Source organism: Streptomyces sp. SM11 (genome assembly GCF_002910905.1).
GTDB lineage: Bacteria > Actinomycetota > Actinomycetes > Streptomycetales > Streptomycetaceae > Streptomyces.
Window position 1 is genome coordinate 1 of sequence record NZ_NEUE01000307.1, and the last position, 57126, is coordinate 57126.

49 protein-coding genes, 2 tRNA genes and 3 pseudogenes (1 of these 54 only partly in view) are annotated in these 57126 nt (G+C 70.3%); 22 read left to right on the plus strand and 32 right to left on the minus strand.

Annotated features, from left to right (window positions below; all coding sequences use genetic code 11):
* Positions 1–381: 381 nt before the first annotated feature.
* The 13 genes from B9S58_RS36100 to B9S58_RS36160 form a co-directional block, all read right to left on the minus strand.
* Positions 382–1203 carry a TIGR03936 family radical SAM-associated protein gene (locus B9S58_RS36100; protein WP_103536083.1) on the minus strand — a complete coding sequence of 274 codons (822 nt, stop codon included), beginning with the start codon at positions 1201–1203 and terminating at the stop codon, positions 382–384.
* Between the two features lie 124 nt (positions 1204–1327).
* Positions 1328–2485 carry a hypothetical protein gene (locus B9S58_RS36105; protein WP_103536084.1) on the minus strand — a complete coding sequence of 386 codons (1158 nt, stop codon included), beginning with the start codon at positions 2483–2485 and terminating at the stop codon, positions 1328–1330.
* A 79-nt stretch (positions 2486–2564) separates the two neighbouring features.
* Positions 2565–4493, minus strand: coding sequence for a TIGR03960 family B12-binding radical SAM protein (locus tag B9S58_RS36110; RefSeq protein ID WP_103536085.1), 1929 nt, complete (start codon positions 4491–4493; stop codon positions 2565–2567).
* Between the two features lie 51 nt (positions 4494–4544).
* On the minus strand, positions 4545–6071 hold the full coding sequence (locus B9S58_RS36115; RefSeq protein ID WP_103536086.1) for a CYTH and CHAD domain-containing protein: 1527 nt from the start codon (positions 6069–6071) through the stop codon (positions 4545–4547).
* 30 nt (positions 6072–6101) lie between these two features.
* On the minus strand, positions 6102–7295 hold the full coding sequence (gene rodA, locus B9S58_RS36120; RefSeq protein ID WP_103536087.1) for a rod shape-determining protein RodA: 1194 nt from the start codon (positions 7293–7295) through the stop codon (positions 6102–6104).
* Entirely contained in the window at positions 7295–9514 is a 2220-nt protein-coding gene (mrdA, locus tag B9S58_RS36125; protein WP_103536088.1) for a penicillin-binding protein 2, read from the minus strand. Before mrdA ends, rodA begins: the two co-directional genes overlap by 1 nt.
* 99 nt (positions 9515–9613) lie before the next feature.
* Positions 9614–10279: a rod shape-determining protein MreD gene (mreD, locus tag B9S58_RS36130; RefSeq protein ID WP_103536089.1), complete on the minus strand. Its 666-nt coding sequence runs from the start codon at positions 10277–10279 to the stop codon at positions 9614–9616.
* A gap of 11 nt (positions 10280–10290) precedes the next feature.
* Positions 10291–11340 (minus strand): rod shape-determining protein MreC, encoded by a 1050-nt coding sequence (gene mreC / locus B9S58_RS36135; RefSeq protein WP_103536090.1) that lies wholly within the window; start codon positions 11338–11340, stop codon positions 10291–10293.
* A 165-nt stretch (positions 11341–11505) separates the two neighbouring features.
* On the minus strand, positions 11506–12525 hold the full coding sequence (locus tag B9S58_RS36140) for a rod shape-determining protein (RefSeq protein WP_103536091.1): 1020 nt from the start codon (positions 12523–12525) through the stop codon (positions 11506–11508).
* Positions 12526–12813: 288 nt separating this feature from the next.
* The gene (ndk, locus tag B9S58_RS36145; protein ID WP_096631747.1) at positions 12814–13227 is read right to left on the minus strand and encodes a nucleoside-diphosphate kinase; all 414 of its coding nucleotides are present in this window, start codon (positions 13225–13227) and stop codon (positions 12814–12816) included.
* Positions 13228–13421: 194 nt separating this feature from the next.
* Complete coding sequence (locus B9S58_RS36150; protein ID WP_103536092.1) at positions 13422–13775, minus strand: DUF4233 domain-containing protein; 354 nt, start codon at positions 13773–13775, stop codon at positions 13422–13424.
* A gap of 7 nt (positions 13776–13782) precedes the next feature.
* Positions 13783–15306 (minus strand): folylpolyglutamate synthase/dihydrofolate synthase family protein, encoded by a 1524-nt coding sequence (locus B9S58_RS36155; RefSeq protein WP_103536093.1) that lies wholly within the window; start codon positions 15304–15306, stop codon positions 13783–13785.
* A gap of 135 nt (positions 15307–15441) precedes the next feature.
* Entirely contained in the window at positions 15442–18063 is a 2622-nt protein-coding gene (locus tag B9S58_RS36160; protein WP_103536094.1) for a valine--tRNA ligase, read from the minus strand.
* Positions 18064–18401: 338 nt separating this feature from the next.
* Between B9S58_RS36160 and B9S58_RS36165 the strand changes: the two genes are divergently transcribed.
* Positions 18402–19421: a hypothetical protein gene (locus B9S58_RS36165; protein ID WP_103536095.1), complete on the plus strand. Its 1020-nt coding sequence runs from the start codon at positions 18402–18404 to the stop codon at positions 19419–19421.
* 76 nt (positions 19422–19497) lie between these two features.
* Here B9S58_RS36165 and clpX read toward each other — a convergent pair whose 3' ends face one another.
* The 5 genes from clpX to B9S58_RS36190 all read right to left on the minus strand — a co-directional run bounded on the left by clpX (position 19498) and on the right by B9S58_RS36190 (position 24269).
* Positions 19498–20796, minus strand: coding sequence for an ATP-dependent Clp protease ATP-binding subunit ClpX (gene clpX / locus B9S58_RS36170; protein WP_103536096.1), 1299 nt, complete (start codon positions 20794–20796; stop codon positions 19498–19500).
* A 156-nt stretch (positions 20797–20952) separates the two neighbouring features.
* On the minus strand, positions 20953–21636 hold the full coding sequence (locus tag B9S58_RS36175; protein ID WP_103536097.1) for an ATP-dependent Clp protease proteolytic subunit: 684 nt from the start codon (positions 21634–21636) through the stop codon (positions 20953–20955).
* 82 nt (positions 21637–21718) lie between these two features.
* Positions 21719–22324 carry an ATP-dependent Clp protease proteolytic subunit gene (locus B9S58_RS36180; protein ID WP_103536129.1) on the minus strand — a complete coding sequence of 202 codons (606 nt, stop codon included), beginning with the start codon at positions 22322–22324 and terminating at the stop codon, positions 21719–21721.
* A gap of 309 nt (positions 22325–22633) precedes the next feature.
* A complete protein-coding gene (gene tig, locus B9S58_RS36185) occupies positions 22634–24043 on the minus strand; it encodes a trigger factor (protein WP_181009573.1) in 1410 nt (469 codons plus the stop codon).
* A 149-nt stretch (positions 24044–24192) separates the two neighbouring features.
* Positions 24193–24269: transfer RNA gene (locus tag B9S58_RS36190), tRNA-Pro, on the minus strand.
* Between the two features lie 209 nt (positions 24270–24478).
* Here B9S58_RS36190 and B9S58_RS36195 point away from each other — a divergent pair.
* A tRNA-Gly gene (locus B9S58_RS36195) sits at positions 24479–24552 on the plus strand.
* Positions 24553–24633: 81 nt separating this feature from the next.
* On the opposite strand, the gene B9S58_RS36200 is transcribed toward B9S58_RS36195, so the two are convergent.
* Positions 24634–24828, minus strand: coding sequence for a hypothetical protein (locus tag B9S58_RS36200; RefSeq protein ID WP_103536099.1), 195 nt, complete (start codon positions 24826–24828; stop codon positions 24634–24636).
* Positions 24829–25337: 509 nt separating this feature from the next.
* Here B9S58_RS36200 and B9S58_RS36205 point away from each other — a divergent pair.
* On the plus strand, positions 25338–26504 hold the full coding sequence (locus B9S58_RS36205; RefSeq protein WP_103536100.1) for an acyltransferase family protein: 1167 nt from the start codon (positions 25338–25340) through the stop codon (positions 26502–26504).
* A 93-nt stretch (positions 26505–26597) separates the two neighbouring features.
* On the opposite strand, the pseudogene B9S58_RS36210 reads toward B9S58_RS36205, so the two are convergent.
* From B9S58_RS36210 to B9S58_RS36225, 4 genes and pseudogenes are all read right to left on the minus strand, one after another.
* Positions 26598–27088: pseudogene (locus B9S58_RS36210) on the minus strand (HD domain-containing protein).
* Between the two features lie 355 nt (positions 27089–27443).
* Entirely contained in the window at positions 27444–28589 is a 1146-nt protein-coding gene (locus B9S58_RS36215; protein WP_103536101.1) for a PP2C family protein-serine/threonine phosphatase, read from the minus strand.
* Positions 28590–28779: 190 nt separating this feature from the next.
* On the minus strand, positions 28780–29604 hold the full coding sequence (locus tag B9S58_RS36220; protein WP_103536102.1) for an Fpg/Nei family DNA glycosylase: 825 nt from the start codon (positions 29602–29604) through the stop codon (positions 28780–28782).
* A 105-nt stretch (positions 29605–29709) separates the two neighbouring features.
* Positions 29710–30198, minus strand: coding sequence for a ribose-5-phosphate isomerase (locus B9S58_RS36225; protein WP_103536103.1), 489 nt, complete (start codon positions 30196–30198; stop codon positions 29710–29712).
* A gap of 94 nt (positions 30199–30292) precedes the next feature.
* Between B9S58_RS36225 and B9S58_RS38355 the strand changes: the two genes are divergently transcribed.
* Together B9S58_RS38355 and B9S58_RS36230 are read left to right on the plus strand one after the other, a co-directional pair.
* The gene (locus tag B9S58_RS38355) at positions 30293–30430 is read left to right on the plus strand and encodes a hypothetical protein (protein WP_181009576.1); all 138 of its coding nucleotides are present in this window, start codon (positions 30293–30295) and stop codon (positions 30428–30430) included.
* A gap of 108 nt (positions 30431–30538) precedes the next feature.
* Positions 30539–31834: an FAD-binding oxidoreductase gene (locus tag B9S58_RS36230; RefSeq protein ID WP_103536104.1), complete on the plus strand. Its 1296-nt coding sequence runs from the start codon at positions 30539–30541 to the stop codon at positions 31832–31834.
* Between the two features lie 7 nt (positions 31835–31841).
* Here the strand turns inward: B9S58_RS36230 and B9S58_RS36235 are convergent, their stop codons facing one another.
* On the minus strand, positions 31842–32435 hold the full coding sequence (locus tag B9S58_RS36235; protein ID WP_103536105.1) for a biotin transporter BioY: 594 nt from the start codon (positions 32433–32435) through the stop codon (positions 31842–31844).
* Positions 32436–32780: 345 nt separating this feature from the next.
* Here B9S58_RS36235 and B9S58_RS36240 point away from each other — a divergent pair, with 345 nt between their 5' ends.
* The 3 genes and pseudogenes from B9S58_RS36240 to B9S58_RS40115 form a co-directional block, all read left to right on the plus strand.
* Complete coding sequence (locus B9S58_RS36240; RefSeq protein WP_103536106.1) at positions 32781–34226, plus strand: amino acid permease; 1446 nt, start codon at positions 32781–32783, stop codon at positions 34224–34226.
* A gap of 158 nt (positions 34227–34384) precedes the next feature.
* On the plus strand, positions 34385–35839 hold the full coding sequence (locus B9S58_RS36245) for an amino acid permease (protein ID WP_103536107.1): 1455 nt from the start codon (positions 34385–34387) through the stop codon (positions 35837–35839).
* A 259-nt stretch (positions 35840–36098) separates the two neighbouring features.
* Positions 36099–36242: pseudogene (locus tag B9S58_RS40115) on the plus strand (epoxide hydrolase); the annotation flags it as partial.
* Between the two features lie 28 nt (positions 36243–36270).
* Here the strand turns inward: B9S58_RS40115 and tkt are convergent.
* Positions 36271–38499 (minus strand): transketolase, encoded by a 2229-nt coding sequence (gene tkt / locus B9S58_RS36255; RefSeq protein WP_103536108.1) that lies wholly within the window; start codon positions 38497–38499, stop codon positions 36271–36273.
* A gap of 297 nt (positions 38500–38796) precedes the next feature.
* Between tkt and B9S58_RS36260 the strand changes: the two genes are divergently transcribed.
* The 4 genes from B9S58_RS36260 (at position 38797) to B9S58_RS36275 (ending at position 41451) form a co-directional block, all read left to right on the plus strand.
* Positions 38797–39438, plus strand: a complete 642-nt coding sequence (locus tag B9S58_RS36260; protein WP_018959211.1) for a superoxide dismutase — start codon at positions 38797–38799, stop codon at positions 39436–39438.
* 159 nt (positions 39439–39597) lie between these two features.
* Positions 39598–39933, plus strand: coding sequence for a metalloregulator ArsR/SmtB family transcription factor (locus tag B9S58_RS36265; protein ID WP_103536109.1), 336 nt, complete (start codon positions 39598–39600; stop codon positions 39931–39933).
* Complete coding sequence (locus B9S58_RS36270; protein ID WP_103536110.1) at positions 39930–40694, plus strand: DUF2071 domain-containing protein; 765 nt, start codon at positions 39930–39932, stop codon at positions 40692–40694. The genes B9S58_RS36265 and B9S58_RS36270 overlap by 4 nt, the downstream gene beginning before the upstream one ends.
* Positions 40695–40743: 49 nt before the next feature.
* On the plus strand, positions 40744–41451 hold the full coding sequence (locus B9S58_RS36275; protein ID WP_103536111.1) for a CatB-related O-acetyltransferase: 708 nt from the start codon (positions 40744–40746) through the stop codon (positions 41449–41451).
* Here the strand turns inward: B9S58_RS36275 and B9S58_RS39865 are convergent.
* The 4 genes from B9S58_RS39865 to B9S58_RS36295 all read right to left on the minus strand — a co-directional run bounded on the left by B9S58_RS39865 (position 41448) and on the right by B9S58_RS36295 (position 43875).
* Positions 41448–41720 (minus strand): hypothetical protein, encoded by a 273-nt coding sequence (locus tag B9S58_RS39865; RefSeq protein WP_258045246.1) that lies wholly within the window; start codon positions 41718–41720, stop codon positions 41448–41450. The genes B9S58_RS36275 and B9S58_RS39865 overlap by 4 nt on opposite strands.
* Positions 41721–42210: 490 nt before the next feature.
* Positions 42211–42666 (minus strand): GNAT family N-acetyltransferase, encoded by a 456-nt coding sequence (locus tag B9S58_RS36285; RefSeq protein ID WP_103536112.1) that lies wholly within the window; start codon positions 42664–42666, stop codon positions 42211–42213.
* A 121-nt stretch (positions 42667–42787) separates the two neighbouring features.
* On the minus strand, positions 42788–42997 hold the full coding sequence (locus B9S58_RS36290; protein ID WP_103536113.1) for a DUF397 domain-containing protein: 210 nt from the start codon (positions 42995–42997) through the stop codon (positions 42788–42790).
* Positions 42994–43875 carry a helix-turn-helix transcriptional regulator gene (locus tag B9S58_RS36295; RefSeq protein WP_103536114.1) on the minus strand — a complete coding sequence of 294 codons (882 nt, stop codon included), beginning with the start codon at positions 43873–43875 and terminating at the stop codon, positions 42994–42996. Before B9S58_RS36295 ends, B9S58_RS36290 begins: the two co-directional genes overlap by 4 nt.
* A 207-nt stretch (positions 43876–44082) precedes the next feature.
* Between B9S58_RS36295 and B9S58_RS36300 the strand changes: the two genes are divergently transcribed.
* The 6 genes from B9S58_RS36300 (at position 44083) to B9S58_RS36325 (ending at position 47712) form a co-directional block, all read left to right on the plus strand.
* Positions 44083–44484 (plus strand): ATP-binding protein, encoded by a 402-nt coding sequence (locus tag B9S58_RS36300; protein ID WP_219818947.1) that lies wholly within the window; start codon positions 44083–44085, stop codon positions 44482–44484.
* Entirely contained in the window at positions 44481–44672 is a 192-nt protein-coding gene (locus B9S58_RS36305) for a hypothetical protein (RefSeq protein ID WP_258045247.1), read from the plus strand. The genes B9S58_RS36300 and B9S58_RS36305 overlap by 4 nt, the downstream gene beginning before the upstream one ends.
* Positions 44673–44738: 66 nt before the next feature.
* Complete coding sequence (gene tgmA, locus B9S58_RS36310) at positions 44739–45017, plus strand: putative ATP-grasp-modified RiPP (RefSeq protein WP_258045248.1); 279 nt, start codon at positions 44739–44741, stop codon at positions 45015–45017.
* Positions 45017–45982 carry an ATP-grasp ribosomal peptide maturase gene (tgmB, locus tag B9S58_RS36315; RefSeq protein ID WP_103536116.1) on the plus strand — a complete coding sequence of 322 codons (966 nt, stop codon included), beginning with the start codon at positions 45017–45019 and terminating at the stop codon, positions 45980–45982. Before tgmA ends, tgmB begins: the two co-directional genes overlap by 1 nt.
* Positions 45979–47127, plus strand: coding sequence for an ATP-grasp peptide maturase system methyltransferase (gene tgmC / locus B9S58_RS36320; protein ID WP_103536117.1), 1149 nt, complete (start codon positions 45979–45981; stop codon positions 47125–47127). The genes tgmB and tgmC overlap by 4 nt, the downstream gene beginning before the upstream one ends.
* Positions 47128–47256: 129 nt before the next feature.
* Positions 47257–47712: a hypothetical protein gene (locus tag B9S58_RS36325; protein ID WP_103536118.1), complete on the plus strand. Its 456-nt coding sequence runs from the start codon at positions 47257–47259 to the stop codon at positions 47710–47712.
* Positions 47713–47761: 49 nt separating this feature from the next.
* Here the strand turns inward: B9S58_RS36325 and B9S58_RS40395 are convergent, their stop codons facing one another.
* The 3 genes and pseudogenes from B9S58_RS40395 to B9S58_RS36335 form a co-directional block, all read right to left on the minus strand.
* The gene (locus B9S58_RS40395) at positions 47762–47887 is read right to left on the minus strand and encodes a VOC family protein (protein WP_374935742.1); all 126 of its coding nucleotides are present in this window, start codon (positions 47885–47887) and stop codon (positions 47762–47764) included.
* A 100-nt stretch (positions 47888–47987) separates the two neighbouring features.
* A pseudogene (locus tag B9S58_RS40400) lies at positions 47988–48215 on the minus strand (hypothetical protein); the annotation flags it as partial.
* A 155-nt stretch (positions 48216–48370) separates the two neighbouring features.
* Positions 48371–49021, minus strand: coding sequence for a DsbA family protein (locus B9S58_RS36335; protein ID WP_103536119.1), 651 nt, complete (start codon positions 49019–49021; stop codon positions 48371–48373).
* A gap of 146 nt (positions 49022–49167) precedes the next feature.
* Here B9S58_RS36335 and pepN point away from each other — a divergent pair, with 146 nt between their 5' ends.
* From pepN to B9S58_RS36355, 4 genes are all read left to right on the plus strand, one after another.
* A complete protein-coding gene (pepN, locus tag B9S58_RS36340; protein ID WP_103536120.1) occupies positions 49168–51771 on the plus strand; it encodes an aminopeptidase N in 2604 nt (867 codons plus the stop codon).
* A gap of 266 nt (positions 51772–52037) precedes the next feature.
* The gene (locus tag B9S58_RS36345; RefSeq protein ID WP_103536121.1) at positions 52038–53102 is read left to right on the plus strand and encodes a hypothetical protein; all 1065 of its coding nucleotides are present in this window, start codon (positions 52038–52040) and stop codon (positions 53100–53102) included.
* A gap of 303 nt (positions 53103–53405) precedes the next feature.
* Positions 53406–56714, plus strand: a complete 3309-nt coding sequence (locus B9S58_RS36350; RefSeq protein WP_181009574.1) for a S8 family serine peptidase — start codon at positions 53406–53408, stop codon at positions 56712–56714.
* A gap of 138 nt (positions 56715–56852) precedes the next feature.
* Positions 56853–57126: the start of an aspartate-semialdehyde dehydrogenase gene (locus B9S58_RS36355; protein WP_103536122.1), read on the plus strand. Its footprint extends 755 nt past the window's final position; only the first 274 of its 1029 coding nucleotides appear in the window; the start codon lies at positions 56853–56855; its stop codon lies beyond the right edge, outside the window.

Consider the following 57126-nt stretch of genomic DNA (forward strand, 5'->3'; position numbering starts at 1 on the left):
TGGCCGGCGTGACGTCCTCTGTGGCGGCCACGGCTCCGCCGGGCGGGCCCGCCGGGCGGGAAGCGGCGCGGCGCCTGCGGCGCGGCGGCAGCTTGTCGCCGGGGGTGTTCTCTTCGTTGTTCCCGGTCGTGCCGGGTTCGTTCGGCTGAGGCATGCGGGCGGTTCTCCCGTCGTGTTCCCGGGCGCCGCGTCTGATTCCGGTCCGGCATGGTCCGCAGTGGTGCGATACCGCCGTCCGGGGCGCGGGCGCCGCACGGGAACTGATGTCTGGCTCGCCGGTTCCGTATGCGGTGTGCGTACGGCCTGGCGAAAGTCTTGTGGTCAGTGCGCGGCCCGACCCAGGTGGCTCCCGGGTCGGAGGGCTGCGCTACAACGACCGCCTTACGCGGAACCTGCGCCTTCCGGCGCCGTCGCGACGGCTGCCCCGGCGACCGCGGAATGTGCGGTCGGGGCGGCCTCGCGGTCGGGCGCGAGCGGGTCGGTCACCGTGCCGGACTCCTCGTCGAAGAGCCCCTGCGCCAGCCTCGTCACCGCAGCGGGGACAGTTCCCCAAGCACTCGGCTGCGCTCGAACAGGGGATGCCCCGTCCGCCACGTCGGCCACTGCTCGGAGACCGGACAGGACGTCGTCGGGTCGCACGGCAGGTGTCACGTGCCGCACAACCAGGCGCAGTATCGCACAGGGCCGCTCGCCCGGCCTATCGGCCGGGGCGTCGAGGACCCGCAGGTCGGCGACGGCTGCGCGGGCGTCGAACGTCCGGATGCCGTTCTTGGCCTTGCGCTGGACCTCCACGGTCTCGGCGTCGTTGAAGGCGGCCACGGCCGCGCGGAGCTCCTCGGGGTCGACGCCGTCCAGGCGCATCTCCCAGACGGAGGCGGTGAGCCGTTCGGCGAGGCCCGAGGTGCGGGCCTCCACCGCGTCGATGATGTCGAGGCCGTCCGGCAGCGAGTCGTCGAGCAGTGCGCGCAGGACGCCGGGGTCCCGGGCCTCGGTGAGGGCGATCTCCAGGAACTCCGCCTCGCTGCCCGTGCCGGTGGGTGCGGCATTGGCGTAGGAGACCTTGGGGTGGGGGGTGAAGCCCGCCGAATACGCCATCGGCACCTCGGAGCGGCGCAGTGCCCGCTCGAAGGCCCGCTGGAAGTCTCGGTGGCTGGTGAACCGGAGGCGGCCGCGCTTGGTGTAGCGCAGGCGGATGCGCTGCACTGCCGGTGCGGGCGGCGGGCCTTCGGGCTGTCGCTTGCCCAGTGGTTCTTCTCCTCGGTGCGGGGCGGGCGCGGTGGCGCGCCGCCCACGAAATTCGGGTGGCCCCCGGGATGCCGCTCCGGACTCACCCCCGCTCGACGATTTTCTCGCCGACCGGAGGGGTCTCGGACGCCTGCGCCGCGCTGGGGACAGTCGTTGCAGTACCCAGAGTACGCGCAGGGATCCCCAGCGGTTCCCGGGACCGTGCGCCGTCCGTGCCACCGGCCAGCGCCCGCCAGACGTCACGGCGCGCCTGACGCACGGTTTCCCGGGCGCTCGCGAGAGCCGCGCGGGCGGCCCGGCCCGCCTCGGTGGCGGCGCGCCGGGCAGGGGCCCACACGGAGTCGCGCACGAAGTGGCCGACGGGGGTGCACACGGTGCGGTACGCCCAGGAGACGGGTGCGCCGATCAGGTGCCACGCGAGCCAGGCGACGGCCCGGCCCACGGCCCGGGAGATGTACCCGGCAATCCGCCAGGCGACCTCGAGAGCGGCGGCGATCTCGCGGCCGACGGGGGCGAGGATCCGGCGGTACGTCCAGGAGGCGGGGGCGACGAGGAGCGTCATGACGAGCCAGGCCACCGCGCCGCCCAGCCCGCGTCCGGTGGCGGCGATCACCCGCCAGGCCCGGCCAAGAACCCACGCCGTGCCCTGCCACAGCTTGCCCAGGACCCACGCCGTGCCCCGCCACAGCTTCCCCAGGACCCACGCCGCGCCGTGGCCGAGCGGAGTGAGGGCGGCTCCGTACAGCCACACCATCGGCACGACCAGGCCGTAGCGCACCACCGGGACGAGCGCGTACCGCCACAGAACCACCGCCGGCAGGACGAGCAGCATGGCGAACAGCCAGAGGAGGCCGGTTCCCAGACCGCGTGCCGCCGGGACGAGCAGGGCCGTGCAGGTCCACCGCAGGCCGTGGCCCAGCGGGGTGAGCACCGAGGTGTACAGCCACTTCAGCGGAATCAGCACCAGGACGCCGATCAGCGTCCCCAGCATCCAGCCGATGGCGCCGAACACCCATTCCAGGCTCTGCCCCAGCCCTCTGGCCATTGCGGCGAGCGCCCGTGCGGCCGGGGGCAGCACGACCCGGTCGAAGGTGTGCCAGCCGGCGGCCAGAACGTCCCAGACCATGCGGACGGGCAGGACCAGGACCAGCACCACGATGCGCACCACGAACCTGACCAGCCTGTTCGGGGCGGTCCCGGGCGCGTACGGGTCGAGATCCTGGTGTTCTCTGTCGTCCATGCCGTGAAGGACGCGAAGACCCGGTCCGCAGTTGCCGGAACCGGGCCTTCGCTTTACCGCGCTGTCGCCGAAGGGCGGGCTACTTGTTCACGACGCTGAGCGGCAGGAGCTTCTTGCCGGTCGGGCCGATCTGGATGTCCAGGTCGAGCTGCGGGCAGACGCCGCAGTCGAAGCAGGGGGTCCAGCGGCAGTCCTCGACCTCGGTCTCGTCGAGCGCGTCCTGCCAGTCCTCCCAGAGCCAGTCCTTGTCCAGGCCGGAGTCGAGGTGGTCCCAGGGCAGGACCTCCTCGTAGGTGCGCTCGCGGGTGGTGTACCAGTCGACGTCGACACCGAACTCGGGCAGCGTCTTGTCGGCGCAGTTCATCCAGAGGTCGTAGCTGAAGTGCTCGCGCCAGCCGTCGAAGCGGCCGCCGGACTCGTAGACCGCGCGGATGACGGAGCCGACGCGGCGGTCGCCGCGCGAGAGGAGGCCCTCGACGATGCCGGGCTTGCCGTCGTGGTAGCGGAAGCCGATGGAACGGCCGTACTTCTTGTCGCCGCGGATCTTGTCCCGGAGCTTCTTCAGCCGGGAGTCGGTGTCCTCGGCACTGAGCTGCGGGGCCCACTGGAAGGGAGTGTGCGGCTTGGGGACGAAGCCACCGATGGAGACGGTACAGCGGATGTCGTTCTGGCCGGAGACCTCGCGGCCCTTGGCGATGACGTTGACCGCCATGTCGCCGATCTGCAGGACGTCCTCGTCGGTCTCCGTGGGCAGGCCGCACATGAAGTACAGCTTCACCTGACGCCAGCCGTTGCCGTACGCGGTGGCGACCGTGCGGATCAGGTCCTCCTCCGAGACCATCTTGTTGATGACCTTGCGCATGCGCTCGGAGCCGCCCTCGGGGGCGAAGGTGAGACCGGAGCGGCGGCCGTTGCGGGTCAGCTCGTTGGCCAGGTCGACGTTGAACGCGTCGACGCGGGTCGAGGGCAGCGAGAGGCCGACCTTGTCGTCGGTGTAGCGGTCGGCGAGGCCCTTGGCGATGTCGCCGATCTCGCTGTGATCGGCGGAGGAGAGCGAGAGCAGGCCGACCTCCTCGAAGCCGGTCGCCTTGAGACCCTTCTCGACCATCTCGCCGATGCCGGTGATGCTTCGCTCCCGCACGGGGCGCGTGATCATGCCGGCCTGGCAGAAACGGCAGCCGCGGGTGCAGCCGCGGAAGATCTCCACCGACATCCGCTCGTGCACGGTCTCCGCGAGCGGGACGAGGGGCTGCTTGGGGTAGGGCCACTCGTCGAGGTCCATCACCGTGTGCTTGGAGACCCGCCACGGCACGCCGGACCGGTTGGGCACGACACGGCCGATGCGGCCGTCGGGGAGGTACTCGACGTCGTAGAAGCGCGGGACGTAGACGCCGCCGGTCTTCGACAGCCGGAAGAGCACCTCGTCCCGGCCGCCGGGGCGGCCCTCGGCCTTCCAGGCGCGGATGATCTCGGTGATCTCCAGGACTGCCTGCTCGCCGTCGCCGACGACCGCGCAGTCGATGAAGTCCGCGATCGGCTCGGGGTTGAACGCGGCGTGGCCCCCCGCGAGGACGATCGGGTGGTCCACGTCACGGTCCTTGGACTCCAGCGGGATGCCGGCGAGGTCCAGGGCGGTGAGCATGTTGGTGTAGCCGAGTTCGGTGGAGAAGCTCAGCCCGAAGACGTCGAACGCGCCGACGGGCCGGTGGCTGTCCACGGTGAACTGCGGCACGTTGTGCTCGCGCATCAGCGCTTCGAGGTCGGGCCAGACGCTGTACGTGCGCTCGGCGAGGACGCCCTCGCGCTCGTTGAGCACCTCGTAAAGGATCATGACGCCCTGGTTGGGGAGTCCGACCTCGTAGGCGTCGGGGTACATCAGGGTCCAGCGGACGTCGCAGCTGTCCCACTCCTTGACGGTGGAGTTCAGCTCACCGCCGACGTACTGGATGGGCTTCTGCACATGCGGGAGCAGAGCTTCGAGCTGTGGGAAGACCGATGCGGCAGACATCTCGCGAACCTTCGTAGCCGGCAGGGGTGACCATCCAGCGTACCCCGGCGCTCAGTGCTTCAGATCCGCGCGCAGTCCGGGGGCGGCGGCTCGGGCCCAGACCCCGGGCAGTTCGCGCTCCCGGGCCTCGGCGGCGGCCTCTTCCCGCCCGTACAGGAGTCCCCAGGTGAACGCGGTCTCACCCGCCGCGTGCGACTGGATCGCGAGCGTGCGCAGGGCCTCACGGGCGACGACGCTGTCCTGGTGGTCGCCGAGGACGGTCTGCACGGCCTTCACGCGTTTGGTGAAGCGCTTGGCGGGCTTGCCGAGCGCGGGCCGGGCCGCCTCGCCCGCGTACCGGGCACGCTTGGCGGCCTTGCGGGCCTCGTGCAGCGCCAGGTCGCGCTCCGGTCCGGGCGGCAGTCCGAGGGCGTGGCCGACGCGGGTGGCGAGGCGGCCGTAGTCCTTGAGCACCGCCCGGGACAGGGCCTTCTCCGGTGCGCGGCCGGCGGCGGGTCGCAGGGGCGGGTCGGCGCTCAGCGCGTCGAGGGCGTCCAGGAGGTCCAGATACCGGTTCCCGTCGAGTACGTCGATGATCCTGCGGCGCGATCCGGTGCTGCGGGCGGCCGACCAGGCGCGGAGGCGGCCGCGCACCGGGCCGAGGGTCAGGGTGGCGGGCAGGGCCTCGACGCGGGTGCCGAGGCGTTCGTCCAGGACTTCCTGGTCGCGGTCGAGGCCCAGTTCGGCGGCCAGCCACTTGAGTTCCGCGCCGAGGGGGTCGGTGAGCTCGCGGTCGAGGAGCTTGCGGTGGGTCTTGAAGGTGCTGCGCAGCCGGCGGGTGGCGACGCGCATCCGGTGCACGGAGTCGGGCTGGTCACGGCGGACGGCGGGGTCGAGGTCGACGATCGTCCGGATCTGTTCGCGTACGTAGGCGAGGACGTGGTCGCCCGCGGTGTGCGGTGTGTCTTTCTCCCGTCCGCTCTCGTCGCGATTCGGTGTCGTCTCCGCCAGTGCCCTCGCGAGCTTCGACGACGACTCCGAGGGGCGTACCCCGGCCTTGCGCAGCCGCTTCTCGACGGCGTCCAGGATCGCGGGGTCTCCGCCGTCGGCCAGCTCGACCTCGATCTCGGTCCAGTCGGCCGTGGTGCCGGCCCCTTCCCCCGCGAGCCGCTCGGCCCGCACCCGGTCGACGCTGACCTCGGCGAGGAGGGTGCCGTCGGCGGTGGTGAGGTGGTGGACGTCGCGGGCGGAGAGCAGCCGGACGGCGGGGGCGATCTCCGCGTGGCGGACCCGGGAGCGGAGGAGGGCGGCCAGGGGGCGCGGCAGGGCGTCGGCGAGGGGTTCGTGGATCTCGTCCCGGATGCCGGTGGCGACGGGGAATTTCAGGTGCCAGCCCTCGTCGGCCCCGCCGGTCCTGCGGCGCAGGGTGAGGGCGTCGGCTGCGAGGCGGAGATCGGCGGTGTCGTAGTAGACGGCGTCGAGCTCGGTCGGACCGCGGTGGACCGTCCGGTCGACCCCGGCCGCCCGGGTCAGGTCGGGCAGCCGGGTGTCGTCGGTGGCTTCGTACTTCCGCTCGATCTCGCGCTTGGTGTCCGCCATGTACGGACACCTACCCGCGACCGCCCGGGTTCAGGCGGACATGGGCCGTTGCACCCTGATGGACTGGAGCAGTCCGATCGCCACCCAGACGGCGAACATCGAGGATCCTCCGTAGGAGACGAAGGGCAGCGGGAGCCCGGCGACCGGCATGATGCCGAGCGTCATGCCGATGTTCTCGAAGGACTGGAAGGCGAACCAGGCGATGATCCCGGCGGCGACGACCGTGCCGTACAGCTCGGTGGTCTCGCGGGCGATCCGGCAGGCGCGCCACAGGACGACGCCCAGGAGCAGGATGATCAGCCCCGCCCCGAGGAAGCCCAGCTCCTCGCCGGCGACGGTGAAGACGAAGTCGGTCTGCTGCTCGGGCACGAACTGGCCGGTGGTCTGGGTGCCTTCGAAGAGTCCGGTGCCGGTGAGTCCGCCGGAGCCGATCGCGATGCGGGCCTGGTTGGTGTTGTAGCCGACGCCCGCCGGGTCGAGCGCGGGGTTGGCGAAGGCGGCGAAGCGGGCGATCTGGTAGTCGTCGAGCAGGCCGAGCTGCCAGATGGCGACGGCTCCGCCCGCGCCCGCGCCGAGGAGGCCGAGGACCCAGCGGTTGGAGGCGCCGGAGGCCAGCAGGACGCCGAGGACGATGACGGCCATGACCATCACCGAGCCGAGGTCCGGCATCAGCATGACGATGGCCATGGGGATGGCCGCGAGACCCAGCGCCTTCGCGACGGTGCGGTGGTCGGGGTGGGCCTGGTCGCCCGCGTCGACGCGGGCCGCCAGCAGCATCGCCATCACGAGGATGATGGTGATCTTGGTGAACTCGGAGGGCTGGATCGAGAAGCCCGCGGGGAGCTTGATCCACGCGTGGGCGCCGTTGACCGTGGTGCCGAGCGGGGTGAGGACCGCGAGGACCAGCAGCACCGAGATGCCGTAGAGCACCGGGACGGCCCCGCGCAGGGTGCGGTGGCCGAGCCAGATCGTGCCGATCATCAGGATGAGGCCGATGCCCGTGTTGAGGGCGTGCCTCATGAGGAAGAAGTACGGGTCGCCCTGGGTGAGGTGGTCGCGGTTGCGGGTCGCGGACCACACGAGCAGCGCGCCGATGAACGAGAGCGCGAGCGCGGCCCCGAGCAGCGGCCAGTCCAGCCGCCGTACGAGGGAGTCCCGCGCGGTCAGCTTGGCCCAGGGGCCCTCGTCGGGGCCGTAGCGGGAGACGGAGAATCCACCTGCCATCAGGGCTGCCTCCCCGTCGCCGCCGGCGATCCGGTGAGTCCCGGCTGGCCCGCGGGCCGCACGGGCAGTTGCTCTTCCGGCTCCACCGGCTGTCCTTCCGGCTCGATCGGGGTGGGGTCGTAGGGCTTGACCTTCGGGGCGTGGATCGAGCCGTCGGGCTGGATCTTCGGCAGCGCTTTCTGGGGCTTGGGCAGCAGGGCCCTCTTCAGGTCCTGGTTGCCTTCGGCGTCGAGGCCGTAGAGCGCGTCGTAGATCTTGCGGACGGCGGGCCCGGAGGCACCGGAGCCGGTGCCTCCCTGGGAGATCGTCATGACGATCGTGTAGTCGTCGGTGTAGGTCGCGAACCACGAGGTGGTCTGCTTGCCGTACACCTGGGCGGTGCCGGTCTTGGCGCGCATCGGGATCTTGTCCTGCGGCCAGCCGCCGAACCGCCAGGAGGCGGTGCCGCCCTCGACCACCGAGCGCAGCCCCTTGTCGAGGTCCTTGATGGTCTGGGCGTCGACCGGCAGCTTGCCGCTGACCTTGGGCTTGATCTCCTGGACGCTCTTGCCGTCGGGGCTGATCACGGCCTTGCCTACGGTGGGCTCGTGGAGGGTGCCGCCGTTGCTGATGGCGGCGTAGGCGGTGGCCATCTGGATGGGGGTGACGAGGACGTCCCCCTGGCCGATCGCGTAGTTGATGCTGTCGTAGGCCTTGAGCTGGTTGCCTTCGAGGCAGTTCTCGTAGGCGATCTGCTGGACGTAGGTGCCGCCCTTCTTGCCCTCCTTGCACCAGGCGTCCTTGTTCGCCTCCCAGAAGTTCTGCTTCCACTCACGGTCGGGGATGCGGCCCTTGACCTCGTTGGGCAGGTCGATGCCGGTCTCGGAGCCGAGCCCGAAGTCGCGCGCGGTGCGGTAGAACCAGTCCTTGGCGTCCTTCTTCGGCTTTATGCCGCCGTCACGCACCCACTCGTCGTGGCCGAGGCGGTAGAAGACGGTGTTGCAGGAGTACTTGAGCGCGTCGCCCAGGGTGATGGGGCCATGGCCCTTGGACTCGAAGTTCGCGAAGGTCTGGTTGCCGAGACTGTAGGAGCTGCTGCACTGGTAGAGGTCGTTGAAGGCGTGACCGGCCCGCACGGCCGCGCTCGCGGAGACCACCTTGAAGATGGAGCCGGCGGGCGCCTGGCCCTGGATGCCCCGGTTGAGCAGCGGGTAGTTGGACTTCTCGCTGGTGAGCTTGGCGTACTCCTTGCCGGAGATGCCGCCGACCCAGGCGTTGGGGTCGTAGTCGGGCTGGGAGGCCATCGACACGACCCGGCCCGTCTTCGACTCCATGACGACGACGGCGCCGGAGTCGGCCTCGTACTTCCGGCCGGTGATCTTGTCGGTCTCCTGGCGGACGGTCTTCATCGCCTGGGCGAGCTCGTACTCGGCCACTGCCTGGACGCGGGCGTCGAGGCTGGTGACGACGCTGGAGCCGGACACCGCCGGGTCGTTCTCCGCCTCGCCCATGACGCGGCCGAGGTTGTCGACCTCGTAGCGGGTGACGCCCGCCTTGCCGCGCAGCTCCTTGTCGTACGTGCGCTCAAGTCCGGAGCGGCCGACCTGGTCGGAACGCAGGTAGGGCGACGGGCCGTCCTGCGCCTTCTGGATCTCCTCGTCGGTGACGGGCGACAGGTAGCCGAGGACCTGTGCGGTCTTCGCCTTGCCGGGTGCGGCGTAGCGGCGTACGGCGGTGGGTTCGGCGGTGATGCCGGGGAAGTCCTCGGCGCGCTCGCGGATCTGGAGGGCCTGCTGGGTGGTGGCCTCGTCGGTGACCGGGATCGGCTGGTAGGGCGAGCCGTTCCAGCAGGGCTGGGGGGTCTTGGAGTCGCAGAGGCGGACCTTGTCCCGGACGTCCTGGGCCTTCATGTCCAGGACGTCGGCGAGGCGGGTGAGGACGCCGACGCCGTCGTCCTTCATCTTCAGCAGCTCGGTGCGGCTGGCGGAGACGACGAGGCGGGTCTCGTTGTCGGCGAGCGGTACGCCGCGGGCGTCGAGGATCGAGCCGCGCACCGCGGGCTGGACGACCTGCTGCACCCCGTTGCCCGCGGCTTCGGCGGTGTACTCGTCGCCGTTGCGGATCTGGAGGTACCACAGGCGCCCGCCGAGGGTCAGCAGCAGCGAGAAGACGAGGACCTGGATGACGATGAGCCGGATCTGGACCCGCTGGGTCCGCCCCGTCTCGGGAATGTTGCTCACGCGGTGCCCCCTGTGGTGGTCCTGCTGGGGGCACGGGGGTCGTCCCCCGGGAAGTACAGCCTCACGGAGCGCCCCCGGCCTCCTCGGTCGCGTACGGGGTCACAGTCGCTTGACCCCCTTGATCCTGCCCGCGCGGGCGGCGCGGTTGCGGGCGGCCTTGACGCGCAGGCCGCCGCGCTGGTTGCCGATCCGCAGACCGGTGCCCGAGGCGAGCCAGCCTGCGGCGACGTCGTTGCCGCCGGACGAGGCCTCGGCGAGCGGGTCGTTCTCGGTGCGTCTGGCCAGCGCCATGATGAGCGGCACAGTGAAGGGCGCCAGCAGCAGGTCGTAGATCGCGGCCGTGAACAGCAGGCTGCCCAGGCCCACATGGCGGGCGGCGGTGTCGCCGACGAGCGCGCCGACTCCCGCGTACAGCAGGGTCGTGCCGATCGCGGCGGCGACGACCACGGCCATCGGGGCGAAGGCCGACTTCAGCTGCCCGTTCTCCGGCCGGGCCAGGCCCGCGAGGTAGCCGATGACGCAGAGCACCAGGGCGTAGCGCCCGGCGGCGTGGTCGGCGGGCGGGGCGAGATCCGCGAGGAGGCCCGCGCCGAAGCCGATGAGGGAGCCGCTGACGGGCCCGTACACGAAGGCGAGTCCGAGGACGGTGAGGAGCAGCAGGTCGGGGACGGCGCCGGGGAGCTGGAGGCGGGCGAGGACGGAGACCTGGACGACGAGGGCGACCACGACCAGGGCGGTGGAGAGCAGAGTCCGGTTGATGCGCATGGGGATCAGCTCTACTCCTGGTCGTTGGCCGCGTTGTCGGGTTGGGCGTTGCCCTGCTGGTCGCCCGCCGCGTCACCGGCGGCGTCGCCGCCCGGCTTCTCGTTGATGTTGCCGACGACCTTGCCGGAGCCGTCGACGAGGTCGCCGTTGGGCTGGACCGTGACGGTGACCGTGGGGGTCGGCTTCGGCTTCGTCTTGACGGGCTTCTTGGGCAGGACCGTGTCGCGCGGGTCCTCGCGGGGCGCCTGCACGACGACGCCGACGATGTCGAGCTTGGTGAACCCGACGTACGGCTTCACGTAGACGGTCCGGGTCAGTGCGCCGCCGGAGGGGTCGACGCGGACGACCTCGCCGACCGGGACGCCGGGCACGAAGGGCTTGTCCTTGCTGGAGCCGAAGGTGACCAGCCGGTCGCCGGCCTTCACCTTCGCCTTGCCGTTGAGGAACTGCACCGACAGCGGGCGCGAGCCCTGGCCGGTGGCGAAGCCGAGCTCGTCGGTCTTCTCCATCCGGGTGCCGACGGTGAAGTCGGGGTCGTTGGCGAGCAGGACCGTCGCGGTGCTGGGGCCGACGGTGGTGACCCGACCGACCAGCCCCTCCCCGTTGAGGACGGTCATGTCGCGGCGGATGCCGTCGTCCGATCCGGCGTCGATGGTGACCGTCCAGGAGAAGCCCTGGGCCGCTCCTATGGCGATGACCTCGGCGCCCTTGATGCCGTACTGCCCGGCGCCGGCGTTCTTCAGCATGGCGTCGAGCTGGCGGACCCGGCTGTTGGTGCGGTCGTCGCTGCCGAGCTTGGCCTTCAGCGCGGCGTTCTCCTGCTCCAGGGCGGAGATCCGGTCGTGCCGGTTGCCGGAGTCCCGCACCGCGCCTATGGCGTTGCCCACCGGGTCGACCGCGGCCGCGACGCCGTTCTCGACCGGCCCGAAGACGGTGGCCGCGGCCTGCCGTGCGCCGTCGACCGGTGACTTCTCGCCGCCTCGGATATCCACCGTGATCAGGGCGAATGCGATGGCGATCAGCAGCACCAGGAGCAGCCGGCTCTCTCGTGTGTCCCTCACGTGCGGCGGCCGTGCCTTCCTCGTCGGAATGTTCGTGCCTGTTTGTACGTGGCTGTCGTTGCGTCAGCACCCGCGTGCCTCGGTACGTGTACAGCAACGGTCTGACTCAACGATCCGGCGGGCGGAGCCGCGGCGTCCGCGCGCCGGATCGGTTGATGTTCCGTCCTAGCGGCGCGGCTGGGCGTCCAGCACCTGCTGGAGCGCCTCGAACTCCTCGACGCACTTTCCGGAGCCGAGCGCCACCGAGTCCAGGGGGTCCTCGGCGATGTGGATCGGCATGCCGGTCTCGTGGCGCAGCCGCTCGTCCAGACCGCGCAGCAGCGCGCCGCCGCCGGTGAGGACGATGCCGCGGTCCATGACGTCGCCGGACAGTTCGGGCGGGCACTTGTCGAGCGTCGTCTTCACGGCGTCGACGATCGCGTTGACCGGTTCCTCGATGGCCTTGCGGACCTCGGCGGCCGAGATGACGACCGTCTTGGGCAGTCCGGAGACCAGGTCGCGACCGCGGATCTCGGTGTGCTCGTCCTTCTCCAGCTCGAACGCCGAACCGATGGTGATCTTGATCTGTTCGGCGGTCCGCTCACCGAGGAGGAGCGAGTACTCCTTCTTGATGTGCTGGATGATGGCGTTGTCCAGCTCGTCACCGGCGGTGCGGATCGACTGGGCGGTGACGATTCCGCCGAGCGAGATCACGGCGACCTCGGTGGTGCCGCCGCCGATATCGACGACCATGTTCCCGGTGGCCTCGTGGACCGGAAGGCCGGAACCGATGGCCGCGGCCATGGGCTCCTCGATGATGTGCACCTGGCGCGCGCCGGCCTGGGTGGACGCCTCGATGACGGCGCGGCGCTCGACCCCGGTGATACCGGAGGGCACACAGACGACGACACGGGGGCGGGCCAGGTAGCGGCGCTTGTGGATCTTGAGGATGAAGTAGCGGAGCATCCGCTCGGTGATCTCGAAGTCGGCGATCACGCCGTCCTTCAGCGGCCGCACGGCAACGATGTTGCCCGGCGTGCGCCCGATCATCTTCTTGGCCTCGGAGCCGACCGCCAGAATTCCGCCGGTATTGGTGTTGATGGCCACGACGGACGGCTCGTTCAGGACGATGCCGCGCCCCCTGACGTACACCAGCGTGTTGGCAGTCCCGAGGTCGATAGCCATGTCACGGCCGATGAACGACATTGAGTTCCCCTTGTTCCCCATGAGGATGCGTCGGGCCTTCCCAAGAAGCGAGGATGGCTTGTTCTGGTAGGCGAGTTTGGCGCTACGGGCGTGGAAGCTTCCATCGTAATGCCGTATGCACGGACACAGCGCGAGGATCCTTCGCCATGGCGAGCGGAACGTGTGCCCGTCCTACCCATGGTGACGTTACGTCGGAGGGATGCGTTCCCGCGATCCCGAACCCTATGCGGAGGGGCGACCGAATTACTTCGGTCGCCCCAGGCGTACAGCGCTGTTTGGCCGATCAGGTCAGGAAAGTCCCGGGAAGAAAAGCTTCAGTTCTCGCTCCGCGGACTCCTCGGAGTCCGAGGCGTGGATGAGGTTCTCGCGGGTGATCGTGCCGAAGTCACCGCGGATGGAGCCGGGCGCGGCGGCGATCGGGTCGGTGGGGCCGGCCAGGGCACGGACGCCCTCGATGACCCGCTCGCCTTCGGCCACCAGGGCGACGACGGGGCCGGATGCCATGAACTCCACGAGCGGCTCGTAGAACGGGCGGCCCTTGTGCTCGCCGTAGTGCTGCTCCAGCGTCTCCTGGTCCAGGGTGCGCAGCTCCAGCGCGGTGATCCGCCAGTCCGCCTTGCGCTCGATGCGGCCGACGATCTCGCCGATCAGGCCACGGCGGACCGCGTCGGGCTTGAGCAGGACGAGAGTGCGCTGAGTCATGTACGGCTCCTTGCAAGGCCAGGCATACGGGTGCGGTGAGGGCGAGATTACAGGGGTACGGAGACGGGTCTGCGCCCGGGTTCACCGAGGGTCACCTTCGGGCCCCGGATTTCCGGGGCCCCGGGGGCCAGGTTCCAGGGCCCCGGGGGCCAGGTTCCAGGGCCCGGGCAGGCGGCTCCGGTGGGCTCATGGCCTCAGGCCGCGGCCTCGCCGGCTTCCTGCTCGGCGGCCCAGTTGGCCTTGGCCTCGTCGATCTTGCGGCCGTAGTGGATCGAGGCCCACCACAGACCGCCGAAGGCCAGCCCCAGGATGAACATCGTCGGGACCACGAAACCGCTCAGGACCAGCGCGATCTGCAGTGCCCAGCCCAGCTGGACACCGCCGGGCCGGGTGATCATCCCGCACAGCAGCACGGACAGGGCCATGCCGATGCCGCACACCGTCCAGACCACGGCCATGGAGGCGTCGTCCAGCTTCATCGCGACGAGACCGGCGAAGCCGATCACGAAGAACTCGCCGATCAGTGTCGAGGCGCAGAGCGTCCGCATCGGTGTCTCAGCCCCTTCCCAGCAGCAGCCGGGCTTCGCCGACCGTGATCACGGATCCGGTCACCAGCACCCCGGCGCCCGCGTACTCGTCGTCCTCCTCGGCCAGCGTGATCGCCGCCTCCAGCGCGTCGTCGAGACGCGGCTCGACCTGGACCCGGTCGTCGCCGAAGACCTCGACGGCGACGGCGGCCAGCTCGTCCGCGTCCATCGCGCGGGGCGTGGAGTTCTGCGTGACGACGATCTCGGCGAAGATCGGCTCGAAGGCCTCCAGGAGCCCGCGGGCGTCCTTGTCGCCGCTCGTTCCGACCACGCCGATCAGCCGGGAGAAGCTGAACGCCTCGGAGATGCCGTCCGCCGCAGCCTTGGCTCCCGCCGGGTTGTGCGCGGCGTCCAGCACGACGGTCGGGCTGGAGCGCACGACCTCCAGACGGCCGGGCGAGAGCACCGAGGCGAACGCCTTGCGGATCGCGTCGATGTCGAGGGAGCGGGCCTGCTCGGCGCCGATGCCGAAGAACGCCTCGACGGCGGCGAGCGCGACGGCCGCGTTGTGCGCCTGGTGGGCCCCGTACAGCGGGAGGAAGACCCCCTCGTACTCGCCGCCCAGCCCGCGCAGGGTCAGCAGCTGTCCGCCGACCGCGATCTCGCGCGAGGTGACGCCGAACTCCATGCCCTCGCGGGCCACGGTGGCGTCCACCTCGACGGCCTTCTTCAGCATCACCTGCGCGGCGTCCACCGGCTGCTGCGCCAGGATGACCGTGGCGCCCTGCTTGATGACCCCGGCCTTCTCCCCGGCGATCTCGGCCGGTGTGGTGCCGAGCCGGTCGGTGTGGTCCAGCGAGATCGGGGTGACGACGGCGACCGTGGAGTCGATGACGTTGGTGGCGTCCCAGGTGCCGCCCATGCCGACCTCGACGACCGCCACGTCGACGGGCGCGTCGGCGAAGGCCGCGTACGCCATTCCGGTGAGGACCTCGAAGAAGGAGAGCCGGTAGGGCTGCTGGGCGTCGACCATCTCGACGTACGGCTTGACGTCCTCGTACGTCTCGATGAAGCGCTCGGGCTCGATCGGGGAACCGTCGAGGCTGATCCGCTCGGTGATCGACTGGACGTGCGGGGAGGTGTAGCGGCCGGTGCGCAGCTCGAAGGCGTTGAGCAGGGCCTCGATCATGCGGGCCGTGCTGGTCTTGCCGTTCGTGCCGGTGATGTGGATGGAGGGGTAGGCGCGCTGCGGCTCGCCGAGGACGTCCATCAGCGCGGCGATGCGCGTGACGGACGGCTCCAGCTTGGTCTCACCCCAGCGTCCGGCGAGCTCCTGCTCCACCGCGCGCAGCGCCTTGTCGGTCTCGGGGTCGGCCGGGCGGGCCGGGACCGCTTCGCCCTGCGGGTGGCCCGAGTGGGCGCGCAGCGTGCGGCTCCCGGCCTCGATCACCGCCAGGTCGGGGTCGCGCTGGGTCGCTTCGTCGACGATCTCCTCGAAGGTGTCGTCGGGATCGGACGCGTCGTGCCGGTCTGAAGGGCGGGGCTCACTCACGCGCCCAGTCTACGGATGGGCGCCGACATCGCACGCAGCGCCCGGCACAGTGCGGAGCGGCGGGACCCGGAGGGCGTACGGCGAAGCCCCCGCGCCCCGGTCGGTCGGGGTGCGGGGGCTTCGTCCTGAAGCTGATCAGCTCTGCGGGAGGCCCGCCAGCTGGGCGCCGATCCGCTCGATGTCGGCCTCGGCCTTGGCGAGCCGGCCACGGATCTTGTCGACCACGTTGTCCGGGGCCTTGGCCAGGAAGGCTTCGTTGCCGAGCTTCCCGGTGGCCTGGGCCTTCTCCTTCCGCGCGGCCTCCAGGTCCTTCGTGAGGCGCTTGCGCTCGGCCGCCACGTCGATCGTGCCGGACAGGTCCAGGGCGACGGTGGTCCCGGCGACCGGGAGGGACGCGGTGGCCTGGAAGTCGTCCCCGGCGGGCTGGAGCCGCAGGAGCTGGCGGATGGCCGCCTCGTGCGGGGCGAGCTCCGTGCCGGTCAGGGTCAGCCGGGCCGGGACCTTCTGGCCGGGCTGGAGGCCCTGGTCGTTGCGGAAGCGGCGGACCTCGGTGACGACCTGCTGGACCAGCTCGATCTCCTTCTCGGCCGCGTCGTCGCGGAAGCCGGAGTCGCCCGGCCACTCGGCGATGACGATCGACTCGCGCCCGGTGAGCGCGGTCCACAGCGCCTCCGTGACGAACGGGACGATCGGGTGCAGCAGCCGCAGCATCACGTCCAGGACCTCGCCGAGGACCCGGCCGGAGACCTCGGCCGGGCGGCCGCCCGCGAAGAACGTGGTCTTGGACAGCTCGACGTACCAGTCGAAGACCTCGTCCCACGCGAAGTGGCGCAGGGACTCACTGATCTTGGCGAACTGGAAGTCGTCGTAGAACGCGTCGACGTCCGCGACCGTCTTGTTCAGTCGGGACAGGATCCAGCGGTCGGTGACCGACATCTCCTCGACCGCGGGCAGGTCGCCCTCGATCGTGGCGCCGTTCATCAGGGCGAAGCGGGTGGCGTTCCAGATCTTGTTGGAGAACTTCGCCGAGCCCTGGACCCACTCCTCGCCGATCGGGACGTCGGTGCCGGGGTTGGCGCCGCGCGCGAGGGTGAAGCGCAGGGCGTCGGAGCCGTACTTGTCCATCCAGTCCAGCGGGTTGACCACGTTGCCGAAGGACTTCGACATCTTCTTGCCGTGCTCGTCGCGGACCATGCCGTGCAGGACGATGGTGGAGAACGGCGGGACGCCGTCGTTGACGTACAGGCCGAACATCATCATCCGGGCGACCCAGAAGAAGAGGATGTCGTAGCCGGTGACCAGGACGGAGTTCGGATAGAACTTCGCGAGGCTGTCGGTCCGTTCGGGCCAGCCGAGGGTGGAGAACGGCCACAGGCCCGAGGAGAACCAGGTGTCCAGGACATCGCTGTCCTGGGTCCAGCCCTCGCCGGTGGGCGCCTCGTCGTCCGGTCCGACGCAGACGACCTCGCCGTTCGGGCCGTACCAGACGGGGATGCGGTGGCCCCACCAGAGCTGGCGCGAGATCGTCCAGTCGTGGAGGTTGTCGACCCAGTCGAAGTAGCGCTTCTCCATCTCCTGCGGGTGGATCTTGACGCTGCCGTCGCGGACCGCGTCGCCGGCGGCCTTGGCGAGCGGGGCGACCTTGACCCACCACTGGAGGGAGAGACGCGGCTCGATGGTGGTCTTGCAGCGCGAGCAGTGCCCGACAGAGTGGACGTAGGGCCGCTTCTCGGCGACGATCCGGCCCTCGGCGCGCAGTGCGGCGACGATGGCGGAGCGGGCCTCCAGGCGGTCCAGCCCCTGGAAGGGGCCGGGGACGGTGATGACCGCGCGCTCGTCCAGAACGGTGAGGAACGGCAGGTCGTGGCGTTTGCCGATCTCGAAGTCGTTCGGGTCGTGCGCGGGCGTCACCTTGACGGCGCCGGTGCCGAACTCGGGGTCGACGTGGTGGTCGGCGACGACGGGGATCGTGCGGTCGGTCAGCGGCAGGTTGATCTGCTTGCCGACCAGGTGCTTGTAGCGCTCGTCGTCTGGGTGGACGGCGACGGCGGTGTCACCGAGCATCGTCTCGGCGCGGGTGGTGGCGACGACGATGGTCTCGTCCCCGTCCCCGTACGTCATCGAGACGAGCTCGCCGTCGTCCTCCTGGTACTCCACCTCGATGTCGGAGATCGCGGTGAGACAGCGGGGGCACCAGTTGATGATGCGCTCGGCGCGGTAGATCAGCCCGTCGTCGTACATCTGCTTGAAGACGGTCTGGACGGCCTTGGACAGGCCCTCGTCCATGGTGAAGCGCTCACGGGACCAGGCGACGCCCTCGCCCAGGCGGCGCATCTGGCCGGAGATCTGGCCGCCGGACTCGTTCTTCCACTTCCAGACGCGCTCGACGAAGGCCTCGCGGCCCAGGTCGTGGCGGGACTTGCCCTCCTTGCCGAGCTCGCGCTCGACGACGTTCTGGGTGGCGATGCCGGCGTGGTCCATGCCCGGCTGGTAGAGCGCCTCGTAGCCCTGCATCCGCTTCCGGCGGACGAGGGCGTCAATCAGGGTGTGCTCGAAGGCGTGGCCCAGGTGGAGGGATCCGGTGACGTTCGGCGGCGGGATGACGATGCTGTAGGGCGGCTTGTCGCTGTGCTCGTCGGCTTCGAAGTAACCACGCTCTACCCAGCGCTCGTACAGCTTCCCCTCTACATCGGCCGGCGCGTACTGGGTCGGCAGTTCGGGGTTGCTGGCTGGCTGCTGCGATGAGTTCTCGGTCACGGGAGACAGTTTAGGGCCGTCACAGCTCTGCACTGAAACGGATTGGTTCAGTAACGGTGTCCGGCTCGGTCCCCCATGTCAGGACGGCTTCCGTCAGGATGTTCGCAACGCATAAGGACCGACCGGCTCGTGGAGGGCGGGAGAAGGAGCGGGGCTGGGTGCGTGCAGCTGCACGGCGGAGGATTGAGTCAACGCGGATGGGGCCTCCCCTGCTCGAGCGAAGCCGAGAGCTTGGGGAAGTTGGTGATTGACGACAACGCCGCAGATGCGCGTGCCCAGCCCCGCGACGCCGCCCTTCACGAGTCGGTCGGTCCGAGAATTCTGGAGGGGACACCGCAATGAGCTACAACCAGCCGGGCCCGTACGGCGGGCAGCCGCCGCAGGGCCAGCCCGGACCGTACGGACAGCAGCCGGGCCCGTACGGCGCCCCGCCGCCCCAGGGCCCCCCGCAGGGCCAGCCCGGCTACGGTTACCCGCAGCAGGCCCCGCAGGGCGTCCCCCCGCAGCAGCCGAACCCGTACGGGCAGCCCCCGCAGCAGCCGCAGGGTTACGGCTACCCGCAGGCCCAGCAGCCGGGCCCGCACGGCCAGCAGCCGCCCGCGCCTCCGCACGGCCAGCAGCCGCCCGCGCCTCCGTACGGCGGACAGCTGCCGCAGCAGCCGAAGAAGAAGACCGGGTTGATCATCGGTGGCGCCGTGGTGGCGCTGGCGGTCATCGCGGGCGGGGTGTACTTCCTGACCTCCGGTGGCGGCAACAGTGACGTGGCGGACTCCACGAAGGGGTACAAGCTGACACCCCCGGCCTCCGTGGAGGACTACACGAAGGACCCGTCCAAGCCCGCGCCGTCCGGCCCGGTCACCGGCGAGGACAAGGCCGAGGCCGAGGCCATGGGGGTCAAGAACGCCAACAAGGCAGGGGCCCAGTACCAGAGCGGCACCAAGGACAACCCCCTCACCCAGAAGGCGCTCATCTTCGAGGGCGTCTGGGGTGAGGTGTCGGACCCGGCGAAGACGCTCGACAATGCCTTCGTCAAGGCCGAGAAGAACATGACGAAGAACACCGGCAGCAACAACACCGTCTCCCTGGTGGGCAGCCCCAATGAGTTCAAGCCGGACGGCTTCGACGGTGCGCTGATGAAGTGCCAGGACCTCAAGGTGGTCAACGACAAGGCCGACGGCACCGCCGCGAAGGGGCCGAAGGAGTTCACCATTCCGGTGTGCGTGTGGGCCGACTACAGCACGGTCGGCATCGTGGGGAATGTCGATATCGGCTCGGCACTGACGGGTAAGGCCCTGCCTCAGGAGGAGGCGGCCGCCCTCGCCGCCAAGCTCTACAACACCTCCCGCAGCAAGATCTGACCGCTCAACGCCGAAGGGGCGCTCACCGGTCGACCGGTGAGCGCCCCTTCGGCGTATGCCGTGCTGCTACGTGCCGTTACGCCGACTTCTCGTGCCGGCCGCCGTCGTTCTTGCCGATCGTGCGCGGCTCGCGCGGGACCAGCGTCGGGTTGACGTTGTTGCGGACGACGTCCGGGGTGATGACGACGCGGGCGACGTCCTTGCGGGACGGGACCTCGTACATCACGGACTGGAGGACTTCCTCCATGATCGCCCGCAGACCGCGCGCGCCGGTCTGCCGCAGGATCGCCTGGTCCGCGATGGCCTCCAGCGCCTCACGCTCGAACTCCAGCTCCACCCCGTCGAGCTCGAACAGCCGCTCGTACTGCTTGACGAGGGCGTTGCGCGGCTCGATGAGGATCTGGAGCAGGGCCTCGCGGTCCAGGTTGTGGACCGAGGTCAGCACGGGGAGACGGCCGATGAACTCGGGGATCATCCCGAACTTCACCAGGTCCTCCGGCATGACCTCCTGGAACTGGTCGCTCGCCTGGATCTCCAGCTTGGAGCGGATCGTGGCGCCGAAGCCGATGCCCTTGGCGCCGGCCCGGGACTCGATGATCTTCTCCAGGCCGGAGAACGCGCCGCCCACGATGAACAGCACGTTCGTCGTGTCGATCTGGATGAACTCCTGGTGGGGGTGCTTGCGTCCGCCCTGCGGCGGGACGGAGGCGGTGGTGCCCTCCAGGATCTTCAGCAGGGCCTGCTGCACGCCCTCGCCGGAGACATCGCGGGTGATCGACGGGTTCTCGCTCTTACGGGCGACCTTGTCGATCTCGTCGATGTAGATGATCCCGGTCTCGGCCTTCTTGACGTCGTAGTCGGCCGCCTGGATCAGCTTGAGCAGGATGTTCTCGACGTCCTCGCCGACATAGCCGGCCTCCGTCAGCGCCGTCGCGTCCGCGATGGCGAACGGGACGTTGAGCATGCGGGCCAGCGTCTGCGCGAGGAGCGTCTTACCGGAACCCGTGGGGCCCAGCAGGAGGATGTTCGACTTGGCGAGCTCGATCGCGTCCTCACGACCGGCGCCGCCGCCGTTCTCCCCGGCCTGGACCCGCTTGTAGTGGTTGTACACAGCGACCGAGAGGGCCTTCTTCGCGGGCTCCTGCCCGACGACGTACCCCTCCAGGAACTCGTAGATCTCGCGAGGCTTGGGAAGCTCTTCCCAGCGGACCTCGCTCGTCTCCGCGAGCTCCTCCTCGATGATCTCGTTGCAGAGATCGATGCACTCGTCGCAGATGTACACACCGGGTCCCGCGATGAGCTTCTTCACCTGCTTCTGGCTCTTTCCGCAGAACGAGCACTTGAGCAGGTCGCCGCCATCACCGATGCGTGCCACGAGGTGCTTCCCCTTCGCCTGGGAGACGCCTGGTTCAGCGCCTCCTGGTGCCTCTGTCCGACGGTACCTTGCCTGGGCCCCCGTTCGGGCCCCCCTTGGCACGGTTCACACGGCCGTGGCCGTGCGAACGGAATGTGCCAAGGGGAAAGACCGACGTCAGACCGATGCGCCCGCGGTGGTCTTGCGGGTGGAAACGATCTGGTCGACCAGACCGTACGCCAGGGCGTCCTCGGCCGTGAGGATCTTGTCGCGCTCGATGTCCTCGCTGATCTTCTCCAGCGGGGTCGTCGAGTGCCGGGCCAGCATCTCCTCCAGCTGCGTGCGCATGCGGAGGATCTCGTTGGCCGCGATCTCCAGGTCGGAGAGCTGCTCGCGGCCCGTCTGCGAGGACGGCTGGTGGATGAGCACCCGGGCGTGCGGGAGCGCCATGCGCTTGCCCGGGGTGCCCGCGGCGAGCAGGACGGCGGCGGCGGAGGCCGCCTGGCCCATGCAGACCGTCTGGATGTCCGGCTTCACGAACTGCATCGTGTCGTAGATCGCGGTGAGCGCGGTGAACGAGCCGCCGGGGCTGTTGATGTAGATCGAGATGTCGCGGTCGGGGTCCATCGACTCCAGGCACAGCAGCTGCGCCATGACGTCGTTGGCCGAGGCGTCGTCGATCTGGACGCCCAGGAAGATCACGCGCTCCTCGAAGAGCTTCGCGTACGGGTCGTACTCGCGCACACCCTGCGAGGTGCGCTCCACGAAGCGCGGGACGACGTAGCGGTTGTCCACCTGCGGGCCGGTGTAGAGGCCGCTCGCGGAGGCGCCGGTGTAGTTGTTCATGTGGGTCTTCACCATCCTGGTGGCGTTCTGGGGCTGGAGGTCTCGGCGTACGAGAGGGTCGTGCGGGAGTGGTGCCGATGGTCCGGTGGATACCGGATCAGGCACCGGTGCCGCCGCCGCCCGGGATGCCCGACGCGACCGTGATGATCTCGTCGATGAGGCCGTAGTCCTTGGCCTCCTCCGCCGTGTACCAGCGGTCGCGGTCGCCGTCGCGGATGATCGTCTCGACGGTCTGGCCGGAGTGGCGGGCGGTGATCTCCGCCATCCGCGTCTTGGTGCGGAGCAGGTACTCGGCCTGGATCTTGATGTCCGAGGCGGTGCCGCCGATACCGGCCGAACCCTGGTGCATGAGGATGTCGGTGTTCGGGAGCGCGAAGCGCTTGCCCGCGGCGCCGCCGGTGAGCAGGAACTGGCCCATGGAGGCGGCCATGCCCATGCCGATGGTGACGACGTCGTTGGGGATGTACTGCATGGTGTCGTAGACCGCCATGCCGGCCGTCACCGAACCACCGGGGCTGTTGATGTAGAGGTAGATGTCCTTGTCCGGATCAGCGGCAAGGAGGAGAAGCTGGGCGGTGATCTTGTTGGCGATGTCATCGTCGACCTGCTGACCGAGGAAGATGATGCGCTCGCCGAGCAGTCGGCTGTAGACCTGGTCACCGAGGCCTCCACCGAGGGACGGCTCTCCGGCGGCGTAGGGCATCAGATTCGTCACGTATCCACCTGCTCGTCTCTGACGGCTCCGGCCGTCTCAGCGTCTTCGTACCGGGCGGGTGAAGCCACTGCCCCACCCTTCCTCTTCATGGACCCTAACGCGCAGGTGGGACAACGCCATCCCGCTTCCGCAACTGTTCGCTGGGAGCGCAAGGTCCGCAGTGGGCACAAGAGTTCCGGGGCCGCACAGCGATCGTGGGACGCGACGGGGATACGGCGACGGGCCCCGGACGCGTGGTGCGTCCGGGGCCCGTCGTGCCGGTCGGCGCGGAGGCCGTCCTGCGGATCGGGACGAGGCTCAGGCCTCGTTCTTCTCCTCGGCCTTGCCCTCCGCCTTGTCCTCGGCGGCGGCCTCGGCCGGCTCCGTGGTCTCGGCGGCGGCCTCGGCCGGCTCGTCCTCGTCCTCGAGGTCGACGACCTCACCGTTGGTGTCGACGACCTTGGCGGCCTCGACGACAACAGCGAGCGCCTTGCCACGGGCGACCTCGCCGACGAGCATCGGCACCTGGCCACCCTCGACGACCGCCTGGGCGAACTGGTCGGGGCTCATGCCGGAGGACTGCGCGCGCCGCATGAGGTGCTCGGTGAGCTCCTCCTGGTTGACGTTCAGCTTCTCCTTGTTGACGAGCTCGTCCAGGATGAACTGGGTCTTGATGCCCTTGATGGCCTGCTCGGAGGTCTCGTTCTCGAACTCCTCCAGGGTCTTGCCCTGGATCTCGAGGTACTTCTCGATGTCGAGACCCATCTGGCCGAGCTGGTGGTGCTCCAGGTTGTGCTTGCGGGTCTGGACCTCGTCCGCGAGCAGCTTCTCCGGGATCGGGACCTCGGCGAGCTTCAGCAGCTCCTCAAGGACCCGCTCCTGGGCCTGGGTGGCCTGGTCGTACTGCTTGGTGGACTCCAGGCGCTTGCGGCTGTCGGCCTTCAGCTCCTCCAGCGTGTCGAACTCGCTGGCCATCTGGGCGAAGTCGTCGTCCAGCTCGGGGAGCTCACGGGCGGCGACGGCGGTGACCTTGACGGCGACCTCCGCGGCCTTGCCCTCGGCGGAGCCGCCCTTCAGCTCGGAGGTGAAGGTGGCCTCGCCACCGGCCTCCAGGCCGGTCACGGCCTCGTCGATGCCGTCGAGGAGCTCGCCGGAACCGATGGTGTACGAGACACCTTCGGCCACGCCGTCCTCCAGGATCTCGCCGTCGACCTTGGCCTCCAGGTCGATGGTGACGACGTCGCCGTCGGCGGCGGCGCGCTCGACCGGGTTGGTGGCGGCGAAGCGCTCACGGAGCTGCTCCACGGCCTTCTCGACCTCTTCGTCGGTGACCTCAAGGGCGTCGACGGTGACCTCGATGCCGGAGTAGTCCGGGATCTCGATCTCGGGGCGTACGTCAACCTCGGCGGTGAAGGCCAGCAGCTCGCCGTCCTTCAGCTCGGTGATGTCGACCTCGGGCTGGCCGAGGACGTTCAGCTCACCCTCGTTGACCGCCTCGGTGTAGAACTTCGGGAGGGCGTCGTTGACGGCCTCCTCCAGCACCGCACCGCGGCCGAACCGCTGGTCGATGACCCGGGCAGGGATCTTGCCCTTGCGGAAGCCCTTCACCGTGACCTGCTGGTTGATCTTCTTGTACGCCGCGTCGAGGCTGTCCTTGAGCTCCTCGAAGGGCACCTCAATGCTGAGCCGAACCCGAGTCGGGTTCAGGGTCTCCACGGCGCTCTTCACGGTTCGGTCTCCTTGGGGCTGACTTCTTGGGGTTCTGCTGGGCCGCCGAATGGCGGCTTCGCGGACCGAGCCCGGTACATCAGACACACGGGCACGCATTTTGCATAGTAACGGCAAGGGGGAGGACTCCCACAATGCGATCTTGCTGGTGGTCGGGGTGGCCGGATTCGAACCGACGACCTTCCGCTCCCAAAGCGGACGCGCTACCAAGCTGCGCCACACCCCGTCGGTGCGACACGTAGGGTACATGCACGGGAGCCGTGGGTCCGCCGCTTTACGGAGCAGCGCCACCGGGTCCGGCCCGTATCCCCGTATCCCGGCCCAGGTCCGATCCGGGTTCGGTCCGGCGGTCGGCACAACAGGTGTGCGAGCACCGCCGCCGACCCGCTACGATGCTCCTCGTGCCGCGGTCCACGGACCTGCGGTGCGCCGCTTGCGGGCGTAGCTCAATGGTAGAGCCCTAGTCTTCCAAACTAGCTACGCGGGTTCGATTCCCGTCGCCCGCTCCACGCAGTCGAGGGCCGGGCCGGAGGATGATCCTCCGGCCCGGCCCTCGCGCGTTGCGGGCCCCGGACGCCGGGTCACGGGCCTCAGAAGCTGATCTGGTTGATGGTGTCGGCTATCGAGTTCATGAACCTGTTGATCGACGGGGCCATGCCGGTCGACGCCAGGAAGAAGCCGAAGAGCACGGCGACGACCGCGGGACCGGCCTTGATGGAGCCGCCACGGATCATTACCACCAGGATGACCGCGAACAGCAGCACCATAGACAGTGAAATAGCCACGTCTGATCACACCCTCGGTCGGTCCGCCTTGCCGGCCCGGAAGCGTGCACCGCCGCGCGCCCCGTCACCCCTATCGTGCCACCAACTCCCCCGTGGTTGCTGCCGGGTGACAGAACGGAGTGGCGGGATCCCGCCATCCTTCACGGGCCGGTGCGGGCGCGGCGACAGCCACCGGGCAACCCCCTCCCCGCCCCGTGCGCGGTGAGCGCCCGGAGTGCCCGGGAGCCGCGCCGCGCTCGCGCTTTCTGTGTGCCGGCTGTGAAATTCCCGCAGCCGAATATCCACCGCAGCGATCGTTTCCGCATCCCCACACTTCATTCACAGCCAATTGACGGCATGGATGCGACGTAATTCACTCCGGTCAACAGCCTGCCGGTATGCCCCATTTGAGCAGGACCAAGGGTGTCATAACGGGCAGCGCTCGATGGATTCACATTCGAATAGAGGGCAACACGCGATATCTTCCCGTAGTTTTACGCCAGGCAATCGACCGGTCTAAGGTGCCTTAGATGTTCCAAGCTCCGAGCGTATTCCAAAGGGCCCCGCTCCCCCCGGCGACCCGGGAGCCGGAGCCCAGACACGAGCAGACGCCCACCGCCACGGCCCTCCTGCCCGCCCCCGAGCCCGGTGCGCCGGGCGCAGCCGCTCCGGCGCCCGCGGCGGCGAGGAAGCGCGATCCCTACTTCGACAATGTGAAGTATCTGGCCATCGTTCTCGTCGCGGTGGCGCACGCCTGGGAACCCGTGATGGACGGCAGTCGCACCACCCGGGCGCTGTACATGATCGTGTACACGTTCCACATGCCGGCCTTCATCCTCATCTCCGGCTATTTCTCGCGGTCGTTCGATATGACACCGTCCAAGGTGAAGCGGCTGATCACCTCGGTCGCGGTGCCGTACGTGCTGTTCGAGACGGCCTATTCGCTCTTCAGGCGGTACGCGGACGATTCGCCCGACACGGCGATCAGCCTGATCGACCCGTTCTTCCTGACCTGGTTCCTGATCGCCCTGTTCGTCTGGCGGGTGACCACGCCGATCTGGCGCACGCTGCGCCATCCGCTGCCCGTGGCGCTCGCCATCGCCGCGCTCGCCTCCGTCTCCCCCGACATCGGCGACGACCTCGATCTCCAGCGGGTGCTGCAGTTCCTGCCGTTCTTCGTGCTCGGTCTGCTGATGAAGCCCGAGCACTTCCAACTGGTCAGACGGCGCGAGGTGCGGCTGCTGTCCGTACCGCTGTTCGCCGGGGCGCTGCTCTTCGCGTACTGGGTCGCCCCGCACATGCGGCTCGGCTGGCTCTACCGCGCCAACAGCGCGCAGGAGATGGACGCCCCGTGGTGGTCGGGCGCTGTGATGACGCTCGGGATGTTCGGCTGCGCCCTGGCGCTGACGGTCGGCTTCCTGGCCTGGGTCCCCGGCCGGGCCAGGTGGTTCACGGTGCTCGGCGCCGGCACGATCTGCGGCTATCTGCTGCACGGCTTCCTGATCAAGGGGGCCGAGTACGCGGGGCTGTTCGACCGCTACACCTGGCTCTCCGGCCCGGCCGGACTGGTCGTCGTCTCGCTCGTGGCGGCGGTGGCCGTGACGCTCATGTGTACCCCGCCGGTGGGGCGCGCCCTGAAGTGGGCCACCGAGCCGGACATGGCGTGGGCGTTCCGGAAGGACCCCGCGAAGCGCTGAGCTCTCGGCGGTCCGGCCGTTCGCGGGCGGGCCGCCGCGCTCCTCGCCGACTCCCCTCCCCCTGATCCACCCGACGGCCCGGCCGCGGGTGGATCAGTGCGTCTCCGGGTTGGCCGGATTCTTTCGGTCCGGGGGTGATTCATCGCCGACCAGCCCCAAGAGGCCCCGCACCTGCGCATACTTCGCCGTCAGCCGGGTACGCGTCGCCGCGTCCAGGACCGCGAGGCGGGCGGGATCCGCGTTGTGGGCGAGGTCCGCCTCCTTGACGAGCAGTGCGCCCGGGGTCGCCAGGATCCGCGCGGCGTACGAGGACAGTTCCTCGCCCGGCCGCTTGGTCACCGCCAGGACCATGTCCTTCACCCGCTGCGGCAGGGCGGCCGCCGGACGGAGAGCGCGTCGTCCTCGACCGCGTCGTGCAGCCAGGCCGCCGCGATCTGCCCGTCGTCGCCGCCCCGCACCCGTACACCTTCGGCCACTGCCGCCAGGTGTTCCACGTACGGGCGGCCCGCCTTGTCGGTCTGCCGGGCATGGGCCTCTCGGGCGATGGACTCCACCTCGGAGACGCTCAGATCGTGTTCCGTCATGGGCCGACCCCACGACCGCGCCGAGAGATATGAGACGACAATTTGACAGGTTCATGCTTGCAGTGTCAATCGTTCGGTAAACTAATTACTGATGGACTCTTAATGCTCCCTTGGCTCGCTCTTGACCGACCCCGAAGGACCAGGCTCATCGGACACGCAGACACCCTGCCATGGGTGGCGCCTTCCTGGCCGCTACCGTCCTCGCCCGCCTCGGCGGCCGCATCGGGCTGCACTGGCGCCGGACGCTCGCACTCCGGCCGGCCCGCAACCTGCCAGGCGGCCGCGAGAAGGACGAGGACCAGGGACAGATACCGGTGTTCGGTCTGAGAAGCACCGGACGACGGAGAGGGGGCGCTCAGGCCCGGCGGGAGAGCAGCAGCAGGGCCCGGTCGTCGTTGACGTCCTTGGCGCAGGCCTCGATCAGATGCCAGGCCGCGCCCTCGAAGCCGGTGGAGACATAGCGGTCGGCCTCGCCCGTCAGCCGGTCGATGCCCTCGGCGATGTCCCGGTCGGCGGCCTCCACCAGACCGTCGGTGAACAGCATCAGCACGTCGCCGGGCGCGAGCGATCCCTTCACCGCGTCGAACTCGGCCCCGTCGTAGACGCCGAGCAGGGGCCCCTCCCCGGACTTCTCCTCCCACTGCCCACTGCCCGCGTGCAGTTGGAGGGCGGGCGGATGGCCTGCGGAGTAGATCTCGTAGTCGCCCGATTCCAGGTCCAGCACCAGGTGGATCGAGGTGGCGAAGCCCTCGTCCCAGTCCTGGCGCAGCAGATAGCCGTTGGCGGCGGGCAGGAAGGCGTGCGGGGGCAGCGAGCCGAGCAGCCCGCCGAAGGCGCCGGACAGCAGCAGGGCCCGGGAGCCCGCGTCCATGCCCTTGCCGGAGACGTCGGTGAGGACGGCCTCCAGGGTGCGGCCCCCGTGGGTACGGGCCGCGACGACGAAGTCTCCGGAGAACGACTGGCCGCCGGCCGGGCGCAGGGCCATCTCGCGGTGCCAGCCCTGGGGCAGCCGGGGCAGGGCGCTCTGGACCCGGATGCGTTCGCGCAGGTCGAAGAGCATCGTGCCGCCGCGCCGCCAGGGCACGCCGACCCGGGCCCGGAACTGGGCGAGGACCAGCCCGAAGAATCCGCAGGCGGCGACCACGAGCACGGTGCCCGGAGTGACCCGGGCGGGGCCGTCCAGGTACGGGCCGAGGGTGAGCGCCTCGACGATCAGCGCGCCGGCGGCCGTCGCGTACAGGCCCAGCAGGCTGGCGGGGCGCAGCAGCAGGCCGCCCGCCACGATGGGCAGGGCGAGTGCGGCCGGGTCGATCCAGACCGGGCTGACGACGGTGGCGAAGGTGATGGCCGGGATCGTCAGCAGCAGGCCGGCCAGGGCGATCCAGTCGGAGCCGTCGCCACGGAAGTAGTCGACCCCGGATTTGCGCAGGCCGATGCGGGCCCGGTGCACGTTTCTGCGCCACCGGGCCCAGAAGTCGTCTACTCCTCCGCTACGGGCCACTGCCGGGACCTTATCCACCCGAACGCGTCCGGTGCAGGGGGACCCCGGTGACAATGCGCTCGAAATGGGGTCGTCCGCGCGCCGGAACCCTGTTCCGCGTGGCATATGACACGGTTCCGGCGGGGTGCGGGCGGGGCGCGTGAGCGGATGCCGCCCGCCGGTTCTTCAGCCGCCGGAGGCGCCCGGGTGCTCAGCCGCCGGAGGGGCCCGGGGGCTGGCACCGGGGGCACCAGAAGAGATTGCGGGAGACCAGGTCCGCGGTGCGGATCTCCGTACGGCAGATGTGGCAGGGCAGATTCGCTCGGCGGTAGACGTAGACCTCGCCGCCGTGGTCGTCCTTGCGGGGCGGGCGGCCCATGGCCTCGGGGAGGTGTTCGGGGCGGACGGTGTCGATGCGGTTGTTCGTCACGCCTTCGCGCATCAGCTCCGCCAGGTCCGCCCAGATGGTGTCCCACTCGGTACGGGTGAGATCCCTGCCCGTGCGGTACGGGTCGATGCCGTGGCGGAAGAGGACCTCGGCGCGGTAGACGTTGCCGACGCCCGCGATGATCTTCTGGTCCATCAGCAGGGCGGCGATGGTGGTGCGGCTGCGGGAGATCCGCCGCCAGGCACGCTCCCCGTCCTCGTCCCCGCGCAGCGGGTCCGGGCCCAGGCGCCCGTGTATGGCGCGCTTCTCGGGCTCGGTGATCAGGGCGCAGGTGGTGGGGCCGCGCAGATCCGCGTGGTGGGCGGCGTTGACGAGCCGGAGGCGGACCGTGTCGGTGGGCGGCGGGGGCGGGGCGGTGCCGAAGCCGAGCTTGCCGAAGAGGCCGAGATGGACGTGGACCCAGCCGGTGTCGCCGAAGCCGAGGAAGAGGTGCTTGCCGTGGGCGTCGGTGGCGGTGAGGGTCCGCCCGTCGAGCAGGGCCGCGCTGTCGGAGAACCTGCCCTGCGGACTGCTCACCCGTACCGGTGCGCCCGCGAACCGTTCGGCGTGGTCGTCGGCGAGACGGCGGATGGTGTGTCCCTCGGGCACGGCGGGCTGCTTCCTGTGGCGCTCGTGGTGGTACGGGTGGTGGCATGGCCGTGCCGCCGGGTCCGGGACCCGGCGGCACGGGAAGACGTGGTGCGGGAGGGCCGGTCAGCCCTGCTGCGGGTGGTGGGCGGGGATCGGGGGGAGCTCGCCGGTGGTCTCGTACGCCGAGAGCATCTCGATGCGGCGCGTGTGGCGCTCCTCGCCGGAGTACGGCGTGGAGAGGAAGATCTCGACGAACTTCGTGGACTCCTCGACCGTGTGCATCCGGCCGCCGATCGCGACGACGTTGGCGTCGTTGTGCTCGCGGCCGAGGGCTGCGGTCTGCTCGCTCCAGGCCAGTGCGGCGCGGACGCCCTTGACCTTGTTGGCGGCGATCTGCTCGCCGTTGCCGGAGCCGCCGATCACGATGCCGAGGCTGTCCGGGTCGGCGGCCGTCTTCTCGGCGGCCCGCAGGCAGAACGGCGGGTAGTCGTCCTGGGCGTCGTAGATGTGGGGGCCGCAGTCGACGGCCTCGTGGCCGTGGGCGCCGAGCCACTCGACGAGGTGGTTCTTGAGTTCGTAGCCGGCATGGTCGGATCCGAGGTACACGCGCATGGTGCGAAGTGTGGCACGAACTTCGCGGGGCAGCCGTCAGCGGGGTCGGGAGCCCCCGTCCGGTGATGCGCGGACCTGATGCCGGTCCCTTGTGGTGAACGCCACTCGGGCAACGAGGCTGACCGACGACGCCGCCCGCGAGCAGGTCGTGCCGTCGTTGCCGGTCGCGGCCCTGGTGGTGGGCGTCTCGCTGTTCCGGGAGATGCGCGGCCGCAAGGCCGTCGCCAGGTGATCGGTGCGTGTTCCGCACCTTCGACGGATACCTGACAGAGGTTGTCAGGTATCCCCGGGGAGGCTCTACCTCGCACCGCCGAAACGCGAGCGAAGGAGAGCCTCCCCCATGTCGTCCCAGCCCACTGGATCCGCACCCGCCACCTTCCAGACCGGCTACCCGGTCCGGCCCGCCCGGCTGGTCGAGGCCGCCACCCCCGACGACGTACGGCAGGCCGTGGCGTACGCCGCCGCGCGCGGGCTCCCCGTCGCCGCGCACGCCACCGGGCACGGGCTGCCCGGAGCGGTCGAGGGCGGCGTCCTCGTCGCCACCCGCGCCCTGGACTCCGTCACCGTCGACCCGGTCCGCCGCACCGCCCGGATCGGCGCGGGCGCGACCTGGGGCGCGGTGACCGCGGCGGCGGTCCCGCACGGGCTGGCGCCGCTCAACGGCTCGTCGCCCTCGGTGGGCGCGGTCTCGTACACGCTGGGCGGCGGACTGGGCATCATGGCCCGGAAGTTCGGGTACGCCGCCGACCGGGTCCGGGCGCTGGAGGTGGTGACCGCCGACGGAGTCCTGCGCCGGGTCACGCCGGAGCGCGAGCCGGAGCTCTTCTGGGGGCTGCGCGGCGGCGGGCACCGGCTGGGGGTGGTGACCGCTCTGGAGATCGGGCTGGTGGCGGTGGAGCGGCTGTACGGGGGATCGATCGCCTTCGCCGGGGAACGGGCGGCCGAGGTGGTGGGCCGCTTTCTGGAATGGACCCGGACCGTGCCGGAGTCCCTCACGTCCTCGCTGGCCGCGCTCGTCCACCCGGACCTGCCGCAACTGCCCCGGGAGTTGCGCGGGCGGTACGTCGTCTCGGTGCGGGTCGCCTTCACGGGGGACGCCGCCGAGGGCGAGCGGCTGGTGGCCCCGCTACGGGGAATCGGACCCGTGCTCGCCGACTCGTTGCGGGAGATGCCGTACGCCGAGAGCCCCACCATCCACAGCGACCCGCCGTTCCCGCACGCGTACTACGGGGAGGGGCTGATGCTCCGGGAGCTGGACGCGGGGCGGGCCGCCCGGGTGCTGGAGCTGACCGGGCCCGGAGCCCCGATGATGACGGTGGTGCAGCTCAACCACCTCGGCGGGGCACTGACCGGGGGTCCGGACGTGGCGAACGCGGTGCCCCACCGGGACGCGGGCTTCCTGCTGCGGCTGCTGTCGCCGCTGGACGGTACGGACGTGGCGGCGGTGCGCTCGCTGTACGGGGAGGTGTCCGGGGTGCTGGGGCCGCTCGTTCAGGGGCGGTCGCTGAACTTCTCCTTCGGCGGCGGGGACCGTACGGCCGGTTTCCACGAGCCGGAAACGGCGAAGAGGCTCGCCGGTCTGGTCTCCCAGTACGATCCGGCGGGCCTCTTCGGTGGCCCCTACGAGGGCCGGTGAGTGCGGGTCAGCCGCGGCGGCCGAGGAGCTTCCAGGCGGCGGGCAGCGCGCCCATGGCCAGCGCCGCCTTGAGCGCGTCGCCGAACAGGAACGGGGTGAGGCCGGCAGCGACGGCGGCGGTCGGCGACATCCCGGTGGACAGCGCGAGGTAGGGCACGCCGACGGCGTAGATGATCGCGGAGCCCAGGACCATCGTGCCCGCGGTGCGCAGCATCGAACGGTCGCCGCCGCGCCGGGCGAGGGCGCCGACGACGGTGGCGGCCAGGAGCATGCCGAAGACGTAGCCCAGGGACGGCATCGACCAGCCCGAGGAGGCCTCGGCGAACCACGGCATGCCGGCCATGCCGACGAGCGCGTACAGCGCGAGGGAGAGGAAGCCGCGGCGGGCGCCCAGCGCGGTGCCGATGAGCAGCGCGGCGAAGGTCTGGCCGGTGACCGGGACCGGGGAGCCGGGGACCGGGACGGCGATCTGGGCCGCGATGCCGGTCAGGGCCGCGCCGCCGAGGACGAGGGCCGCGTCCACGGCGTAGCGGTGCCGGGCTGCGGGCAGCAGGTCGGCGAGGACCGCTCCGGAGCGGACGGGGGCGGCAGCAGTGCTCATCGGGACTCCGCGGGTGAGGGCAGGTGGGCCGGGACGGCCCCCGCCGGGCAGGGTGGGGTCGGGCTCTCGCCGACGTTAGCCCACGGGTTAACGCTCGATCACCATCAGCCGCCCACAAAGCGGCGGTTGATGGCTTGGTGGGATTCACACAAAGCCCGCACCGCAATCACGTTCCCGCGTGACGCTCGTCACGGAGGTGAGGGCGGTGCCGGCGCATTCTGGCGGGGCGCACGGCGATCGGCGAGACTGTAGCTTCCCCATAAACGATCAGAGCTTCCCCATAAAGATCAGCCGGCTCTTATCGGCCCGCGAACGACCATAGATTCCGAGAGCGACCCTTCCCCCATGCACGATGCCCCTCCCCGCACGCCGTCTCTCCCGTCCTCCCCTGTGCCGCCCGAGCCGCTGGCGCACGGGCTCAAGCAGCGCCATCTGACGATGCTGGGGCTCGGCGGGGTGATCGGGGCCGGTCTTTTCGTCGGCTCGGGCGCCGGGATCGCGGTGGCGGGGCCCGCGATCGTCGTCTCGTATCTGATCGCGGGGGCGCTCGCGATGCTGGTGATGCGGATGCTCGGCGAGATGTCCTCCGCGATGCCCGCATCCGGTTCGTTCTCCGTGCACGCCGAGCGGGCGCTCGGGCGGTGGGCCGGGTTCAGCGTCGGCTGGCTGTACTGGTTCCTTCTGGTGGTCGTTCTCGCCGTGGAGGCGACGGCGGCCGCACAGATCGCCCACGGCTGGGTGCCGGGCATCGAACCCTGGGCATGGGTGCTGCTGTTCATGGTGGTCTTCACCGCGGCGAACCTGACGGCGGTGAAGAACTTCGGCGAGTTCGAGTTCTGGTTCGCCTCCTTGAAGGTCGGCGCGATCGTGGTCTTCCTGGTGCTCGGGGTGCTGGCGGTGTTCGGATGGCTCCCCGACACCGACCCGGTCGGGATGACCAACCTGACCGGCCGGGACGGCTTCCTGCCGAACGGCTGGGGCGGGGTCGTCTCCGGCGTGCTGACCGTGGTCTTCGCCTTCGGCGGGCTGGAGGTCGTCACCATCGCCGCCGCCGAGACGGACGACCCGGCGCGTGCGGTGGGGCGGGCGGTGCGCAGCGCGGTGGTGCGCATCCTCTTCTTCTACGTCGGCTCGATGCTGGTGATCGTGACCGTGCTGCCGTGGACCGCGCAGCAGGCCGGGCTGAGTCCCTACGTGAAGGTGCTGGACGCGATCGGGGTGCCGTCGGCCGGGCAGATCATGAACATCGTCGTGTTCGTCGCACTGCTCTCCGCGCTCAACGCCAATCTGTACGGCTCCTCCCGCATGATCTTCTCGCTGGCGGAGCGCGGGGAGGCCCCGCGCGGGCTGCTGAAGGTCTCCGGCAAGGGCGGGGCGGAAGGCGGGACGGAGGGTGGTGTGCCGCGGCGGGCGGTGCTGGCCTCGGTGGCCTTCGGCTTCGTCTCCGTACTGCTCAACCTGCTGTGGCCGGACACGGTGTTCCTCTACATGCTCAACTCGGTCGGCGCGGTGCTGCTGTTCGTCTGGGCGCTGATCGCCGCCTCCCAACTGCGGCTGCGCGCCCGGCTGGAGCAGGAGGCTCCCGAGGCGCTCACGCTGCGGATGTGGTGGTTCCCGTATCTGACCTGGGTGACGCTGGCCGGGCTGCTCGGGGTGCTGCTGCTGATGCTGACCGACGAGGCGGCACGCCCGCAGGTGCTGTGGTCGGCCGGGGCGACGGCGTTGGTGCTGCTGGTGGCGGTGGGACGGCAGCGGCGGGAGCGCGCGGACGCGGCGCCGGCCGGCCGGTAGGCGGGGGCCGACCGGCACGGGCCTGACCGGCCGGTAGGCGGATGTGCACCTTGTGTGAGCCTGGTGCCCGCATAGCGGACACCCACTCCGTGTGAGCGGTGCAGATGCTCAGACTGTGGGTTCGTTTCTCTGCCTCAGCTACCGAACAGAGCTCGTCCATGTCTCGGACCTCCGCGTCTCCCCCCACCGCTGACTCCGCGGCCGCTGCCGGGCCCCGGGCGGACTCCGCGCTCACCCACGGTCTCAAACAGCGACACCTCTCGATGATCGCCCTCGGCGGGGTGATCGGCGCCGGTCTCTTCGTCGGCTCGGGCGCCGGCATCGCCGCGGCGGGACCCTCGATCATCGTCGCGTACGCCATCTCCGGGCTGCTCGTCATGATGGTGATGCGCATGCTCGGCGAGATGTCGGCCGCCAACCCGGCCTCCGGCTCCTTCTCCGTGCACGCCGAACGGGCGATCGGCCCGTGGGCCGGGTTCACCGCCGGCTGGTCCTTCTGGTTCCTGCTCTGCGTCGCCGTGGGCCTGGAGGGCATCGGGGCCGCGCAGATCGTCAGCGGCTGGCTGCCGGGGACGCCGGAGTGGGCCTGGGTCGCCCTGTTCATGGTGATCTTCCTCGGGACGAACCTGGCCGCCGTGAAGAACTTCGGCGAGTTCGAGTTCTGGTTCGCCGCGCTCAAGGTCATCGCGATCACGCTGTTCCTGGTGCTCGGCCTGCTGGCGATCCTCGGCGTGCTGCCCGACACGGACGCGCCCGGCCTGTCCAACCTCTCGGGCGACGGGGGCTTCCTCCCCAAGGGCATGGACGGATTCATCATCGGACTCCTCGCCTCGGTCTTCGCGTACGGCGGTCTGGAGACCGTCACCATCGCGGCGGCCGAGTCCGAGAACCCGGTACAGGGCGTCGCGAAGGCGGTCCGTACGGCGATGTGGCGCATCGCCGTCTTCTACATCGGCTCCATGGCAGTCATCGTCACGCTGGTCCCCTGGGACAACCCGAAGGTCGCGGAGGTCGGCCCGTTCTACGCGATGCTCGACCACCTGGGCATCGGGAGCGCCGCGCAGATCATGAACGTGGTCATCCTCATCGCCCTGCTCTCCGCGATGAACGCCAACATCTACGGCGCTTCGCGCATGGCCCGGTCGCTGGTCGCCCGGGGCCAGGGCCCGGCCGTGCTCGGGAAGATCACCTCCGGGGTGCCGCGCAACGCCGTGCTGTTCTCCTCGGTCTTCGGGTTCGCGTGTGTGCTGCTCAGCTACTGGCGGCCGGACGACGTCTTCCCCTGGCTGCTGAACATGATCGGCGCGGTGATCCTGGTGGTGTGGACCTTCATCGCGGCCTCCCAGCTGATCCTGCGCGGCCGCACCGAGCGGGAGGCACCGGAGACGCTGGTCGTGCGGATGTGGTTCTTCCCCATCGGCACGATCGTCGCCCTGGCCGCCATGGTGGGCATCTTCCTGCTGATGCTGCGCCAGTCGGACACCCGTGACCAGCTGCTGGCCACGGGAGCGCTGACCGTGGTGCTGATCGGCATCGGCCTCGTACGTCAGCGGCGACGGGGCGGCGGCGGGAGCGGCGACGGCGCGGCCGGGATCCCGGCGCAGCGGAAGTAGTTCCCGCACGCCTCGCGGCAAGGTTCCCGCCCGGCCGCTACGAACGCCGGGCCCCTCCTCGTACGATCGGGGCGGATCCCGGCGTTTCGGCGTTCGGTGTACGCCGGGCTGTCATCCGCCCTCGCTCCCGTGGTGGCTCCTTCCGCTTGAGGAGTCGTCATGTCCGTTGCTCCCAGGCGTCGTCCGATCCTCCTGGCCACCGCTCCCGTCACCGCCGCGGCCACCGCCCCGGCCGTCGCCGGCCGCCCCGAATTCGCGGATGCGCTACTACGCCAACGCCAACCGCTGTCCCTGGGCCCCGGCCCACGACCGCACTCCGGTGGTGCAGGCCCCGGCCGGCCTCACCCTCGTCACCTACGAGAACCCGCCCGGTGCCCACACAGCCGACGAGCGCGTCCGGGCGGCCCTGAACGGCGTAGCCGTGTCGCCGTCTAGTCGGCGTCCCCCGGGCCGCCCCCGGCCTGGCCCTCGCCGGGGCGCTCCCCGCCGGGCCGGACGGGTCCGGCCGCCGCGCGGATGCTCTCCCGTGCGGCGTCGGCGACCGCGCGGGGCGTGATGCCGAACTCCTCGTACAGGCGCTCGTAGGCGGCGGACGCGCCGAAGTGCTCCAGGCTCACCATGCGGCCCGTGTCCCCCACCACGTCCCGCCAGCCCTGGGCGACGGCCGCCTCGACGCTGACCCGGGCCCGGACCTCGGGCGGCAGGACCGTGTCCTGGTAGGCGTACGGCTGGCCGGCGAACCACTCGCGGCAGGGGAGCGAGACCACCCGTGCGTCATGCCCGTCGGCGGCCAGCAACTCCCGTGCGTCCAGGGCGATGTGGACCTCGGAGCCCGTCGCGACGAGGATGACGTCGGGCGTCGCGCCCCGGCTGTCGGCGAGTACGTAGCCGCCCCGGGCGGCCCCCTCGGCGGAGGCGTACGCGCCGTCCCCCCGCTCCAGGACCGGCAGCGGCTGCCGGGTCAGGGCGAGGCCGGCGGGCCGGTCGTGGTGTTCCAGGACGGTGCGCCAGCACACGGTCGTCTCGTTCGCGTCGGCGGGCCGTACGACGTCGAGGCCGGGGATCGCGCGGAGGGCGGCCAGTTGCTCGACGGGCTGGTGGGTGGGGCCGTCCTCGCCCAGGCCGATGGAGTCGTGCGTCCAGACGTAGGTGACCGGGAGCTTCATCAGGGCGGCGAGCCGGACGGCCGGGCGCATGTAGTCGCTGAAGATCAGGAACGTACCGCCGTAGGGGCGGGTGAGGCTCTGCAGGGCGATGCCGTTGAGGATCGCGCCCATGGCGTGCTCGCGGATGCCGAAGTGGAGCGTGCGGCCGTACGGGTCGCCGGGGAACTCGCCGGTCTGCTTGCTCTCCGGCACGAAGGACGGCTCGCCCTCCATGGTCGTGTTGTTGCTCCCCGCGAGGTCGGCCGAGCCGCCCCACAGCTCGGGCAGCACGGGTGCCAGCGCGGTGAGTACATCGCCGGACGCCTTGCGGGTGGCGATGCCCTTGGCGTCGGGGCGGAAGTCGGGGAGACTCTTGGCCCAGCCCTCCGGAAGCCGCCGTTCCCGCAGCCGGTCGAGGAGTTCGGCGCGCTCGGGGTGGGCGGCGCGCCACTCCTGATAGCCGGGCTCCCAGGCACGATGGGCCTCGGCGCCGCGCTCGACGACCGCGCGGGCGTGGTCCAGCACGTCGTCCTCGACGGCGAAGTCGGCGTCCGGGTCGAAGCCGAGCAGCTTCTTGGTCGCGGCGACCTCGTCGTCGCCGAGTGCGGAGCCGTGGGCCTTGCCGGTGTTCCGCTTGGTGGGCGCGGGCCAGCCGATGATCGTGCGCAGCAGGATCAGGGAGGGCCGGCCGCGCTCGCTCTTCGCGGCCTCGACGGCGGCGAGCAGGGCGTCGACGTCCTCGACGTAGTCGCCGGTCCGCGTGAAGTCGACCGTCTGGACGTGCCAGTCGTACGCGGCGTAGCGGGCGGTGACGTCCTCGCTGAAGGAGATGTCGGTGTCGTCCTCGATGGAGATGTGGTTGGAGTCGTAGAAGACGATCAGGTTCCCGAGCTCCTGGTGCCCCGCCAGCGAACTGGCCTCGGCCGTCACACCCTCCATCAGGTCGCCGTCGGAGGCGACGACGTACACGTGGTGGTCGAAGGGGCTCGTGCCGGCCGGCGCGTCGGGGTCCAGGAGGCCGCGCTCACGCCGGGCCGCCATGGCCATGCCGACGGCGGAGCCCAGCCCCTGCCCCAGCGGCCCGGTGGTGATCTCGACGCCCCTGGAGTGCTGGTACTCCGGGTGGCCGGGGGTGGCGGAACCCCAGGTGCGCAGCGCCTGAAGGTCCGCCAACTCCATGCCGTAGCCGCTCAGGTACAGCTGGATGTAGAGGGTGAGGCTGGAGTGGCCGCAGGACAGCACGAAGCGGTCCCGGCCGAGCCACTGGTCGTCCGCCGGGTCGTGCCGCATCACCTGCTGGAACAGCAGATACGCCAGCGGGGCCAGGCTCATCGCGGTGCCCGGGTGGCCGTGGCCCGCCTTCTGCACGGCGTCGGCCGCCAGCACGCGCACGGTGTCGACGGCGCGGACGTCGAGCGGGCCCCAGCCCGCGGCGTCCGCGCGGGGCGGGGCCAGTCGCGGATCGCGACCGCTGTTCGGGCCGTTCGGGCCGTTCGGCGTTTCGGGGGGTGCCATCAAGTCCTCCTGATCAGCGGGGTGGGCGGGCAACTGGCGGCGCGACCGCGGGCCCGGCCCCGGGCTGCCCGACTGCTTGGCCGGGTCCCCCGGGACGACGGGACCAAACGTGCGACGGCGTACGCAGCACAGGATAAGGAGCAAACCATCTTTGCCGGACAAATGGGAGAACGGTGGCGCCACAGGTCCTAGGCCGAAGGGCTGATCACTTCGGAACACTCCTGCTGTTAGCCTGCTTCTGCACATAGATTGCAATAACAACTGGACGGCATTCCCAGCAGTCGGAGGGCTCGCATCATGGCCACGTACACGCTCCCGGAACTCCCGTACGACTACGCGGCGCTCGAACCGGTCATCAATCCGCAGATCATCGAGCTGCACCACGACAAGCACCACGCCGCGTACGTCAAGGGCGCGAACGACACCCTGGAGCAGCTGGAAGAGGCCCGCGACAAGGAGGCCTGGGGAGCGATCAACGGTCTCCAGAAGAACCTCGCGTTCCACCTTTCCGGCCACATCCTGCACTCGATCTACTGGCACAACATGACCGGTGACGGCGGCGGCGAGCCCCTCGCGGCGGACGGCGTGGGCGACCTCGCCGACGCGATCACCGAGTCCTTCGGCTCCTACGCGGGATTCAAGTCCCAGCTGACGAAGGCCGCGGCCACCACCCAGGGTTCCGGCTGGGGCGTGCTCGCGTACGAGCCCGTGAGCGGCAAGCTGATCGTCGAGCAGGTTTACGACCACCAGGGCAACGTCGGCCAGGGCTCGGTCCCGGTCCTCGTGTTCGACGCCTGGGAGCACGCCTTCTACCTGCAGTACAAGAACCAGAAGGTGGACTTCATCGAGGCCATGTGGCGGGTCGTCAACTGGCAGGACGTGGCGAAGCGTTACGCCGCCGCCAAGGAGCGCGCGGACGTACTGCTGCTCGCCCCCTGACGTGACACCGGCACACCACGGACGTCCTGCCTCGTGATCGTCTTCTCAACCTTCACCACGGCAGGCGGACAAACGGAGAGCCCCCGCGAGGACATGACTCGCGGGGGCTTTCCCATGGCGGCTGTTTAGCTGTTTAGCTCATGTGCTAAACATGCACACATGGATTCACCCGCCGACGAAGAGGCCAGCGCCTTCCGCGCCCTCGCCGACCCCACCCGCCGCCAGATCCTGGAGGACCTGCGGGGCGGCGAGCTGGCCGCCGGGGAGATCGCGAGCCGGTTCTCGATCAGCGCCCCGTCCATCTCGCGCCACCTGGGCGTGCTCAAGGGGGCCGGGCTCGTCACCGAGCGCCGGGACGCCAACCGCATCCTCTACTCGCTCGCCGAGGAGCGGCTCGCCATGTGCGTGGGGCGCTTCCTCAGCGCCGTGTGCCCCGAGCAGATCGTGCTCCGCGGCACCAGGTGGCGCTCGGCGCCGGAAGGCGACGGCTCATGATCCGGTCCCGGCTCTCCAGCGTCATCGAACGCCGCCTCCTGGTGAACTACCGGGTCGACCCGTACGTCGCGGCGGCCCTGCTGCCCGCGCCGCTGCGGCCCCAGCTGGTGCGCGGCCAGGCGGTGGCCGGGATCTGCCTGCTGCGGATCGGCGGTGTCCGCCCCGGCTGGGCCCCGGCCGCGACCGGGCTGACCAGCGAGAACGCGGCGCACCGGATCGCCGTCGAGTGGGACGGGCCGGACGGCGTCGAGCGGGGCGTCTACATCCCGCGCCGCGACACCGCCTCCCGCCTCAACGCCTTCGCGGGCGGCCGGATCTACCCGGGCGAACACGGCCGCGCGGACTTCACGGTGCGGGAGGACGCCGACGCCGTACGGGTGGCCTTCGCGACCCGGGACGGCGAGGTGGCGGTCGACGCGACGGTGGAACCGGCCGAGGAACTGCACGGCAGCGGGCTGTTCACGGACCTGGCGGAGGCGTCGGAGTTCTTCCGCCTCGGCAGCCGCGGCCTCTCCCCCAACGCCGGGGGCACCCACCTGGACGTCCTCGAACTGTCCACGGACGCCTGGAAGGTGACGGCGGGCCGGCCCCGGACCGTACGCTCCTCGTTCTTCGAGGACCTGGACCGGTTTCCGCCGGGCAGAACGGTGCTGGACAGCGCGCTGGTGATGCGGGGCGTGGCGGCCGACTGGTCGCGGGGGGAGCCGTTCCGGCTGGGCGGGAAAATGCCCGCGGCCCGCCGGGCCCGGATGCCACGATGACCTTCGCACGCCTACCCGTACCCCGCTCCTCTCCCCGGAAGAGGCCCCCATGAGTTCCGCCCCCGCGCCCGTCCCGGCGGACCCCACCGCCCTGCACCCGATGCCCGGCCAGCCGCGCGTGGCGCAGCTGAAAGCTCTGGTCACCTCGCCGCTGATCGAGGCCGGGGAGTACTCGTACTACGACGACCCCGAGCACGCCACGGAGTTCGAGACCCGCAACGTGCTGTACCACTACGGCCCGGAGCGCCTGGTGATCGGCAGGTTCTGCGCGCTGGGCACGGGGGTCCGCTTCATCATGAACGGCTCCAACCACCGCATGGACGGCCCGTCCACCTTCCCGTTCCCGACGCTCGGCGGCTCCTGGGCCGACCACTTCGACCTGCTGACGGGCCTCCCCAACCGGGGCGACACCGTGATCGGCAACGACGTCTGGATCGGCTACGAGGCCGTGATCATGCCGGGCGTGCGCATCGGGCACGGCGCGATCATCAGCTCGCGCTCCGTGGTCGTCTCGGACGTCCCGGACTACGGCATCGTCGGCGGCAACCCGGCCCGCCAGATCCGCACCCGGTACGAGGAGGCGGACGTGGCACGCCTGCTGGCCGTGGCCTGGTGGGACTGGCCGGCGAACCACCTGACACGCCACATCCGTACGGTGATGTCGGGCACGGTGGCGGAGTTGGAGGCGGCAGCGCCGGGGGCGGGCCAGGGCGTGTCCGAAAGTTCGACCGAGCGCGACCCGGACACGTCTGTCTAGCACGACCCCGTGCAAGCCCGGTGCCGTTGGTGGTACGACCAGGTCACCGCCGCCAGGAGCGGGCCCCACAGCAGGAGGGGTGCGTAGGCGGCGACGAAGAGGACTTCACCGGCTGAGATGCCGGGGTCCGGACTCGGGGCGGTCAGCAGTCCGCCGAAGAAGAGGACCCACCACAGGACGGTGGCCGTGAGGGCTCCCAGCGAAGCGGCGGCGACCGCGAGTCTGCCGTTGACCGGGCGCCCCCCGAGGATCGGAATCCAGCGCGGCACCACCTCCCCCCCAGGGCCGTACCAGGCCGAGCGTGAGGTACGAGGCGGTCTCGGCGACCACGCCGATCAGCAGAACGTAGGCCAGTCCGATCAGCGGGGAGTTGTCGGGGAACGCGGTGAGGAACTCCTCGCGCTCCATCACCTCGACCGGTACCCCGAGCACGAGCGCGATGCGCCACACCCCGGAGGGGACGGTAGACCAGGCCGCGACATGGGCGGCGCGGACCGCCCAGCGTGGGGGTGGCGGGACCGACGGCCGGGCCGGTGGCGGCACGCGGGGTTCCGGCGGGGCGGGATCCGTCGTCGTCATGAACTCGAATCTCGCGCACCGCCCGGCCCGGCGCGTCAGACCGCGTGATGATCCGCCTCCGCCGCACGGGGGAACACGGCGCACCCTCACCGCAGAGCTACCTCGCGGGACTCCATCCGCACGGGACGGCGATCCGGCTCCGCAGCCCGGTCTCCACATGTTCTCCGCCGGCTGCGGACCTCAGAACCTGAGCTTGAATCCGTCGTGGCTGCGGGTGAAGCCGAGCCCGGCATAGAAGCGATGCGCGTGCTCGCGCTGCTTGTTGCTCGTCATCTGGACCAGTCCGCAGTCACGCGCGCGTGCCCTCGCGATCGCCCGCTCCATCAAGATCCGGCCCAGCCCGCCACCTCGCCGGTCCGCGCGAATCCGCACGGCCTCGATCAGGGCCCGCCCGGCGCCTCCCTGGCCGAGCCCGGGGATGTACGTCGCCTGCAGACAGCCCACGACCGCCCCATCGACGTGCCCGTCGGCGCCCTCGACCAGGACCAGCATCTCGTTGCGCGGGCCCGCGTCGATCGCCGTGAAGGCGCGCTCGTACGCCTCCGTGACCGCGATAGCCGCCGGGTCCACCACCCGCTCCTCATCGGTGAGCAGAGCGAGCACCGCAGGCAGTACGGGGGCGGGCTCAGCAGACATGACGCCGACCCTAACCGCCCCTCACACGAAGCTGCCGACTCGCGCCGCCACGTGATCGCAGCCACTGACGGGTCTGGCGGGGCTCACACGTGCGCCCGCCCGCGCGCTCCGGGCCGATCCGTCAGCCGCCGAAGGTGCCCGCCTTCACGCCGCCGATGAACGCGGCCCAGTGGCCGGGGCCGTAGAACTGGAGCCCGGCGGCCGGGTTCTTGCTGTCGCGGACGGCCCGGCCGCCATCGACGGTGTGGGCCACCTCGACGCACTCAGTTCCCTGCCCGCCGGAGGAATACGAAGACTTCTCGAAGGAAGTCACTATGCCCTGGCTGCTCACGATTCCTCGTTCCCTGCGGCGACGCTGTTCGCGATCTTCTCGATGAAGGCCATGCTCTCAGTACGCGTGAGGGCTGCCGACCTGAGCGTGTCAAACGCGTGTACGTAGCTGGCCATGACGTCCCGCTCTTCGAGGATGACGCAGTTGGCGACCGCATCAATAACGATCACTTCAGGTGAGATCTCCTGGGCGTACGAAAGTCCGACGAACGCAGGCGACACTCGTGCAGCAGCCCACTCGGTGTGCGGCAGCACCTGAATCGTCATGTTGGGTTGCTTGGCCATCTTGTTGAGGTGGGCGAGCTGGGCCCGGTGAACAGCGGGCGACGGCATCGGACCGGTGATCGCCGGCTCCCAGATCACGGCAGCGAACCGCGCGCCCGTCTCCTCGAAGACACGGCGCCTCTCCTGCCTGACCTTGACGACCATGTCGGCCGCTTCCTCACTGATCACGTCCGGGCTGGCGTCGGTCAACGCCCTTGTGTACTCGGGAGTCTGCAGCAGGCCCGGGATGAGAACCGGCTGCCACGTACGGATGTACGTGGCGTCGGACTCCAGGGACAGAAAGTCGCCCAGAATCTCCCGCACGGGCTGCCCGGCATCGAAGTCCATCCACCAGCCACGCTTGTTGCTGTCCCGCGCCAGCTTCTCCAGTAGCTGACGTTCGACAACGTTCTCCACCTCGTACAGATCAAGCAGCACTCGCACATCACCGACGCGTGCACTGACCGTGCCCGATTCGATTCGGCTGATCTTTGCCGTGGAACATGCCACCGCATCGGCCGCGTGCTCCTGGTCCAGACACGCGTTCAGCCGCAGCCGCTTGAGCGCCGCCCCCAACCTCCGACTGCGCACCGTGGGCTTCCCACCTGCGGGCATAGACCCCCCTCTCCCTTCCAGCCAGTCTGCCTGGCAACTGTTCGCCCTCGCTAGCGAGTTGCCTCGGACGAGTGAATGCAAGCTTGCACTACAGATTCACTTGCTTTGCGTCTCACCCCACCCCTAGCGTGGATTACGTCACACCGAGTGCTGACTTCAGCACGTCAGGTGATCTTGGTTCCGCCTGCCCACGACCTTGGGGGACATATGTCCGGGCGCACAGACAGCAAGAGGTTCCGAGTCCGCAGGGACTCCATCTCCGCCGCTCGGCGGCACGTCAGAACGGTCCTGGTCGGGTGGAAACTCGCCGAGCTCATCGACGACGCGACACTGACCACCAGCGAGCTGGCCACCAACGTCATCGCCCACACCAAAGGCACCGGCGACTACTTCGAGTTGGGGTTACGGCGTCGGAACGGCGTGCTGATCCTGGAGGTCGCCGACTCCCACCAGTGGCTGATGCCGGAGCTTCGCAAGCCCACCGACGACGAGACGTCCGGTCGGGACCTGCTCATCGTCGACGCGCTCGCCGAGCGTTGGGGCGTACGGCCGCGCAACCCCGGAAAGACCGTCTGGGCTCAACTGCCCATCCGGACCAGGTTCCCGTGAAGGCACCCCTGCTCCGCCCGTATGCGTCACGTCCGTCCTCGCCCTTCGCCGAACGGGTCCGCATCGAGGCCGACCCCGCCTACCGGGCCCGGTACTTCCCCGGGCTGGACGCGGCGATCGCGCAGCGGGGCCGTTGGCGCTCGGCCGAGGTGGATGCGCTGGTACGGCGGCTGAGGTCGCCGCCGTAGGACCCTGCGGCAGACGTCAGCAGGAGAAGAGCAACCGACCCACCACTAGCACGGAGGTACACGAAGATGAGCCCGATGCCGTACACGCCCGCACCGTGGGGCACAGGCCGGATGGGTCCGTACGAGGACACCGTCGCCGTCCCCCGGTTCACCCCCGTACTCGACCCCGGGACGCAGATCGCCCTGGTCGTCGACGAGAACGGCCGCACGGTCGAGATGGGCGGCCACGGCACCAGTACCAGCGGGCTGACGCCGACCCACACCACCCCGGGGGACGGCGCGGCACCGGGTGGAGCGACCGACTCCGACAGCGCCGAGTCCTACGACCAGGACCAGTCCGCTTGATGGACGGCCGACGCGGGTCGGTGCTGGTGCTGACCAACCTCCACGACGTGACCACGGACATCGTGCTGCGCGTCCTCGCAGCGCGGCGCGTGCCCGTGGTGCGCCTGGACCCCGGCACCGACCTGCCCTCAGTGGCCTCGCTGTCCGCCACGTACGGCACGGGTGTTCGGCGAGGCGTCCTGCGCACGGCGAGCCGGGACCTCGATCTCACCCGGGTGCGGTCCGTATGGGTCCGCAGGCCGTCGCCGTACGACGGGCCCTCGGGACTGGACGAGCGCGACCGCCGGTTCGCCGGGGAGCAGTCCTTCTGGGGAACCGGGGGAATCCTCGCGTCCCTCCCGGGAGCGCACTACGTCAACCACCCATGGAACAACCGTGCGGCCGAGTACAAGCCCGCCCAGCTCGCGGCGGCGCAACGGTTCAGATTTCTCGTGCCTGACACGCTGATCACCCATGTCGCACGGGAGGCACGGGAGTTCGCTGCTCATCACTACGGCGGAGTCGTCTACAAGCCTGTATGGAACACGCCCTACCGCGTGGCCGGCCGACCTCACAGTGTGTGGGTGCGCGAAGTATGTGAGCAGGAGATCACCGACGCCGTGGCCGTCTGCCCCCACCACTTCCAGGCCCGAGTGGACAAGGCGTACGACGTGCGGGTGACCGCCGTTGGGCCGTGGTTGTCCGGAGTGCGGATCGACAGCCCGGATCTGGACTGGCGGCGTCGGCAGGGCCTCATACGGTGCGGACCCGTGGACGTACCCGAGGCGGTGGAGAAATCCGTCCACGCATACCTGGCCCACTTCCGTTTGGTGTACGGGGCGTTCGACTTCGCCGTGACCGGTGACGGGAACTGGTACTTCCTCGAATGCAACCCCAACGGGCAGTGGGCGTGGCAGCCGCCCGACGTCACCGGCGGCATCGCCCATGCCCTCGCCGATCAGCTGGAGAAAGGCACCGACCCATGAGCACCTCCGCTCACCTGCGTTCCGTCCTCGCGGACGCGCTCACCGAGGACGGGACGCTCACCGACCCCGCATGGCGCGACGCCGCCGAGACCGTTCGCCGCGAACTGTTCCTGGGCTCCTACTTCGCGCAGGTCACCGACAGCGTTCCTACCGGCTACCTGCCCGTTCGCCAGGGTGAGGACGGGTGGCTGGAAGGGATCTACGCCGACCGGACGCTCGTCACCCAGCTCGACGGCCGCGTCCGGCCCGGCGATGTGACGGACGGCAGTGTCACGGGCGATCCGACGTCGTCGTCGACCCTGCCGTCCCTGGTGCTCCGCATGTGGCAGCAGCTCGAAGTGGAAGCCGGGCACCGGGTGTTGGAGGTCGGCACCGGGAGCGGATACTCAACCGCCCTCGGTGCGCATCGCCTCGGCCACGACCGGCTGACCAGCGTCGAGTACGACCCGGTGGTCGGCCGGGCCGCAGCCGCCGCCCTCAAGGCAGCCGGGTACGCGCCGCGCCTGATCGTCGGGGACGGTCTGCGGGGAGACCCGGACGCGGGCGCGAGCACGTACGACCGTCTGATCGCCACCTGCTCGGTCCGGTATGTCCCCATGGCCTGGCTGCACCAGGTGAAACCGGGCGGGAAGATCCTGGCCACCCACTCCGGCTGGAGCTACGCGTCCGGGCTGGCGCTCCTCACCGTGACCGGGCCGGGGACCGCGACGGGACGACTCCTGCCCGGGTACACCAGCTTCATGATCGCCCGACCGCACGACCGGCCGCCCCGTCCGACCCTGGCCCTGCTGCCCGGTGAGGAGCGGCCGAGCCGGATCGACCCGGCGGTGATCGGGACGTGGACCGGCAGTTGGGTGGCCCAGCTCGCCGCGCCGGCGGCGGAACGGATGGGGGCGGGGCCGGAGCAGATCCTCTGGGACGTCTCCACCGGCTCGCAGGCGCGGACGGCGCCCGGGCCCGATGGCGGGTGGACGGTCGTCCAGCGTGGTCCCGTACGTCTGTGGGACCGGGTCGAGACCGCGATCCGGCTCTGGCAGGCGGCGGGCGAGCCGCATCAGGAGAGCTTCGGCATCACGGTCTCGGCCGCCCGGCAGCGGGTGTGGATCGGCTCCGAGGACGGTACGGGGTGGGACCTGCCGGTGTGACCCCTTCCAGCACCGCACGCTGAGAGCACGAGCCCCGCACTGCCCCCGAAGCCGTGGGCGGGGCTTCGTACTGCCCCGGCATCCCAACGTCCGGGCATCCCAGGGAAGAGAAAGGAAAGACCCGCACCCGTGCGGCAATGCACCGCCGTCACCGGCGTACTGTTCTTCGAAGCGCTCCTCGCGCTCGCCGCCATGGAAGGCGGCCCCGAGCACCCACCTGATGTCCTCGCCCAGGACGACTTCCTCCTCTGCGAGCTGGGCGCGCACGACGAAGCCGCCGAGCACGCCGCCCATCTCTGGACCGACGACGTCCCTGACGACGACCGGGACCTGTGGCTCCTGTGGACCGGCGCCGACGCCCACCGCGTCTACCGGTTCGACACCCTGCCCCTGTGCCCGGCCGTCCTCCGCGACCTGGTCACCCGCGCCGTCACCTCGTGCGCGTACTTCGATCACCACCCCGGGCCGCACTTCTGGGCCGTGACCGACCCGCTCAGCGACCTCATCACCGAGCACATCCACCGCGAAGTCCGGCGGCTCACAGCCGAGGACGACTTCACCGGCACCGACGCCGACCGCCCCTGACCGCTCGCTCAGAAGGCGTCCCGGGTCGCCTGATCAAGCCCCTGCCCGCTCAGTGGCTCCCCTCGTCGGCGAGGCAGAACTCGTTGCCCTCCGGGTCCCGGAGGACCGTCCAGGTCCCGCCCTGCATCGACTGCTCGCCGACGACGGTCGCGCCCAGCTTCGCCAGGCGCTCCACGTCGGCCGGGCGGTCGGGCGGTCGGGCGGTCGGGCGGTCGGGCGGTCGGGCGGTCGGGCGAGGAGAGGTCGATGTGCACCCGGTTCTTGGCGGACTTGGGGTCGGGCACCCGCTGGAAGCCGAGGACCAGTGGGGTCGCCGCGAGGACGACGAACTGGTCGTAGTCCTGTGTCTCCTCGACGCCCAGCGCCACGGCCCACCAGGCGGCAGCGCCTGGGGGTTCGCGCAGTCGATCGTGCTCATCTCCGATGAGACTCGCATGCTTCCCACCGTACGGCGCATCACTGACAACGGCCGGAATCCCGGCGCCTTCAGGTCGTTCGTTCACACCGGTCGCCCGTTCAGGCCGACGTGACTTCCAGCAGCGTCAGTGCAGCGGCCTCGGCCGCCTCGCCCGCGCGTATCCGCATGGGGGTCGTGGCCCCCTGTACGTACGGATACGCGCGGCCACGGAATAGTCGGCGTCAGTCGAAGCAACCGGTGTCAGTCGAAGATCGGCCCCTGCGTCCGGGTCCGCTTGATCTCGTAGAAGCCCGGGATGGAGGCGACGAGCAGCGTGCCGTCCCAGAGCTTCGCCGCCTCCTCGCCCTTGGGTGCGGGGGTGACGACCGGGCCGAAGAAGGCGACCTGCTCGCCGTCCGCGCCGGGGACGGCGATGACCGGGGTGCCGACCTCCTGGCCGACCTTGTCGATGCCCTCCTTGTGGGAGGCGCGCAGCTCGGTGTCGTAACGGTCGGAACCGGCGTAGTCGGCCAGGTCGGCGGGGAGGCCCACGTCCTTCAGCGCGGCGGCCACGGCCTCGCGGGTGGGGCCCTCGCCGTTGTTGTGGAAGCGGGTGCCGAGCGCGGTGTAGAGGGGGCCGACGACCGCGTCGCCGTGCTGCTGTTGGGCGGCGACGACGACCCGGACCGGGCCCCAGGCCTTGTTCTCCAGGAGGTCGCGGTACTCCTCCGGCAGGTCGTCCAGCTTGTCCTCGTTCAGGACGGCCAGGCTCATCACGTGCCAGCGGACCTCGACGTCGCGGACCTTCTCCACTTCCAGCATCCAGCGCGAGGTCATCCACGCCCAGGGGCAGAGCGGATCGAACCAGAAGTCGACCGGGGTCTTGCCGTTGGCCGGGGTGTTCTCGGACATGTCTCTCCTCAGAAGGGCGTGTTCCACCTGCGGGCGAGAACGCCGTCGGACGGCCTCCTCATTCCCTGAATGCCGCCGCGCGGAGACGCATGCAAGGATCAATGGGTTCGAACACGACACAACACGCGCGTCACGAAGGAGTGCCCGTGCCCGGTGAAAACCTGTCCCGCGACGAGGCCCAGAAGAGGGCCGAGCTGCTGACCGTCGACGGATACGAGGTCGCTCTCGACCTGCGGTCCGCCGTCGGCGAGCCCGAGGGGGCCGACGGGAGCGGCGGGGACGGCGGTCCGCGGACGTTCCGGTCGCTCACCACGATCCGGTTCCGCTCGGCGCGTGCGGGCGCCTCGACCTTCGCCGACCTGGTGGCGCCGGGTGTGGACGCGGTGACCCTGAACGGGACGGCCCTCGACCCGGCCGTCGTGTTCGACGGGACGCGGGTGGCGCTGGACGGGCTCGTCGAGGGCGAGAACGTGCTCGTGGTCGACGCCCGCTGCGCGTACAGCCGGACCGGCGAGGGCATGCACCGCTTCGTCGATCCGGAGGACGGCGAGGTCTACCTCTACACGCAGTACGAGCCGGCCGACGCCCGCCGCGTCTTCGCCAACTTCGAACAGCCCGATCTCAAGGCTCCCTACCGCTTCCGGGTGACCGCTCCGGAGGGGTGGCGGGTCTGGTCCAACGGGGCCGAGGAGTCGCACGAGGACGGGGTGTGGACCTTCGCCGAGACCCAGCCGATCTCCACGTACATCACGGCCGTCGTCGCCGGTCCATACCACTACGTGAGCGATCACTACAGCCGTACGTTCGACGACGGCACCACGCTGGAGATCCCGCTCGGCGCGATGTGCCGCAAGGGGCTCGCCAAGCACTTCGACGCGGACGACGTCTTCCTGATCACCAAGCAGGGCCTGGACTTCTTCCACGACCACTTCGACTACCCGTACCCCTTCGGGAAGTACGACCAGGCCTTCGTGCCCGAGTACAACCTCGGCGCCATGGAGAACCCGGGCATGGTCACCTTCCGCGAGGAGTACATCTTCCGCGGCAAGGTCACCTCGGCTGCCTACGAGCGGCGTGCCAACGTCATCCTGCACGAGATGGCGCACATGTGGTTCGGCGACCTGGTCACCATGGAGTGGTGGGACGACCTGTGGCTGAAGGAGTCCTTCGCGGACTTCATGGGCTCCTTCTCGATGGTCGAGGCGACCCGCTTCACCAACGGCTGGATCACCTTCGCCAACAACCGCAAGGCATGGGCCTACCGCGCCGACCAGCTGCCCTCCACGCACCCCATCACGGCGGACATCCGTGACCTGGAGGACGCCAAGCTGAACTTCGACGGGATCACGTACGCCAAGGGCGCTTCCGTACTCAAGCAGCTGGTGGCGTACGTGGGGCGCGACGCGTTCCTCGAAGGTGCCCGCCGCTACTTCAAGCAGCACGCCTACGGCAACACGCGCCTGAGCGACCTGCTGTCGGTGCTCGCCGAGACGTCCGGCCGCGACATGACGGCCTGGTCGCGTTCCTGGCTCCAGACGGCGGGTGTCAACGTGCTCACCCCCGTGCCCACCTACGACGCGGCGGGCGTCCTCACCGAGCTGGCCGTCGTCCAGGAGGCCGCCGCCTCGCACCCGGAGCTGCGCCCGCACCGCGTCGCGGTCGGCCTGTACCGGCGTACGCCGGAGGGCGAGCTGACGCGCTACGCGCGCGCCGAGGTCGACGTGGCCGGGGAGCGGACCGTGGTGGACGCTCTGGCCGGCTCCGAGCGGCCCGATCTGATCCTGGTCAACGACGACGACCTCACCTACTGCAAGGTCCGCTTCGACGAGGTGTCGCTGGCCACGCTGCGCGACCACCTGGGCGAGATCACGGACCCGCTGGCCCGTGCCCTGTGCTGGTCGGCCCTGTGGAACCTGACCCGGGACGCACTGATGCCGGCCCGCGACTTCGTCGCGCTGGTCCTGGCGTTCGCCGGGCGGGAGAGCGACATCGGTGTGCTCCAGATGCTGCACGCATGGACGCAGTCCGCGCTGGTCAACTACGCGGCCCCCGACTGGCGTGAGGAGGGCGGCCGGGCGCTGGCCGAGGGCGCGCTGCGCGAGCTGCGGATCGCCGAGCCGGGCAGCCAGCACCAGCTGACCTGGGCCCGGTTCTTCGCGGCTGTCGCCTCGTCCGAGGGGGACTTCCAGCTGCTGGGCGGACTGCTGGAGGGCACGGCCCGGATCGACGGTCTCGATGTCGACCAGGAGCTGCGCTGGGCCTTCCTCTCCCCGCTGGCCTCGCACGGGGTGGCGAACGAGGCGGCGATCGACGCCGAACTGGCCCGCGACGACACGGCGTCCGGCAAGCGCCACCACGTACGGTGCCTGGCCTCCCGCCCCTCGGAGGCGGTCAAGGCGCAGGCGTGGGCGGCGGTCGTGGAGTCGGACAAGCTGTCCAACGCCCTGGTCGAGGCGACGATCGCCGGCTTCGGGCAGTCCTCCCAGCGGGAGCTGCTCGCCCCGTACACGAGCCGCTACTTCGAGGTGATCGAGCGGATCTGGGCGGAGCGGTCCATCCAGATCGGCATGCACGTGGTGCGGGGGATGTTCCCCGGTCTCCAGGACAGCCCCGGCACCCTCGCGGCCACCGATGCCTGGCTGGGCGAGCACGAGGACGCCGCCCCGGCACTGCGGCGGCTGGTGCTGGAGTCCCGGGACGATCTCGCGCGGGCACTGCGCGGCCAGGAGTGCGACCGGGCCGCGGCATAGGGCGCACCGGCGGTCGGGGGGGGCGGCGTCCCCCGACTGCCGGTGGGTCCGAGCAGGAACGCAGGAGGGGGCGCTCGGGCGAGGCGAGGCGTGCGGCGCGAAAGCAGCGCTCGCACACCTGCCCGAGGCGCCCCTCCCCTCGATTCCCGGCACGTCGGCACTTTTCGGTTGTCGAACGTCCGTACTTTAGGACGGTGTTGTCCGGGATTGTCGACGGGCGTGTAACAGGGGTTAGGGCACCCTCCACGGGCGGGAAACCCCGGGACATGACCCAGAACACCCCGCTCTCCCCCCGTCTCCCCCATCTCCCCCTCCGCCCCGCGGACGTCACACAGCGTGTTCTCTCCGCCGCCCAGTTGAGGGCGTGGGGCGTGTCCGCCGCGCAGACGTCCGCGCGGTGTCTGCCCGGCGGCCCCTGGCAGCATCTGCTGCCGGGGGTCTATCTGCTGCACCCGGGCCCGCCCACCGGCCGGGAGCGGCTGCACGGAGCCCTGTTGTACGCGGGGCGGCCGCCGGTCTCCGCGCGGCGCGCACCGGCGGGCCCTTCGGAGACGGGGTACGGCGAGGCGATGGTCACCGGGATCGCCGCGCTCGCACTGTACGGCTTCGCGACGGCCGGGGACCTGGGGGCGCTGCACCGGATCGACGTACTGGTCCCGCGCACCCGGCGGCTGCGGTCCACCCGGTTCGTGGAGGTGCTGCGGACCGCCTCGATGCCGGGCGCGGTGCGGGTGGGCGAGGTGCCCGTCGCCCCGGTGCGGCGGGCCCTGGCGGACGCGGTGGCGGGCATGACCGATGCGGCGGACGTCCGGCGGCTGCTGACCGAGGCGGTGCTCGCCGGACACTGCGAACCTACCGCCCTGGTAAGCGAGTTGAGCGAGGCGAAGCTGCTGGGACGGCCCGCCGTGGTGGGCGCGGTCGACGCGCTGCTGGCCGAGGGACGGGCGGTGGCGGAGTCACGGCTGTACGCGATGGTGCGCGAGCACGGACTGCCGGACCCGCTGTGGAACGTGGAGCTGCGACTGCCGGGCGGGCCCCGGCTCGGCGGGGTCGACGCCTACTGGCCCGACCACGCCGTGGCGGTGGAGCTGGACACCCGGGCACCCCGGTACGGCGTGCCCGACCGGAGGGGCCGGGCGCAGGAGGACCCCCAGTGGTCCGCGTACGCCGCGAAGCGGGAGCACCTGGAACGGCTCGGGGTCACGGTCGTCCACCTCACCCCGGGGAAGCTGCGCGAGGCGGTGGCCCAGCAGGCGACGGTGGTACGGACGGCGCTGATGGCGGCGGCCGACCGGGAGCCGGCCGCGTACGTGATGGTGCTGCCGCGTTGAGCGGGGGCCGCGCGGGTCGTGCACGCGGGCCGACGGCGAGCGGACCGACGATGCTCGCCGATCCGGACCACTGCACGACAGGTCCGGACCACGCGTACGGCAGGTCCCGACCACCGCACGGCACCAGACGTCACTCGCACACCGTTTGACCTCATTCCTCCCACATGGCACATCGCGCCCCGTGGCGGATCTACGCCAAGCCCCAAACTCGTCTTCGTCAACTCTCCACAAACCCCTGTCTTTTACGACAGGGTAAGCGGTCATCCGGTACCGAATTCCGGACTCTCTCTTTCAATTACAGGGATGCTGATGACCAAGGAATCCCCCAGTTCCATACCCGGGGCGAGACGCGCCGCTCGTATCGCGGCCGCTGCCGGCCTGGCGGCCGCACTGGCCGCCTCCGGCGCCGCACCGGCCTTCGCCACCGACGACCCGGCTCCGGCGCCCGTCAAACCGGCCGCCACGAGCGACCGGGGCGACAAGCTAGGCAAGGCCGACGCCGACCTCCTGGCGAAGGCCGAGGCCAAGGGCGAGAAGAACGTCACCATGATGGTCGCCACCACCCCCGGTGCGACCGAGCAGGTCAGCAAGCAGCTGGACGCCGTCGAGGGCTCCGTGCTCGGCACGACCCACGACAAGCTCGGCTACGTCCGGGCGACGGTCCCGACGAAGAGCGCCGAGGCCACGATCGAGAAGGCCTCCAAGCTCTCCTCCGTCCTCGGCATCGATCTCAAGCAGGAGATCAAGCTGGACGACCCGACGCCCGCGGGCGACCGGGCGGCCAAGGCCAAGCGGCAGAAGGTCACGGGCAGTTACCCGGCCCCGGGCAAGAAGACCCCGGCGAAGAACCCGTACAACCCGTCCCACGAGACGGGCGCGGTGAAGTTCGTCAAGAAGCACCCGAAGGCCGACGGCCGCGGGATCACCATCGGCATCCTGGACTCCGGCGTCGACCTCGGCCACCCGGCCCTGCGGAAGACCACCACCGGCGAGCGCAAGATCGTCGACTGGGTGACCGCGACCGACCCGGTGAGCGACGAGGACGGCACCTGGCTGCGGATGTCCCAGTCGGTCTCCGGCCCGGCGTTCACGTCCGGCGGGAAGACCTACGCGGCACCGGCGGGCGACTACAAGTTCGCCACGTTCGCCGAGTCGGCCACCACCGGCGGCGACATGAAGGGCGACCTCAACCGCGACGGTGACACCACCGACGTCTGGGGCGTGCTGTACGACCCGGTCACCGGCACCACGCGGGTCGACTTGAACGAGAACGCGGACTTCTCCGACGACAAGGTCCTCAAGCCGTACAAGGACAAGTTCCAGGTCTCCTACTTCGGCGAGGACGACCCGCGCACGCAGGTCGTCGAGCGCATCCCGTTCGTCGTCGAGAACCGCAAGGACGTCGTCTACAACTCCGCGGGCGCGAAGGCCGACTACGTCAACATCGGCGTCATCGAGGGCTCGCACGGCACGCACGTCGCGGGCATCACCGCGGCCAACGGCCTGTTCGGCGGCAAGATGAACGGTGCCGCTCCCGGTGCCAAGATCGTCTCCTCGCGGGCCTGCACCTGGTCCGGCGGCTGCACCAACATCGCGCTGACCGAGGGCATGATCGACCTCGTCGTCAACCGCGGCGTCGACATCGTCAACATGTCGATCGGCGGCCTGCCGCCGCTGAACGACGGCAACAACGCCCGCGCGGAGCTGTACAAGCGCCTCGTCGACATCTACGGCGTGCAGCTGGTCATCTCGGCCGGCAACAGCGGCCCCGGGCTCAACACCATCGGCGACCCGTCGCTCGCCGACCACGTGATCTCGGTCGGCGCGTCGGTCTCCAAGGAGACGTGGGCCGCCAACTACGGCTCCAAGGTCACCAAGAAGTACGACATGCTGCCCTTCTCCTCGCGCGGTCCGCGTGAGGACGGCGGCTTCACGCCGATCATCTCGGCGCCGGGTGCTTCCATCAACACCACCCAGACCTGGGCGCCGGGCGGTCCGGTCAAGGAGGCGGGTTACGACCTGCCGGCCGGCTACTCCATGCTCCAGGGCACCTCGATGGCCTCCCCGCAGGCGGCGGGCGCCGCCGCGCTGCTGCTGTCGGCCGCGAAGCAGAAGGACATCGAGCTTCCCCCGGCCGATCTGCGCATGGCGCTGACCAGCACCGCGACCCACATCAAGGACGTGCCCGCGCACGTTCAGGGCTCCGGTCTGATCAACATCGTCAAGGCGTGGAAGCAGATCGCCAAGCAGGGCAAGCCCGCGCACGAGTTCTCGGTGAAGGCCCCGGTCGACACCGCGATCGACTTCGCGCTCAAGGACCCGGGCTTCGGCACCGGCCTCTACGACCGCGAGGGCGGCCTGAAGGTCGGTGAGACCAAGGTCTACGACGTCGTCGTCACCCGCACCACGGGCCCGGACCGCAACGTCCGGCACAAGCTGTCGTGGAAGAACAACGACGGCACCTTCGAGCTCAGCAGCCCCCGGTACGTCTCGCTGCCGCTCGACACGCCGGTCAAGCTCAAGGTCAGGGCGAAGGCGAAGACCGCCGGGGTGCACAGCGCCATCCTGCGGGTCGACGACAAGAAGACCTCCGGCGTCGACCACCAGATCATGACCACGGTCGTGGTCGCCCACGATCTGAAGCAGCCCGGATACGCCTTCAAGGCGTCCGGCTCGGTCCAGCGCAACGGCACCACGTCGTACTTCGTCAACGTGCCGGAGGGCGCGAAGACCCTTGAGGTCGCCCTCGGCGCTCTGCGCTCGGGCAGCCAGACGCGGTTCATCGCCCTGCACCCGTACGGGACGCCGGTCGACTCGACCTCCACGATCAACTGCTACCCGAACTACGAGAACCCGGCCAACACCTGCCGCCCCGACTCGCGGTCCTACAAGGACCCGCAGCCCGGCGTGTGGGAGATCGAGGTCGAGTCGCGTCGTACGTCGCCGCTGCTGAACAACCCGTACAAGCTGGATGTCTCGCTGCTCGGCGTGACCTTCGACCCGGCGGTGCGGACCATCGCCGAGGCGAAGATCGGCACTCCGGCCGCGGTGGACTGGACGGTCACCAACGGCGCCGCGGCCCTCCAGGGCAAGCTCCAGGGCGGCTCGCTGGGCTCGGCCAAGGTGGCCAAGTCGTCGATCGCCACGGGCGAGACCCGTCAGACCACGGTCACCATCGGTGAGGGCGTCGAGAAGCTCGACGTCGCCATCGGGGGCACCTCGGACGCCAACGCGGACATCGACCTGTACGTCTTCCGGGGCGCCACCCAGGTCGGCAGCGGGACCACGGCCGGCTCCGAGGAGCGGGTCAGCCTCGTGAAGCCCGCCGCGGGCACGTACACGGTCGTCGTCGACGGCTACTCGGTCCCGGCCGGGACCACCACGTACGACTACCGCGACGTGTTCTACTCGGCCTCGCTCGGCACGATCAAGGTCGACTCCACCAAGGCCGTGAACCTGGCCAACGGTGCGTCGGCCCAGGTCGGCGCCGATGTCGTGGTCGCCGGAGCGGCTCCCGAGGGCCGTCAGTTCTTCGGCGAGGTCCAGCTGGTCAACGCGCGCGGAACCGCCGCGGGCACCGGCAGCGTCGTGATCGAGAAGGTCACGCCGTAACGGATCGCCACTGATCGTCCCTGATATGACGGCGGGGCGGGACATACGCATCATGGAGCGGCAAACGGACCGCACAGTCGCACAACGTGCAGACGCATGGACGTGCAGACGTACAGACGTCAGAACAGAGGAGTCCTCGTGAAGGTCGGAATCGTCGGCGCCACCGGTCAGGTCGGCACAGTCATGCTCAGGATCCTGGCCGACCGGAACTTCCCGGTCGACGAGCTGCGGCTGTTCGCCTCCGCCCGGTCCGCGGGCTCCACGATCGACTTCAAGGGCTCCGGGGTCACCGTCGAGGACGCCTCCACGGCCGACTACACGGGCCTGGACATCGTGCTGTTCTCCGCCGGCGGCGCGACCTCGAAGGCGCTGGCCGAGAAGGTCGCCGGCCAGGGCGCCGTGGTGATCGACA

What these genes read in the sequence shown, in the direction of transcription:
- rodA (WP_103536087.1), bottom strand. Translation starts at nt 7,295, where the DNA reads ATGGCAGGTGGATTCTCCGTCTCCCGCTACGGCCCCGACGAGGGCCCC.
- B9S58_RS36245 (WP_103536107.1), top strand. Translation starts at nt 34,385, where the DNA reads ATGTCTCGGACCTCCGCGTCTCCCCCCACCGCTGACTCCGCGGCCGCT.
- B9S58_RS36260 (WP_018959211.1), top strand. Translation starts at nt 38,797, where the DNA reads ATGGCCACGTACACGCTCCCGGAACTCCCGTACGACTACGCGGCGCTC.
- B9S58_RS36335 (WP_103536119.1), bottom strand. Translation starts at nt 49,021, where the DNA reads ATGTCCGAGAACACCCCGGCCAACGGCAAGACCCCGGTCGACTTCTGG.
- B9S58_RS36225 (WP_103536103.1), bottom strand. Translation starts at nt 30,198, where the DNA reads ATGCGCGTGTACCTCGGATCCGACCATGCCGGCTACGAACTCAAGAAC.
- B9S58_RS36295 (WP_103536114.1), bottom strand. Translation starts at nt 43,875, where the DNA reads ATGCCCGCAGGTGGGAAGCCCACGGTGCGCAGTCGGAGGTTGGGGGCG.
- B9S58_RS36115 (WP_103536086.1), bottom strand. Translation starts at nt 6,071, where the DNA reads ATGGCGGACACCAAGCGCGAGATCGAGCGGAAGTACGAAGCCACCGAC.
- B9S58_RS36205 (WP_103536100.1), top strand. Translation starts at nt 25,338, where the DNA reads ATGTTCCAAGCTCCGAGCGTATTCCAAAGGGCCCCGCTCCCCCCGGCG.
- B9S58_RS36180 (WP_103536129.1), bottom strand. Translation starts at nt 22,324, where the DNA reads ATGCCCTACGCCGCCGGAGAGCCGTCCCTCGGTGGAGGCCTCGGTGAC.
- B9S58_RS36140 (WP_103536091.1), bottom strand. Translation starts at nt 12,525, where the DNA reads ATGTCGTTCATCGGCCGTGACATGGCTATCGACCTCGGGACTGCCAAC.
- tgmB (WP_103536116.1), top strand. Translation starts at nt 45,017, where the DNA reads ATGGACGGCCGACGCGGGTCGGTGCTGGTGCTGACCAACCTCCACGAC.
- tkt (WP_103536108.1), bottom strand. Translation starts at nt 38,499, where the DNA reads ATGGCACCCCCCGAAACGCCGAACGGCCCGAACGGCCCGAACAGCGGT.
- B9S58_RS36275 (WP_103536111.1), top strand. Translation starts at nt 40,744, where the DNA reads ATGAGTTCCGCCCCCGCGCCCGTCCCGGCGGACCCCACCGCCCTGCAC.
- B9S58_RS36165 (WP_103536095.1), top strand. Translation starts at nt 18,402, where the DNA reads ATGAGCTACAACCAGCCGGGCCCGTACGGCGGGCAGCCGCCGCAGGGC.
- tgmA (WP_258045248.1), top strand. Translation starts at nt 44,739, where the DNA reads ATGAGCCCGATGCCGTACACGCCCGCACCGTGGGGCACAGGCCGGATG.
- B9S58_RS36235 (WP_103536105.1), bottom strand. Translation starts at nt 32,435, where the DNA reads ATGAGCACTGCTGCCGCCCCCGTCCGCTCCGGAGCGGTCCTCGCCGAC.
- B9S58_RS36175 (WP_103536097.1), bottom strand. Translation starts at nt 21,636, where the DNA reads ATGGTGAAGACCCACATGAACAACTACACCGGCGCCTCCGCGAGCGGC.
- B9S58_RS36240 (WP_103536106.1), top strand. Translation starts at nt 32,781, where the DNA reads ATGCACGATGCCCCTCCCCGCACGCCGTCTCTCCCGTCCTCCCCTGTG.
- mreD (WP_103536089.1), bottom strand. Translation starts at nt 10,279, where the DNA reads ATGCGCATCAACCGGACTCTGCTCTCCACCGCCCTGGTCGTGGTCGCC.
- B9S58_RS36285 (WP_103536112.1), bottom strand. Translation starts at nt 42,666, where the DNA reads ATGTCTGCTGAGCCCGCCCCCGTACTGCCTGCGGTGCTCGCTCTGCTC.
- B9S58_RS36230 (WP_103536104.1), top strand. Translation starts at nt 30,539, where the DNA reads ATGTCGTCCCAGCCCACTGGATCCGCACCCGCCACCTTCCAGACCGGC.
- B9S58_RS36105 (WP_103536084.1), bottom strand. Translation starts at nt 2,485, where the DNA reads ATGGACGACAGAGAACACCAGGATCTCGACCCGTACGCGCCCGGGACC.
- ndk (WP_096631747.1), bottom strand. Translation starts at nt 13,227, where the DNA reads ATGACTCAGCGCACTCTCGTCCTGCTCAAGCCCGACGCGGTCCGCCGT.
- B9S58_RS36350 (WP_181009574.1), top strand. Translation starts at nt 53,406, where the DNA reads ATGCTGATGACCAAGGAATCCCCCAGTTCCATACCCGGGGCGAGACGC.
- B9S58_RS36270 (WP_103536110.1), top strand. Translation starts at nt 39,930, where the DNA reads ATGATCCGGTCCCGGCTCTCCAGCGTCATCGAACGCCGCCTCCTGGTG.
- B9S58_RS36345 (WP_103536121.1), top strand. Translation starts at nt 52,038, where the DNA reads ATGACCCAGAACACCCCGCTCTCCCCCCGTCTCCCCCATCTCCCCCTC.
- B9S58_RS36300 (WP_219818947.1), top strand. Translation starts at nt 44,083, where the DNA reads ATGTCCGGGCGCACAGACAGCAAGAGGTTCCGAGTCCGCAGGGACTCC.
- B9S58_RS36265 (WP_103536109.1), top strand. Translation starts at nt 39,598, where the DNA reads ATGGATTCACCCGCCGACGAAGAGGCCAGCGCCTTCCGCGCCCTCGCC.
- tgmC (WP_103536117.1), top strand. Translation starts at nt 45,979, where the DNA reads ATGAGCACCTCCGCTCACCTGCGTTCCGTCCTCGCGGACGCGCTCACC.
- B9S58_RS36150 (WP_103536092.1), bottom strand. Translation starts at nt 13,775, where the DNA reads ATGCGGACGCTCTGCGCCTCGACACTGATCGGCGAGTTCTTCGTGATC.
- B9S58_RS36110 (WP_103536085.1), bottom strand. Translation starts at nt 4,493, where the DNA reads ATGTCTGCCGCATCGGTCTTCCCACAGCTCGAAGCTCTGCTCCCGCAT.